Origin of the sequence: Pararhizobium polonicum (assembly GCF_001687365.1) — a bacterium.
Lineage (GTDB): Bacteria > Pseudomonadota > Alphaproteobacteria > Rhizobiales > Rhizobiaceae > Pararhizobium > Pararhizobium polonicum.
The window spans coordinates 172,034-229,704 of record NZ_LGLV01000013.1; the positions used below are offsets into that span (position 1 = coordinate 172,034).

A 57,671-nucleotide genomic window follows, 5' to 3' on the forward strand; every position below is an offset into this window, starting at 1 on the left:
CCGGCCTGCTGATCGGCCGCCTCGACCAGATGAAAGCCTTCGTGACGCAGATTTTCGAAGCCCGTGCCAAGCTCGAGGACTTCTTTATCCTGGAAGACTCGGTCCGCGAACGCGAAGAGCCTGCCGATGCCGGCGAGCTGAACAACGTGCGCGGCGAAGTCGAGTTTCGCGACGTGTCCTTCAACTTCGCCAATTCGACCGAAGGCATGCGCAACGTGTCGTTTACCGCCAAGGCCGGCCAGACGATCGCCATCGTCGGCCCGACCGGTGCCGGCAAGACGACGCTGGTCAACCTTTTGCAGCGCGTCCATGAGCCGGCCGCCGGCCAGATCCTTGTCGATGGCGTCGATATCTCGACCGTCACCCGCAAGTCCCTGCGCCGTTCGATCGCCACCGTGTTTCAGGATGCGGGCCTGCTCAACCGGTCGATCTGCGAGAACATCCGCCTTGGCCGCGAAGATGCGTCCCTCGTCGAGGTGATGGCTGCCGCCGAAGCGGCTGCTGCCGCCGACTTCATCGAAGGCCGCCAGGAAGGTTACGAGACACGCGTCGGCGAACGTGGCAACAGGCTGTCCGGTGGCGAACGCCAGCGTATCGCCATTGCCCGGGCGATCCTGAAGAATGCACCGATCCTCGTGCTCGACGAAGCCACCAGTGCGCTCGACGTCGAGACCGAAAACCGGGTGAAGGCTGCGATCGACAACCTGCGCAAGGATCGCACCACCTTCATCATCGCCCACCGCCTGTCGACGGTGCGCGAAGCCGATCTGGTGATCTTCATGGATCATGGCCGGATCGTCGAGATGGGTGGCTTTAACGAGCTGAGCCAGAGCAATGGCCGGTTTGCCTCGCTGCTGCGGGCCAGCGGCATCCTCACCGACGAGGACGTCCGCAAGAGCCACGCGGCAGCCTGATCGGCAACGCGGCCAGCTATCAAAGATGAAAAAGGCCCCGGACTGGGGCCTTTTTCATGCCTTCGCGACGCGAGGCCGGGACAGGCCGCCGATCCAGTCGAGATAGCGGGCATAGGCGAAATGCAGGCCGATGCCGCCAAGCACGAACAGCGAACCCCAGAGCGGATCGCGTCCCGTCACGAACAGCAGCACCTGGCCGACCATGGCGAGGATCGTCCCGAAGATGAAGACAGGCAGAGAATGCCGGCCGATCAGGACCAGCGGATGATCGATGCGCAGGCGCGTCATCCGGCTGAAGACCGGAAAGACGGTCAGCAGATAGGCCAGCGCCAGAACGTGTAGCAGGCGCGTGAGCGACAGGAAGGTTTTGTCGAAACCCGTCAGGACGGCGGGCAGGCCGTAGGAAAAATCGATGCTCCACCAGGACAGCAGGACCCAGAAAAGCGATAGCGTCACATAACCTGCCGAGACGGCGATCAACAGCGGATGACGCGGCAGCCGTTTGCCGGCGCGTGCCCGCATCATGCAGATCATGCCGATGACGAACAGGAACTGCCAGGACCACGGATTGAGAAACCAGTAGCCTTCGTCGAGGAAGTTGATCGGCACGATGGTGAAGATGCCGGCGGCCAGCCACAGGGCGGCGGAGGCGATGAACAGCAGGAAGGGGCTGCGCCCATGCAGCCAGAGAATGCCGGGCAGGAGCAGGAAGACCACGGCATACATCGACAGGATGTTGTTATAGCCCAGCTGATGCCCCAGCAGCACCATGGCGACGAGCCCTTGCTCGGTATGATCGACGATCGGACGGATGTTGATCTCGCCGATCAGGTCCTGCCGGCCGAAATAGAGGGCGCCGCCGGCAAAGATCGCCAGCGTGATGATGCTGGTCATGATGTGGGCGACATAGAGCGTAAAGGCGCGGCGCCAGATCTTCAGGGTGAGGGCAAGGCGATTGCCGATATTGAACTTCCGCCCGTAGGCAAGCCCGGCCGAAAGCCCGGAGATCAGCACGAAGGCCTCGGCGGAGTCGGAGAAGCCGTAGTTCTTCGTGGTCAGGTGTTCGAGATATTGCCCCGGTACGTGATTGACGAAGATGGTGAGGAGGCAAAGCGCACGATAGACGTCGAGGCGGGTGTCGCGCTCGGCAGGTATGGCGTGGTTCTGTCCTGTCTTTCCGTCATCGGCAGACGGTTCGAATTGCAGTTTTTGAAGCATTCAGAATGTTCTCGTCCGGGTTCAGTGCCCCTGCCCCATTGACGCGATGCGACTGCGGACGATCAAAACGAAACCGGCTTTGCGCCTTCTGGTGCAAAGCCGGTTTCCGTTCGTAACGAAGCGCCGGCAGTTACAACAAAACGCCTTCATGCGCGTTTTTTGTGACAGTAGCGTTGATGCTGACGATCGGTTCGCCGCTTTTTGCATTTTTCGTCACGGCAATCGCATGCGTCTTGCCGTCGATGGTCAACGTTGCGGAGAAGCCGTCCCAGCCTTCCGGCAGGACCGGCCGGATGATCAGCTTGTCGCCCTGCCGTCGGATGCCGAGAATGCCTTCGACCGCTGCGCGGTAGAGCCAGGCCGCCGAGCCCGTGTACCAGGTCCAGCCGCCGCGTCCCGTCAGATCGCCGTCGCCGTAGATATCGGCGGCAACCACATAGGGTTCAACGCGGTAGTGATCGGCACTGTCGCGGTCTTTCGAATGATTGACCGGATTGAGCATCTCGAATGCACGCCAGGCGTCTTCCTTTCGGTTCTGGGCTGCCAATGCCAGGACCACCCATGTCGCGGCATGGGTATACTGGCCGCCGTTCTCGCGCACGCCGGGCGGATAGGCTTCGATATAGCCCGGGTCCTGCGCTGCGCCGGACAGCGGCGGCGTGAACAGGCGGATGATCTGATGATCGCTATCGGCCAGTTCCGCCAGCACCGCATCCATGGCCTGCGCCGAGCGGGCGGCATCGCCCTCCCCGGACAGGACGCTCCAGGACTGGGCGATGGAATCGATCCGGCATTCGCTGCTTTCGGCAGAGCCGAGCGGCGTTCCATCGTCGTAATAGCCACGGCGGTAATGGGTACCGTCCCAGCCGGCGGTTTCGAGCGCCTGCTTGAGGCTTTCAAGATGCGCCTCCCAGGCGGAAACCCGCCTGGTGTCGCCGCGTTCCCGCGCGATGACGAGGAAGGAGCGCAGCGTTGCCGCGAGGAACCAGCCGAGCCAGACGCTGGTGCCGCGTCCCTCGATGCCGACCCGGTTCATGCCGTCGTTCCAGTCGCCGCCCAGGATCAGCGGCAGGCCGTTCTCGCCCTTGCGGGCAATCGCCAGATCGAGCGCCAGCGCGCAATGTTCGTAGAGGCTGGCGCGCCGCTCCGACACTGCCGGCTGGAAGAAGCTGTCATGCTGGCCGGGCTCAAGTGCTGCGCCCTCGATGAAGGCGATCTGCTCGTCGAGAATGTCCTTCGTGCCGGTGACCGAGCAATAGTGCTGCACGGCATGGCCGAGCCAGACGACATCGTCGGAGATCAGGGTGCGGACGCCGGAGCCGTTGCCCGGCAGCCACCAGTGAAGGACGTCGCCCTCGACAAACTGCCGTGCGGCGGCATTGAGGATCTGCGCTCTGGCGAGATCCGGCCGGTGCACGATGAAGGCGAGCGTATCCTGCAGCTGGTCGCGGAAGCCGAAGGCGCCGCTCGCCTGATAGAAGGCCGAGCGCGCCAGAATGCGGCAGCCGAGGCTCTGATAGGGCAGCCAGGCATTGACCATGTTGTTGAACGCCTTGTCGGGCGTTTCGACCTGGAGAATGCCGGTAAAGTCCTGCCAGTAGCTGTTGGAGGCTTCAAGAACCGCTTCGAACGGGGTCTTGCGGGCTTCTTCGAGATGTTCGAGCGCCTGCCCGGCATTGTCCGAATCGCCGATATAGAACGTCAGCTCCCGGCTCTCGCCGGCCTTCAGCGCCACATCGACAACGATCGCAGCGCAGGGATCGCCATCGGCTTCGACAGCGCCCGACAGGGGCTTGCCAGCGAGCACGGCCTGCGGCGCATAGATGCTGCCGGCCCGCCCAATGAACTCGCGCCTGCTGCTGGTGAAACCGGCAGGCGTTTCGCTGGCGGCGAGGAAGGCGGTGCGGCCGGAATAGTCGATGCTGTAGGGATTGGTCGCCAGCACTGCGCCGCTTGCCTCGTCGTGATGCGAGAGAATGAACGGCGCGGTCTTTGCCCGGTTGTTGCCAAGCACCCATTCCGCATAGCCGTAGATCTTGAGGCTACGGGTTTCGCCGGAGGTGTTGTTCAGCCGCAGCCGCAGGTATTTCACCGGCAGCGTGCGATGAACCGTCTGGCTGACCTCGATCTCCAGTTCGTCCTGCACACTCGTGAAGACGGAATAGCCAAGCCCATGCCGGGTCTCGAACAGCACGGAGGTGCGGCGCGAGAGGGCAGCATAAGGCGACAGGACGGCCCCGCTTTCCATGTCCCTGATGAAGATGGCTTCACCCGGACGGTTGATCACCGGATCGTTGGTCCAGGGCGTCAGCTGATAGTCGCGCGAATTGCGGCCCCAGGTAAACGCGGCCCCTTCGGCTGCCACATGGAAACCGAAGCTGTCGTTGGAGATGACGTTGATCCACGGCTGCGGCGTGGCTTCGCCACCGCGCAAGCGCGTCACATATTCGCGGCCATCCGCGGAAAAGCCGCCATAGCCATTCCAGAAATCGAGGCCGTCGCCGCTGATGGCGGCGCTTGCAGCGCTGCTCTCCTCGCTGACGACTGCCAGAAGCGGAAGGGCTGGAGCGTCCTTTTTCCTGGACGGTTTCGATAGCAGGTTTTCCGCCCGTGAAATCTGGTCGGAAATCTTGCCGTTGCGCGCATGGAAGACAGCGCGGGAGGCCGACAGCAGCGCCGCCCAGGTCTCCGGCTCCATGATATCGCGGCGGACGGCGAAGATATGCTGGCGCGGGCCATCGGACAGGCCGCGCAGGCGCAGGTTTTCGGCCATGGCATCCAGAGTGTGCTGCATGTCCTGCGCATAGGAGGCGGCACGCTCGTTGACGATGACAAGATCGGCGGTGACGCCGCGCGAGCGCAGATACTCCTGCGCCTTCAGGGCTTCGCGGGCGATGCCGAGATCGATATCGTCGTTGATGCGGACGGCGAAGATCGGGAAATCACCCGAAATCGACAGCGGCCAGAGCGCCGATTGCGGCGCAAGACCTGCCTGCACCGTGGCGGTGTCGGCGCGCAGTTGCATGTCCGGATAGACGAGGTAGCGGCCGAGCATCTGAAAGCTTGCGGCTTCCTGCGAGGTGACGCCGACATGGCGCATCTGCACCTGGGAACGGGTCCAGGCGTGGATGAGTTCATGATTGAAGCTGTCGGGATGGCGATAGCGGTCGACGGCCTTGTCGATCGCTTCGCGGTCGGGGGCGGCGATGGTCCAGAAGATCACGCTGACCTTCTTGCCGGCCGGCACGCGCACGACGCGGCGCAGCGAGACGATCGGGTCGAGCGTATAGCCGTCCGTGCCCGAAAGCCTGGCATCGGTATCAAAGGCCTGCGCCTCGGCCAGTGTGCGGCCCGTGCCGATGAACCGACGGCGATCCGTTTCCGCTTCGGTATGACGGGTGCTGGCAGCGTTGTCGACGATCAGATGCGCCACCTGCATATCCGGCTCGCCGGGGCTGCGCTTGTTGCGCGTGACACGGATGACGTCGCCCTTGGCGTCGATTTCCGTGCGCAGGAACATCTTGGCAAACAACGGATGGGCGCTGTCGGTGTCGTCGGTCGTCAGAACCGGTTCGGCATAGGACGTCACCTCGATGAAGCGGTCCTCGGTGCCGGTGTTGAGCAGAATCACCCGGCGGCCTTCGGCATCGTGCTCGGTGGCGACGATGCATTCGACTTCGCTGGTGAGATCGCCGACGGTCTTGATGAACTCCGCCTTGTCGTCGCCGAAGCGGGCAGTGGCCTTTTCGCCTTCCGCGCGGCGCGGTTCGGCGGTTGCCGACCACCAGTCTCCGGTCGTGGTGTCACGCAGGAAGATGAAGGTGCCTGCACGATCCTCGGTCGGATCGGCCTTCCAGCGGGCAACGGTCTGACCGTTCCAGCGCGAATAGCCGGAACCGGTCGCGGTCAGCATCACCGAATAGTGGCCGTTCGACAGGAAAACCGTCTCGCGATCCTTGGTCAGCGGATGGGTGATGACGCGAACTTCCGGGCGCAGGAGATCTTCCTGACCCTTGCCGAGCGATTCCGGTTCCTTCTTGGTGTTGATGATCGGGATGTCGCGTGGCGCCTTTTCCTGCAGCAGCAGTTCGGCAGCTTCGATGACCGGATCGGCATGGAACCACTCGCGCAGGCGTCCGTTGAAGACGACGTTGGCGACCGCGGCGATCGACATGCCGTGATGGTGGGCATAGTAGTTGCGCACCACGGCACAGGTCTTGCCTTCCGGCACGCGTGTCGGTGTGTAGTCGACGGAATCGTGGAAGCCGTAGACACCGAGCGCGCCAACGGCGCGCAACCGCCCGAGATTGGCCAGTGCTGCCTTGGGGAAGTACATGCTGGCAAGGATCGAGGCATAGGGCGCGATGACGGCATTCTGGCCGAGGCCGCGCTTCAGGCCGAGCGTCGGTACGCCGAAATTGGTGTACTGGTAGGTCAGCTCGTGGTCGCGGGCGTTGAAGGCCGCTTCCGAAATGCCCCACGGCGTGCCGAGGCGGCGGCCGTGGTTCATCTGTTCCTGGACGATCAGGTTGTTGGTCTGGTTGAGGATACCGCCCTGCCGCTCCTGCATGACCAGTGGCGGCATGAGGTATTCGAACATCGAGCCGGACCAGGAGACCAGCGCGCCGCGCGCACCGATCGGCACGATCGGACGGCCGAGCTTGTACCAGTGCTCGGTCGGCAGGTCACCCTTGGCGATCGCAAACAGGCTGGTCAGCCGCGCTTCGGATGCCAGAAGATCGTAGCAGGCCTCGTCAAGTTCGTTTGTGTTGACGCGGTAGCCGATCGACAGAAGCCGCCGTTCCGGACGGAACAGGAAGCTGAAATCCATCGTAAAGGCGATATCGCGGGCCCGGTCGCGGATGACGATCAGGCGCTGGCGCAGCGCCTCGATGGCGCCGAGATCGAAGACGCCGTCGGCAATATGGGCTTCGCAGGTGTTGACCAGCATGGTCGCCCACTTCGTCACTTCGCCGCTCTGGGCGCTTTTCACCTCGTGGTCGAGGTTGACGGTGAGCTTGTGGATGTCGCGCGCCAGGACGGCGAGGTTGATCACCCGGATGGAGGCGAATTCGTGCTCGCGCTTGACGGCGGCAAGCGCGTTCTGGAAGCCGGTGATCCGCTCTTCCATCAGGCGGCGCAGCGGCCGCACGGTCTTGCGGTCGTCCGGCAGGTCGGCCAGTACCTCGGACAGGATGGAGGCGACGTCGCCGATGCCGTCGAGATTGCCCTGGACATGCGCGGAGGGGGCTTCGGCCCAATCGCGGCACATGGAGGAGACGGCGATCAGATGGCCGGCAAGATTGCCGCTGTCGACGGCGGAGACATATTTCGGCTCCATCGTTTCCAGCGTGTCGGTCTTGTACCAGTTGAACAAATGGCCGCGGAATTTCGGCATGCGGTCGACCGTGGCAACCGTTTCTTCCAGGCGGCGGATGGTTTCCTCGAAGCCGATCCAGCCGAAATCGCGCGCCGACATCACCGACAGGAGATAGACGCCGATATTCGTCGGCGATGTGCGCTCGGCGAGGATCGGGTGCGGAATTTCCTGGAAATTGTCCGGCGGCAGGAAATGCTGCTCGGCGGTGACGAACTGCTCGAAATAGAGCCATGTCCGCCGCGCGATCTTGCGCAGTTCCTCGACCACATCTTCCGGCACGACCAGCTGGTCTTCCGTCTCGGCAGACTGGCTGACGAACCAGGCGATGGCGGGAGAGAGCGCCCAGAGCACGGCAAACGGGATGCCGATAAAGGGCATGCCGGTGTCGGAAATGGCGGCCAGCGCCAGCGAAACGACCGACAGGACCGGGACGATCCACATCGAACGGTAATAGTCCCAGACGGTGCCGCCGGCGGAGCTCTGGACCTGTGCGGCGGTGCGCCATTCGAGCATCAGCTTGCCGCTGACAAAGGTGCGGTAGACCGAGCGGACGATCGCGTCGGCCATCATGGCCGCCGCATGGGCGATGAAGACGATGCGAAGCACGACCTGCGCGTTCGCGGCCTGGATCTCCGACAGAACGGCATGAAGATGCGCCCGCGCGACGATATCGTTGCGACGCGGCATGACACCGGAGATCAGAGACATGGTCGGTGCGACGAACAGGCTGAAAATCAGCACGAACTGCCAGATCAGCGCCTGCGTCGGCTCCATATAGTACCAGCCCATCACCGAGGCGATCAGCCAGGCAACCGGGATCAGCGAGCGGCGCAGGTTGTCGTACATCTTCCAGCGGCCGAGCATGCTGACGCCGTTGGAGAGGTTGAACATGTAGGGCAAAAGCTGCCAGTCGCCACGCGCCCAGCGATGCTGGCGCGACATCTCGACCTCGTAGCGGATCGGGAAATCCTCGACCAGTTCGACGTCGCTCACAAGCGCGCAGTGCGCCAGCGAGCCTTCGAGCAGGTCATGGCTGAGAATCGAATTCTCTTCGATCTTGCCTTTCAGCGCCGCCTCGAAGGCGTCGACGTGATAGAGCCCCTTGCCGGTGAACGTGCCTTCGCCGGCGATGTCCTGATAGACGTCGGACACGGTGAAGACGTAGGGGTCGATACCGCGGTTGATCGAGAAGATGCGCTGGAACATCGAGGCGTCGCTGCCGGTCGTCAGAGACGGGGTGACGCGCGGCTGAAGAATGCCGTAGCCGGCCGTGACCTTCTGGGTGATGGGATCGACCACCGGGCGGTTGATCGGGTGGTACAGCTTGCCGACCAGCTTCGTCACCGCATCGCGCATCAGGCGCGTGTCGGAATCGAGCGTCATGACGTACTGCACGTTTTCCGGAACCATGTTGGCACCGGCAAGGAAGCTCGTATCGCTGTCGCCGCGCAGAAGCAGGTTCAGTTCGTGCAGCTTGCCGCGCTTGCGCTCCCAGCCCATCCAGACGCCCTCGGCCTCGTTGTAGAGGCGGCGGCGATGCAGCAGATAGAAGCGGATGCGCCCGTCATGGGCGTAACGCGCACTCAGCGTTTCGATCTCGTTCTTGGCGTAGTCGAGCACGTCGAGATCGGCGGCCGTTTCCTCGGTCTTGCTGTCGGTCCAGTCGCTCACAAGCGCGAAATAGATCTCGCCCTTCGGATTGGCGAGGTAGTGGACCTCGAGATTGCGCACGAGTTCGTCGACATGATCGCGCTTGGCGATCAGACAGGGGACGACGACGAGGGTTCGCGCATCCTCCGGAATCCCCTCGAGGAATTCGTATCCGACCAGCCGTGACGGCGTCACGAACAGCGTGACCAGCGTATTGAAGAGACCGGCGGCGCCTTCGGAGGCGGGAAGCGCAAACAGCAGCAGCATGATCAGCTTGGCACCGGTTGGGATCGCCATCGGGCTGACGAAAAAATAGACCGTGATCATCGCAAGAATGGTCAGCAGGATGTTCGGCCCGGCGATGGCAAACCAGTCCAGTTTCCGGCCGATCCGGATAATGGTCTGGAGGATGGAAGGACGATAGCCGATCTTGGTTTCCAGCAAACGGCGCTGCTTGCCGACGAGAAACCCACCGACATTCGGCTCGTGCAGCACGCCGGTGGTCTCGGCGTCGGCGCGTGCCTGCTCCTTGACCATGTTCAGGGCGATTTGCGTCACCTCGAGTTCGCTATGGCCCGAACGGCGCGCCAGCCGCTCGATCGTGTTGCGGTATTTGTTGCGCGATCCGAAATCGAGCGCCGAATAGTCGGAGCCGTCACGCAGGGCATCATCCAGCTTGCTGACGCTTTCGAACCAGACGGCCCAGTCGTTGTCGTCGATCTCGCGCAGGCTGCGGATGATGTTGCTCATCGTCGCATTGCCGGAAGACAGGCGGTTCTGCTCGGCGACCAGCGCCTCCTCGACGTCGCTGCCGCGTTTCTCCAGCTGTTCTTCCAGCCAGGTGATGACATATCCGGATGTTTGCGACCCGTCCCTCAGCCGGTAGAGAAGCTGCGCGACGAAGGTGTTGTCGGCGCAGAGCGCTTCGGCTTCCGCCAGGATAGGCTTGAATTTTTCAGGTTCGCCAAGCCGAACGATCTGATCGGCGACGTCGTTTGCCTTGTTGCGCATGTTGCGCGAGCGATCGACGCGGATCGCGATGCGCCGCAGGTTTTCGATCAGAACGAAACGGAGAATGGACGGCAGCGCCCACAATTCGCCGATCTTGAACGTCTCGTGGTTCTGGAAGCCGGCGACCATGGCGGTCAGGCTTTCGCGCGACACCGTGCTGTGCGTGTGGGCGACATAAAGCCAGGCAAGCGCCATGGTGCGCGGGATGGTCGTTCCGGCGACAGACAGGGTCGGCAGCTGGCGATAGAACTTGCGTGGAAAATCGCGGCGAACCTCCTGGATGGATTCCTCGACCAGATAGTGGTTGTCGAGCAGCCATTCGGCGGCAGGCGTGATCGAGGCCCCGGCCTCGACGTCGGTCGCCGTGACCTTGTAGACCCGGAAAATCTCGGTTTCGTTTTCACGATGGCGCGGACGGAACTCGAACGGAAAGAAGCCCGGCAGAGCCGTAACGCCATCGCGGGCGAGCGCTGCACCGCATTCATGAAGCTCATCGATGGTGAAATAGGTCGAGCGGATCGAATCATTGTAGTCGATCGGCTTGATCTCGGTTTCGCGCGGCGGCGTGGATGGCGTGTTATGAAGGGGCATGGGTACGGGTTCTGGATCCAAGCGGTGTTGAAGGGTCCGGCTGGCATGGTCGTGCCGGATGGGCTGCTGCCCTGATGTTGGCTCTGCGCCGCCACGATCTCCTCGTGTCCGTCTGCGCTCTGCCAAAAGCCGCAAGGTTTCGCGCGGGCGGGAAACCGAAAGGCTTTGGCACTGCCCGGACGGGCTTTGGAAAGTGTGAAGACGGCAGTCGCTTCGCTATCAAGGCTGCGTGGTGCAAGAAATAGGCATTTTTTAGCCGTAGTGCCAATATGTTGCAAGAAGCGGGCCCTGCCTTCGAAGCGAATTCGGACACCCTACGCAAAAGAAAGCCCAGGATTACCGTCTTCCTTCGCAGCGAAGCCCGGGAAATCGTTCAAAACTGTTTCTTTGAGGCTGTTCATCCGGACCGGAACGCACGGAAATCGGAAAGGTTCCGGGCTTTATGCTGCGTCGCGGCGGAACTCTTCTATCCTCCGCTCTGCCATCGACCGACCTGTTTGACGATCCAGGTCCGGAAAGCCTGGCTGACCGGGTTTTCGAGCTTTCCTTCCGGCACCACGAGATAATAGTTGTTTTCCGTCTGCATCGGCCGGTCGAAGGCGACGCGCAGCCTGTCGGTGGAAAGCTCCTGTTCGATCAGATATAGCGGTACCAGCGCAAAGCCGAGACCGGCACCTGCCGCCTCGATGACCATGGAAAACTGGTCGAAGCGGTTGCCGCGATAGGCCGACTTCATCTCGCCACCATTGCTCTCGAACCACTGCGCCCACATTTTCGGGCGGGTGGCGAGATGCAGCAGCGGCTTGTCCTCCAGCTCTCCGGGCTCTTTCATCGGATTGAGCGCCAGAAGGGCCGGGCTTGCCACCGGCACGATGATCTCGCTGCAGAGATAGCTGCAGGTCGCATGCGCCCAGACCGGCTGGCCGTAGTGGATGGCAAGGTCGAAATTCTGCTCCTCGAAATCGAAGGGCTGCGAGCGGGAGGCGATGTCGATCACCGTGCCGGGATGTTCCTTGAGGAAATCCGGCAGCCGCGGCGTCAGCCAGCGGCTGCCGAAGGTCGGCAGCGACGCGATGGAGAGTGTCGATTCCGAACGTGCCGACGCCATGGCGCGGACCATCAGCTCTTCGGATTGGGTCAGCAGCCGGCGCACCTCGGGCAGGAATTTCTGGCCGGCATCGGAGAGGATGACCCGCTGGCGGATACGCTCGAACAGGAGCACGCCGATCTGGCTTTCGAGATCCTTGATCTGGCGGCTGACGGCGCTTTGGGTCAGGTTCAGCTCGGCCGCCGCCTGCGTGAAGCTGCCATGACGCGCAGCGCACTCGAACGCCTGTAGCGTGGTGACGTCAGGGACCAGTCTTCTGCTCAACTTCATTCCAGCCTCGCATGATCATAGTCATAACTGTCGCAATCAATGCCCATTCGACCCATATATGATACGAAATGAGAATGATCGACCTTATCTGTTCCATACTGCGAGGCGGGCTGCCGTGAAAGAGAATAGTTTCGTATCCACCGACGATATCCGGATCGCCTTTTCCGCCGCGATGTCGGCGATGTATCGCACGGAAGTACCGGCCTATGGCACGCTGATGGAGCTGGTGGGGCAGGTGAACGCCGAAACGTTCGCCGCCGATCCGGCTCTGCGGGCCCGCCTTGAGGATACCGATACGCTGGAACGCCTCTCCGAGGAGCGCCACGGCGCAATCCGGCTCGGCACGCCGGCGGAACTGTCGATGATGCGCCGCGTCTTCGCCGTCATGGGCATGCTCCCGGTCGGCTATTACGATCTCTCGACCGCCGGCGTCCCGGTTCATTCGACGGCCTTCCGTCCGGTCGGCGATGCAGCCCTGAAGAAAAACCCTTTTCGCGTTTTTACCTCGCTGCTGCGGCTCGACCTGATCGCTGACGAATCCCTCCGCGACGAGGCCGCGCAGATCCTCTCCAGGCGCCGGATCTTCACCGGTGGCGCCATCGCGCTGACGGAAAAGGCGGAAAAGCAGGGCGGTCTCGACGGGGCGGACGCCGAGCGCTTCGTTGCCGAGGTGCTGGAAACCTTCCGCTGGCATGACAAGGCCAATGTCGGCCCGGACATGTACCGCCGCCTGCACGACGCCCACCGGCTGATCGCCGATGTCGTCTCCTTCAAGGGCCCGCATATCAACCACCTGACGCCGCGCACGCTCGATATCGACGCCGTCCAGGCGCGCATGCCCGATTACGGCATCTCCCCGAAAGCAACCATCGAAGGCCCACCGACCCGCACATGCGCCATCCTCTTGCGCCAGACCTCGTTCAAGGCGCTGGAAGAACCGGTCTCGTTCCAGGCCGAAGACGGCAGCTGGCATGAGGGCTCGCACACCGCCCGCTTTGGCGAGATCGAGCAGCGCGGCATCGCCCTGACGCCGAAGGGCCGTGCCCTTTACGACGACTTGCTGAACGCATCCCGCAAGATCATTCGCCCGGCGGCCGATGGTTCGAATGCGGCCGAATATGAAAAGGCGCTTGCCGAAGCCTTCGTGCCCTTCCCCGATACCTGGGCCGGCATCCGCGCCGAAGGCCTCGGCTATTTCGCCTATTCGCTGACCGCCAAGGGACGCAGGACCAGGGCCGATGCGTCCTTGAGCCTCGACAGCCTGATCGCTGACGGCCTCGTCCAGTTCGATCCGATTGTCTACGAGGATTTCCTGCCCGTCAGCGCCGCCGGCATCTTCCAGTCCAATCTCGGCGACGATGCCGCCCAGGAATTCGTCGCAAGCCCCAACCAGCAGCGCTTCGAAGTCGATCTCGGTGCCAGGGTGCTGAACGAATTCGATCATTATGCCGGCATCGAGCAGGCATCGATCGCCGATGTCAGGCAGATGCTTTCGTCCGCGCAGGCTGCCGAGTAAAGCTGAGGCGATGATCGACCAGAACCATATCGCAGCGCTGACCGGAATTCTCGGGGACAAGGGCATTGTCACCGCGGAGGCGGACATGGCCGCCTATCAGACAGGCGCGCGCTACGACGCGGGCCGCGCGGCGATCGTCCTGCGCCCGCAGACGACCGAAGAGGTTTCGGCAGCCGTTGTCTACTGTGTCAAGAACGGCATCGCTCTTATCCCGCAGTCCGGCAATACCGGCCTGGTTTCCGGCTCGACGCCGGATACAACCGGCGCGCAGGCTGTGATCAGTCTTGACCGCATGACGCAGCGTTTCGATCTCGATCGCGACAATCGCTCGCTGCACGCCGATGCCGGTTTCCGGCTGTCGGATGTCAACCGGAAACTTGAAAAGCACGGCCTGTTCTTTCCGATCGACCTCGGCGCCGATCCGCGTCTCGGCGGCATGCTCGCCACCAATACCGGCGGATCGCGCTTCCTGAAATATGGCGACGTGCGCCGTAACACGCTGGGCATCAAGGTCGTGCTGGCTGACGAGGAAGGCACGATCCTCGATCTCACCTCGGGGCTGCGCAAGAACAATACCGGCATCGACTGGAAGCAAGTCTTTATCGGCACCTCCGGTTCCTTCGGCATCATCACCGAATGCGTGCTCAATCTTGAGCCGCTTCCGAAACAGGTGGCGACCGCCTATCTGGTTCCGGCCAGCGGTGCCCATGTGATGCCGCTGCTGCGGGCCATGGAAGACAGGCTCGGCGCCTATCTCTCGGCCTTCGAAGGCATCTCGAAAAACGCCGTTTCAGCCGCGCTCGATCATGTGCCGTCGCTGAAGAACCCGTTCCAGGGCGGCAATGTGCCGGATTATGTGATCCTCGCGGAAATCTCCCGCACCTGGGTGCCGCGCGAGGGCGAACAATCGCTCGATGCGGTGCTGGAATCGGTGCTCGCCGAAATCTGGGAAGGTGACGATGCGACGCTTGCCGATGCCTTCGTCGGCCCGGCCCATGAAATGTGGTCGCTGCGGCATGCACTGTCCGAAGGCGTCAAGCATTCCGGAAAGTTGATCGCCTTCGATCTTTCCTTCCGCAGAGGTGATATCATGGCCTTCTGCGACCGCATGAAGGCCGATATGCCGCAAGCCTTTCCGGAAGTGACGATCTGCGATTTCGGCCATATCGGCGATGGCGGCGTGCATTTCAATCTGGTGGTGCCGAAGGACAGCGCTTCGGCATCGGACAAGGCTTTCGAACAGCGGCTGCGCGACTGGGTGTTTGCCATCGCCGTTTCGGATTTCAACGGCAGCTTCAGCGCCGAACATGCCATCGGCCGGAAAAACCAGGCCTATTACGACCTCTATACGCAACAGAAGATCAAGGACATGGCCAAGGGCCTCAAAGCCATCACCTCGCCGGGAGAGCTCGGTGCGGTGCGCTTCGGATAGTCCTTCGACCAGGAAAACGGGAGTTTGCTCATCATGAACATTGCAACGAAGACGGTGAATGTCGTTCAGGAAACGGCCGCTCTTCTGGAGAAGCTCGGCGTCTCCAGGGATCTCTACACGGGCGGCGACATGGCCTCCTTCTCGCCGGTGACGGGCGAACAGATCGCCAGCCTGAAGACGGTAACGGCTGCTGAAGCCGCAGCAAAGATTGAAAAGGCCGACGCGGCGTTTCGCACTTGGCGTCTGGTGCCGGCGCCGAAGCGCGGCGAACTGATCCGCCTGCTCGGCGAGGAACTGCGCGCCAGCAAGGCCGATCTCGGCCGTCTCGTTTCGATCGAGGCCGGCAAGATCACCTCCGAAGGCCTCGGCGAAGTCCAGGAAATGATCGACATCTGCGATTTCGCCGTCGGTCTTTCCCGTCAGCTCTATGGTCTGACCATCGCCACCGAGCGTCCCGGCCACCGCATGATGGAAACCTGGCATCCGCTCGGCGTCATAGGTGTCATCTCCGCCTTCAATTTCCCGGTCGCCGTCTGGTCATGGAACACGGCGCTGGCGCTGGTCTGCGGCAATGCCGTCGTCTGGAAGCCGTCGGAAAAGACACCGCTGACCGCACTTGCATCGCAGGCTATCCTTGATCGCGCCATCGCCCGCTTCGGCGATGCGCCGGAAGGCCTGACACAGGTTCTGATCGGCGACCGCACTATCGGCGAAGTGCTGGTCGATCATCCGAAGGTACCGCTGGTTTCGGCCACCGGCTCGACCCGCATGGGCCGCGATGTCGGTCCGCGCCTTGCCAAGCGTTTCGCCCGCGCCATCCTCGAACTTGGCGGCAACAATGGCGGCATCGTTTGCCCCTCGGCCGATCTCGACATGGCGCTGCGCGCAATTGCTTTTGGTGCGATGGGCACGGCCGGCCAGCGCTGCACGACGCTGCGCCGCCTGTTCGTCCACGAAAGCGTCTACGATCAACTCGTTCCGCGCCTGAAGAAGGCCTATTCGAGCGTTTCGGTCGGCAACCCGCTGGAATCGGCTGCCCTCGTCGGCCCGCTGGTCGACAAGCCGGCTTTCGACAACATGCAGAAGGCGCTTGCCGAGGCGAAGGCCCATGGTGGCTCGATCACTGGCGGCGAACGCGTCGATCTCGGCCATGCCAACAGCTACTACGTCAAGCCGGCCCTGGTCGAAATGCCGAAGCAGGCTGGCCCGGTTGCCGAAGAAACCTTCGCACCGATCCTCTATGTCATGAAATACAGCGACTTCGACGCGGCTCTTGCCGATCACAATGCTGTCGGTGCCGGCCTGTCCTCGTCGATCTTCACGCTCGACCTGCAGGAAGCCGAGCGCTTCCTGTCGCCGGATGGTTCCGACTGCGGCATCGCCAACGTCAATATCGGCACATCCGGTGCTGAAATCGGCGGCGCGTTCGGCGGCGAGAAGGAAACCGGCGGCGGCCGCGAATCCGGCTCGGACGCATGGCGCGCCTACATGCGCCGCGCCACCAACACGATCAACTATTCGAAGGCCCTGCCGCTGGCACAGGGCGTGTCGTTTGATATCGAATAAGATTGGCGACATCGAATAAGGATCGGTCATGACCATCAACACCAAGGTCGAGGAGGCGGGCTTTGCGCCCGCCTCGCGGATTTCCACGATCGGCGTTTCGGAAATCCTGAAGATCGGCGCCCGGGCGCAAGCCATGAAGCGCGACGGCAAGCCGGTGATCATTCTGGGCGCCGGCGAGCCGGATTTCGATACGCCGGATCACGTCAAGCAGGCCGCATGCGATGCCATCCGGAGCGGCAAGACGAAATATACCGCGCTCGACGGTACACCGGAGCTGAAACAGGCTATCCGGGATAAGTTCGCCAGAGAAAACGGCGTCTCGTATGAACTTGACGAAATCACCGTGGCCACCGGCGCCAAGCAGATCCTCTTCAACGCCATGATGGCGACGCTGAACCGCGGCGACGAAGTGATCATCCCGACACCGTACTGGACGTCCTATTCGGATATCGTCGAGATCGCCGAGGGCAAGCCTGTCCTGATTGCCTGTGATGCGCAGGCCGGTTTCCGGCTGAAGGCCGAACAGCTCGAAGCGGCGATCACCCCGAAAACCCGCTGGGTGATGCTGAATTCGCCGTCCAACCCTTCAGGCGCCGCCTACAGTGCAGGCGACTATCGCCCATTGCTCGACGTGCTTTTGAAACATCCGCATGTCTGGCTGCTGGTCGACGACATGTATGAGCACATCGTCTATGACGATTTCCAGTTCGTCACCCCGGCAGCGCTTGAACCAGTGCTGAAAAGCCGGACGCTCACCGTCAACGGTGTGTCGAAGGCCTATGCCATGACCGGCTGGCGCATCGGCTATGCCGGCGGCCCGCGCGATCTCATCAAGGCGATGGCTGTGGTGCAGAGCCAGGCAACCTCCTGCCCCTCCTCGATCAGCCAGGCGGCTTCTGTTGCAGCGCTGAACGGCCCGCAGGAATTCCTGAAGGAACGCACCGAAAGCTTCCAGCGCCGCCGCGATCTGGTGGTCTCCGCCCTCAATGCCATCGAAGGGCTGGATTGCCGCACGCCGGAAGGCGCCTTCTACACCTTCTCCGGCTGTGCCGGGATGCTCGGCAAGATGACGCCCGGCGGCAAGCGGATCGAGACCGATACGGACTTCTGTGCCTATCTGCTTGATGACGCCCATGCCGCCGTCGTGCCCGGCTCCGCCTTCGGCCTGTCGCCGTTCTTTCGCATCTCCTATGCGACCTCGGAAGCGGAACTGCGCGAAGCGCTCACGCGGATTGCAAAAGCCTGCGCAGCCTTGCGCTAAACTCTGCTTCACGGCTGCGATATTGCGCGTGGCCGTGAGCCCCTTTCCCACGACACGGTGGACTTCGAAAGCGTTTTGCGCCACACGCATTTGCTGCTATCCGATACGTCTTCGACGGGCGACGCGCCGTGCGCGACCGGAAATACAGGGGCAGCCGGAGCATGTTTTCCCGTTTAAGGCGATCGACGGATATTGTTGAAAAACGCGGGAAGCGCTCTCTCGAGCCCGCGCATGCCGCCTATTACAAGGGCAAGCCGGGACAGTCGCTGAACCTCATTCTGCAGGCGCGCCACGATTTTCTGTCGGTCTGGCGCAAGGGCGACTACACCGACCGGGTCACCTCGATGAAGGTATTCGGCCGCCAGATCGTCACCGTCAACTCGCCGGATGCCATCCGCTATGTTGTTGCCAAGCGACACGAGAATTTCGAACGCAAGACGCCGCAGATGCGCCGCGCGCTGGAATTCCTGCTGGGCGACGGGCTGTTCATTTCCGATGGCGAGACCTGGAAGCAGCGCCGGCCGCTGGTCAACGACATCGTTCACAAGAATCGCCTGCCGACCTTCGGCAAGATCATGGAAAACACGTCGAGCGAGCTGGTGCAGCGCTGGAGCGCCTTGCCTGATGGCGCACCCGTGAACGCGCTCTACGAGATGGCCGGATTGACCGCGGAGATCATTGCCCGCAGCGTCTTCGGCAACGATCTCGGCGAGGAGGCGGCCAATGCCGTCACCGAAGGTTTCGAAAGCTATCAGTCGCTGATCGATTCCATCAATATCGGCTATTTCCTCGGCTTCGACGAGGGCCTGCCGGTGCTGCGGACGCCGAAGCTGCGCCGGTCTGTTTCCCGGATTCACCAGATCATCGACAAGGTAGTCGAAGACCATCTGGCCGGGCGTGGCGACGACAATTCGATGGTCGAGCTTCTGGTGCGGCGGCAGAAGCGTAATCCGGAGTTGAAGCTCGACGTGGTGGCGCTGCGCAACGAGGCGGCGACGATCTTCATGGCCGGCCACGAGACGACGGCGGCGACGCTGACCTGGGCCTGGTACCTGCTGTCACGGGCGCAATGGATCGAAAAGTCGTTGCACGAGGAAATTGCCCGCGTCTGTGGCGACCGCGTGCCGACGCTTGATGATATCCCGCAGCTGGAATGGTGCCGGGCCATTATCGAGGAAACGCTCAGGCTCTATCCGCCGGTGCCGATCCTCGCCCGCCAGGCCAAGGAAGCCGACCGGATCGGCGATATCGACGTCAAGCCGGCCTCACTGATCCTGATCGTGCCGTGGCTGCTGCACCGGACGGAAGCCTTCTTCAAGGATGCGCATCTGTTCAAGCCCGAGCGCTTCCTGAATGGGCAGAAGCCCATTCCCTATAGCTACATTCCCTTCGCCAGCGGCCCTCGCGTCTGCCCTGGCCTGCAATTCGGCCTTAACGAGGCGATCCTGTGCCTGGCGGTCCTTGCCCAGCGGTTCAAGGTACGGGTGGCAGAGGACGCCAAGGTCGAGCCGCAATGCCGCCTGACGCTGCGGCCGCGCGGCGGGCTGCCGGTGACGCTGCACCGGCGAGAGAGAGCATAGTTCGCGATGGCAAAGCCGCTCAGCAACGCAAAAAGCGGACCGGCGAAACGGTCCGCCTGGGTCTACCGCGCTCCAGCCGCGCCGCCGCTGAGCGATCTCTTCAAAGACGCGGAACGACGCAGAACGGCCTTTCGCTATCATGTGACCGGCAATCTCAAGAACCTGCTCGACCTGGCGGTTCATTTCGGATTGAAAGCTGTTCCTGCAAGCCTCTGCTCGGCGGCGGGCGCCCGGCTTGGCACCTTCGTCATCCCGCGCTGGCATCGGTCTTCCGTGAAGAAGGCGCAGAAGAACCTGAAACGGCTTTTGCCGGACGCGACCGAGGAAGAGCGCGACCGGGTTCTCAAGCGGAGCTGGCAAAACCAGGGCCGCATCATGACGGAGTTTTCGATCGTTGGGCGCCTTGCGCGCCGTGCTGTCTGGCACGGCCTGCATCATTTTACCGAAGCCTATGCGAGGGGCCCGGTGATCGTTGTCTGCATGCATCTCGGGAACTGGGAGATATTTGCCCCCAAACTGGTGGAGCTTGGGCTCGCACCGTCAGCCAATTACACACCACCGGCCGGTAGGGCGCGGGCATGGATCGCGAGGCGTGTCCGGCGCAAGCTCGGATATGGCCTGCTGCCACCAGGCAAGGACGGGGTACGGCCGGCGCTGAACATATTGAAGGAAGGCGGCGCAATCTCGGTCTTTTGCGACGAAGGTTTCGCGGGCAAGATTCGCGGCCCCTTTTTCGATCGCCCGCCGCAACTGGAGGGCAACCTTGCGGTCGTTGTCCGGCTGGCGCGGTTGACGCAGGCAACCATCTGTCCCTGCTATGTCCTGCGGAGCAACGGGACGTCTTTTGAAGGCTTTACATTGGAGCCAATCGTTCTGCCTCCGGAAGACAAGCCGGGCGAGCGGTTGATGGACGATGTGGTGCTGCTGAATTCGGTCATCGAGCCGGTCATTCGTGCCCATCTCGACCAGTGGTATTTTCTCGACAACGCACTCTGATGTCTACGTTGCGGAACCGTGCAGTCCCGCGACCAGCGCTGCAAAGCGTGAACCGGCGATGTCCAGCGGGCCGCTATTGTCGATCGTGGTCACATCCGGCTCGTCAAAAATATCCGGCACCTGCCGCTGCAGCCGGTTGAGAATATCCTGTTCGCTCTCGCGGCCGCGTGCGACCAGACGGCTGGCGAGAACCTGCGGCGAGGCGGTGATGTTGACCACCGCCACCCGTGGAAAGGCCTGCCGGAACTGACCGAGCGCCGCCCGGCTGCCGTTGGCGATCAGGATCCGGCCGGCGCGCACCCGCTCCAGCGCCTGTTTGGGGATTCCGTATTTCAGCCCGTGCGCCTGCCAGGCGACGGCGAATTCTCCTGCCGATAGCCGGCTGTCGAAGACCTCGCCGGAAATGCTCTCATGATCCTCGCCGCCGGCATCGGACGGCCGGGTGATGACCCTGCGGACGAAATCGATATCCTCGCGGCCGGCAAAATGCTGCGCCACGAAACCGATGACGCTGTCCTTGCCGGCGCCGCTGGGGCCGACCACCACGACGATCGCGCCCGTCTGACCTTGCCCGTTCATCAGGCGACCCGCTTGCCTTCGCGCCAGACGGAACGGACGACCGGGATGCCGTCATGGCGCTGGACGCGAACGATATCGGCGCGCAGGCCCGTGGCGATCCGGCCGCGATCGGTGAGGCCGACCGTGCGTGCAGGGGTAGCTGTGACCATGGCGAGCGCCTGCGGCAGGCTGACGGTTTCCAGCTCGTCCGACAGGACGAAGGGGGCATGGATCAGGCTGAACGGAACGTAGTCGGAGGACAGCACGTCGAGCACACCGCGTTCGGCAAGGTCGCGGGCCGCGATGTTGCCGGAATGCGACTTGCCGCGCACGATATTGGGCGCCCCCATCAGCACGCTCAAGCCGGCCGCATGCGAGGCTTCCGCCGCCTCGAAGCTGGTCGGGAATTCCGCAAGCCGGATGCCGAAGCCGACCGATTCCTCGACATGGGCGATGGTTGCATCGTCATGGCTGGCAATGGTGATGCCGCGCTCGGCGCAGGCTTTGGCGATCTCGGTGCGATGCGGGGCGGCATATTTGGCGGACAGCGCCTGCTGGCGGGCACAGAACGCCGCGAAGGCCGCATCGGAAAGGCCGCGCTTGTTCTTGTAGTAGAGTGTGTACTGCTCCATCGTCTGGAACTGGCGCTGACCCGGCGCGTGGTCCATCAGCGAGACGAGGCCGACCTGCGGATCGTTCTCGAATTCCTCAAAATGCGCGAGCACGTTGTCGGTCGAGACTTCGCAGCGCAGATGGATGCGGTGATCGGCGCGCAGGCGGTTTTCCTTGGCCGCCTGGGCCAGGGCATTTGCCATGTCGCGCATTTCGCCCTGCTCGAAACCGCCGTCCTCGTCGGAGCCCATGCGCAGGCAGTCGAACACCGTGGTGATGCCTGACGTGACGACCTGTGCGTCATGCGCCTGGATCGCCGCCATCTTCAACCAGCGCACGCCGGGGCGCGGCGAATAGTGGGCTTCCAGATGGTCGGTGTGCAGTTCGATCAAGCCGGCGATCAGGTAGTCGCCCTCGAAATCCTCGCCGGTGCGGCTGGCGCCTTGCGAGATGTCGGCGATCTTGCCGTCGCGGATCAGCACAGAGCCATCGAGAATCTGGTCCTCAAGGACGATACGGGCATTGGAGAGAACGGTTTCAGCAGTCATGTCAGGCCATCTTTCGTTTGGACGTGCCGCCCAGCGGCAAAAGCGAGTGAACGGTAAACGGAGCGCCGCGTGCAGGCTCGACGAACAGGGCAAGCGAGGTCACGGTCATCGGCTTGCCGATGAAGGGCGCGAAGGCCTTCTCCAGCAAGGCCCTCATCGCAGGCTGCCGTTCTGCCGGCACCGGCCCGGTAAGCGTCATATGGAAGCGAAAGCTCTCGAAAACATAAGGATATCCCCATTCGAAGAGGTTTCTCCGCATCCGATCGCCGAGCTGTTCCGGCTTGCGGCGCGCGATATCGGGCTCGGACAAAGGCGCCCGGAACGGTGAGAACCACCGCACGGCTTCGTCGGCCAGATCCTGCAATGGCGCACATGCGCTGGCGGGCACAAGCGCGAAGAACGGCCCCAATTGGCCGAGAACCATTTCCGGAATCTCGAAGGAACTGCGCGTATCGGAAAACGTATCGAACGCATCGAGAAGCTGTGCTTCAGTCATGCCGGGGGCAAGCTCGAACGGTGCCTTCAGCGTTCCGTGAAAGCCGTATCGGCGTGGGTCGGCGGTCAGGGCCGCCAGCTCCGCGGCAGTGAAATCGCCCGCAGGCTCGAGGTTTCGGGTCTTGCCGGTGAACGGATTGCTGCCAAGCCAGCGCTCCGCCGCAGCCGTGAGCGGGGCGTCTTCATCGGGCGAAATATAGAATGCGTAGCGCACTGTTCATTCCCTGCAGAGATGTCGCGGGAGCGGCGGCCGCACAGGCCGATCTGACGCCGTCGCTACGCGTTCTTCGTGACATTATCGTGATGGGTGGCGATGATCCGCCACCATGTTTCCTGTGTTTTGCGTGTTCCCAGTGTTTTCCGGGGTCAATGTGTTTTCTGGCCCATGAGACGCGAGCGCAGGGCATTGGAAATACCGTCGAAGATGAAGACGACTATGAGAATCAGGATAACCATGTAACAGACGTTTTCCCAGTCGGAATTCGTCCGCATCGCCTCCCAGAGTTTCAGGCCGATGCCGCCGGCGCCGACGGCGCCGATGATCGTTGCCGAACGTGTATTGGATTCCCAGAAATACAGCGCCTGGCTGGCAAAGACCGGCAAAACCTGCGGCAGTACGCCGAAACGCTGCACGGCAAGCGGCGAGGCTCCCACCGATTTGACACCCTCGCGCTGCTTGTCGTCGATGTTTTCAAGCGCCTCGGAATAGAGCTTTCCGAGCGTGCCCGTGTCGGTGAAGAAGATCGCCGACATGCCGGCGAGCGGCCCGGGGCCGAAAGCGCGGGTAAAAAACAGCGCCCAGATCAGCATGTCGACGGACCGCAGGAAATCGAAGAACCGCTTGGTGACCTGATTGAGCACGCCGTTGCGGGTGATGTTGCGGGCCGCAAGAAAGCACAGCGGGAAAGCGATGATCGAGGCAAACAGCGTGCCGACGAAGGCCATGACGATGGTTTGCAGCAGCTTGGTCCAGACGTCGAGATGCTGCCACTCGGCATTGTAGAGAATGTTGTTCCAGGCGAGCGCCAGGTTCGACCGGCCCGGATCGAGACGGTCGCCGCTGGTGATCAGGCTTGCCACTTCGCCGAAGGATTTGTCGAAGAACGGCGAGTTGGTGTCGAAGATGAAATTGGCCCAGCCGGGAAAGCGATTGTGGATGCTGATCTTTTCGACGTCGACATCGGCCCAGCCGGTCATGCCGAAGGCAAGCGTTATCTTTTCGCCCGGCCGCTTCTGCGTTGCCCAGCCGGGCAATGTGCCTTCCGGCTTGACGCCGGCGGAACGGTCGAGATCGATCAGCAGGGTTTCGCCATTGTGGGTGGCTGCGACCTTGCCGCCGGCCACGTCGATGCTGGTCGTGCCGTTGTAGGTGACCGTCGCGCGGCTGACCACTTCCTCCGTCCGGGTTTCAGCGCGGGCACCCGCCTCGGCGCTGCCGCCGACGGCCGAGTTCGGCGCCATGAAGCTGAAGCTCGAGCCCTTCTTCGGTGCTGCCTGTTGTGCCACGGCCGGAACGTCGATGGTGCGCTCCACCATCCTGGTCTCTATCCTGACCCATTCCGGCTTGGCGTTGGGGCCAAGCGGCGAATGGCGTGGATAGACGACCTGCATCGTTCCATCGGTCGCGATCTTGATATCGGGGCGGACTTCATAGGAAACCCAGTCGGCCAGATAGGTGCCGGCGATGCTCCAGTTGGCATTGACGAGAACCTGGCCGATCGAGAAGAACCACCAGCTGTAGACCATGTAGAGCGCAATGCCGTCGAAGATGAGGGCGGAGCGGATACGCTTGCTCGACGAGCCCTTGAGCAGATGCGGATGGCGGGCGGCAATTGCTTCCATCTCGGCGGCGTTCATCATGGCGTTTGCGGTCATGGTCCGCTCCTATTGCGCAAGCTGGAAGGCCTGGTCGCCGACGAGACGGCGGCGCAGCCAGGCGGAAAACTGATCGACGGCGATGATCGTGGCAAACAGCAGGATGATGATGGCCAGCGTCTTGGCCTCATGGCCCTGGCTGATGGAAAGCCGCAATGGCTCGCCGATACCGCCACCGCCGACTGCGCCGATGATGGTCGAGGCGCGCACGTTGATCTCAAGACGCAGCAGAAAGTAGCTCATGAAATTCGGCAGAACCTGCGGCACGATGCCGAACCAGACCCGCTCGAACCAGTTGCCGCCGGCGGCGCGAAGGCCCTCGTCCGGCTTCATGTCGGCATTCTCGACGACCTCGAAGAACAGCTTGCCCAAGGCGCCGACGGTATGGATCGACACGGCGATCATCGCCGGGATTGGCCCCAGCGACAGGACGGCAAGGAAGAACCCGGCGATCACCACTTCCGGAAAGGCGCGCAGGATTTCCATGACGCGCCGCGCCAGCCCGCGTATCCACGGGTTCGGCATCAGGTTGCGCGCGGCGAAGAAGCAGAGAATGAAGCCGAAGAACATGCCGAAGATCGTGGAGAAGATGGCGATGTTCAGCGTTTCCAGCATCTTGTAGAAATATTCGGGCACATAGATGCTGTCGGTCAGGTACAGGCGGCCCTCGGGATAATTGTATTTCAGGCTGCCATCGTCATAGGGCGAGGGAAGATCGAACATGGCGCGGCCGATCTCGGCGCCGTCGCGCGGCATGAGGTCGCCGACGAAATCGAAGAAATAGGGCAGCCGGTCGAAGAACTTGCCGGCATTGGTTGCGTTGGCAAACCACAGCGAGCCGGACAGGGCCATGGCCAGAAGTGCCAGGCCGATAAACGTATAGGTCCGGCGGCGCAGATTGAGCTCCTGCCAGTGGCGTTCGACCAGAGCGCCGCTATCGCTCAGGGTCGGGGGAAGCGCTGACATGGCCATGAAGTCTCCGGCAAAAACGTAAGGCCGCGGCGGACGTCATGTCCGTAAGGCCTGGTCAGACAAGGAAACGCTGGCCGGAGGAACCCGGCCAGCGCTCGAGTTTCCAGCGATATCAGCCGCCGATGGTCGACTTGCGGGCGTCGATGATCGGCTTGTAGAAGTCGGCGTTGACCTCGACGAAGCCCTTGTAGTCGCCGCCTTCGACAGCGGCGAAGCAGGCCGCATCGGTCTTCGGCAGATCAAGCATGAACTGCTTGAACTTGGCCTTGACGTCGGCGCTGAGCGAGGAACGAACGACGGTCGGGCCGTTCGGGATCAGCGGCGAGCGCCACAGTTCGACCAGATCGTTCATGTCGAGGACGCCCTTGTCGACCATCTTGCGCAGATTGCCGGACGTGTAGCCTTCCTTGAAATCGCCGATGCCCGAACCGAAGGTCGTGCCGGCATCGAACGTGCCCTTGAGCACTTCGAGAACGAGGTTTTCATGGCCGCCGCCGAAACCGGTGGAGCCGAAGAATTCCTTGACCGGCATGCCGATCGTTTCCGGCAGCGTGACGCTCGGGATGAGGTAGCCGGAGGTCGAGTCCGGATCGGCGAAGCCGAGCTTCTTGCCCTTCAGGTCTTCAACCTTGGTGAAGCCCGAATCCTTGCGGGCAACCATGATCGAGTAATAACCGGTCGAACCGTCGGTCTGTTCGGTCGTCAGGATCGGCTCGACGGCATCGGCCTTGGCGAGATAGATCTTGGCATAGCCGGATGCGCCGAGTTCGGCGAAATCAAGCGTACCGCCCAGCAGACCCTGGATGACGCCGTCATAGTCGGCGGCCGGGAAGAAGGAAACCTTCTCGACGTTCAGCGCCGTCTTCAGATGATCGCCCAGGCACTGGAAATTGCGCAGGCGGTCGGCTTCGTTTTCGCCGCCGATGATGCCGACGCGGAATTCCTTGATTTCTTCGGCATGGACCTGGCCCATGAGGCCGATGAGCGCAACGGCGCTCAAAAGTGCGTTCTTCAACATATGGGTCTTCTCCTGTTATCCGGGCTTGGCCGGTTCACATTCGGTTGCAAAGCGTTTGCCCTTGACGCGGGCTCTCGATCCCGGCCGCCTTCTTAAAGGCCGGCCAGTGCCAGCGGCTTGATGCCGGCGGATTGGATATTGTCCTGCGCCGCAGGAATATTGATGCTGGTCGAGGTCATCGATTCCTCGATCTCGCCGCCGCTTCCGTAGATCTCGGCGACTGCCGCCGCCGTCAGGTCCTGCGGCTGGCCGTCGAATACGACGCTGCCATGCGCCATGCCGATGATGCGTTCGCAGTAGTTGCGCGCCGTATCGAGCGTATGCAGGTTGGTAACGACGGTAATACCGTCGCGCTCGTTGATATCACGCAGCGCATCCATGACGATCTTGGCATTCAGCGGATCGAGCGAGGCGATCGGCTCGTCGGCCAGCAGCATCTTCGGCTGCTGCATCAGGGCGCGGGCGATGGCGACACGCTGCTGCTGGCCGCCGGATAGCGTGCCGGCCGGCTGCAGCGCCGTCTGCTCGATGCCGAGCCGCTCCAGCGCGCCGATCGCCATGATCCGCTCTTCGCGGGTGAACATGTTGAGGATGCTGAGAACGGTGGAACGATGGTTGAGACGGCCAAGCAGCACGTTGGTCAGCACGTCGAGACGCGGCACCAGATTGAACTGCTGGAAAATCATGGCGCAATCGCGCTGCCAGCTGCGAAGGGCGGCACCACGCAGCGACGACACTTCGAGATCACCGAAATGGATGGAGCCGGCCGACACATCGTTGAGGCGGTTGATCATTCGCAGAAGCGTCGACTTGCCGGCGCCCGAGCGGCCGATGATGCCGACCATCTGGCCCTGCGGGATGTCGAAGGTAACCGAGTTGACGGCGATCTTCTTGCCGAACTGACGGGTTACATTCTTCAGTTGAAACATGGGCACTCGTCCTCTTTGGGCGGTGCCGGTTATCGGCACGTTCCTTGCCATAACGGCGCATGATGAAGGGGGAATGTCAGTTTGATGTCGTTTTCATTACAGTCCACAATCCCGGCGTAGACAGGGGTTGCAGCGGAAAAAATCAGGCATTGTGACGGGCGAGGAATGCGTCCGCGTCGAGCATTCTGAAGTCATCGAGCGCGTCGCGCAGCCTGGCATGATCCCAGTCCCACCAGGCGAGCTTTTCGAAGCGTGCGGCAATATCCTTGCCGAAGCGCTCGCGGATCAGCTTTGCCGGAACGCCGCCGACGATGGTGTAGGGCGCCACGTCCTTCGATACGACCGCTCCTGCGCCGATCACCGCCCCATTGCCGACCGTCACACCGGGCAGCACCGTTGCGCCATGGCCGATCCAGACGTCATGGCCGATGACGACGCGGTTTTCGCGGCGCCAGGTGAAGAAGTCCTGATCCATGTCGGCATCCGGCCAGTAATCCTGAGCCCGGTAGGTAAAATGGTGCAGCGTCGCCCGCCAGACCGGATGGTTGGTGGCATTGATGCGCACGGAGGAGGCAATATTGGCAAACTTGCCGATCGTTGCACACCAGACCGAGCCGTCTTCCATGATGTAGGAATAATCGCCGATTTCCGTTTCAGAAATACGGCAGCGCTCGGCAATTTCCGTGTAGCGGCCGATCGTGCAGCCTGCGACCCGTGCCGTCTCATGAATGAGCGGCTTTTCCGATAGCTTGATGGTCATGCCGCGGCCTTTCGCGGTGAAAAGGCGGAGACGTCGAGAATGCGATCGGCGACGGCGTCGCGGACTTCCTCGTCGTGGAAAATGCCCAGCAGGGCGACCCCTTCGGCCTTCTTGGCGGCAATCATCTCGACCACTACACGGCGGTTCTTCGCATCCAGCGAGGCGGTCGGCTCGTCGAGCAACAGGATGACGTGATCGGTGATGAAGCCGCGGGCGATGTTGACGCGCTGCTGCTCGCCGCCCGAGAAGGTGGCGGGCGGCAATTGCCAGAGCTCGCGCGGCAGGTTGAGTTTTGCCAGAAGATCGGACGCCTTTTCGCGGGCCTCGGCCTGGGCAACGCCACGCGCCAGAAGCGGCTCGGCCACGACATCCAGCGCCGACACGCGCGGAACGACACGCAGGAACTGGCTGACATAACCCAACGTATCGCGCCGGACCTCCAGGACGGCTCGGGGTGCGGCATGGGCGAGATCGACCAGATGGCCCTGATGCTCGATCAGGATCTGGCCGGCATCGACCGCATAGTTGCCGTAGAGCATCTTCAGGATCGAGCTTTTGCCGACGCCGGAGGGGCCGCCGAGCACGACGCATTCGCCCTTCTTCACCGAAAAGGACACGCCGGAGACGACCGGCAGGGTGATGCCGTCACGCAGATGCATGGTGAAGCTCTTGGCGACTTCGGAAACAACGAGAGGCGTTGGCATGGTTACACCTGCAAAATGGAGGAAACGAGAAGCTGGGTGTAGGGCTCGCGCGGATCGTCGAGCACCCGGTCGGTGAGGCCCTGCTCGATCACCAACCCGTCCTTCATCACCATCATCCGGTGCGAGAGAAGCCGGGCGACGGCGAGGTCATGGGTGACGATGATGGCCGAGAGACCGAGATCATGGACAAGGCCGCGCACCAGATCGAGCAAACGGGCCTGAACCGAGACATCGAGACCGCCGGTCGGCTCGTCCATGAACACGAGGCGCGGGGAGGTGACCAGATTGCGGGCGATCTGCAGCCGCTGGCGCATGCCGCCGGAAAAGGCCCGTGGCTGGTCGTCGATGCGGTCTTGCTCGATTTCGACACGGGCCAGCCAGTCGGCGGCCGTTGCGCGGATATTGCCGTAATGCCGGTCGCCGACCGCCATCAGTCGCTCGCCGACATTGGCGCCGGCCGAGACCGTCATGCGCAGGCCATCGGCCGGGTTCTGGTGCACGAAGCCCCAGTCGGTGCGCATCAGGAAGCGTCGCTCGGCTTCGCCCATGCGGGCAAGATCGCGGTACTGGCCATCGCGCATATGATATTCGACGACGCCGGAGGTCGGCATCAGCCGGGTGGAGAGGCAGGAGAGCAGCGTCGTCTTGCCGGAACCGGATTCGCCGACGATCGCCAGAACCTCGCCCGGCCAGAGCTCGAAGGAGACGTTGCGGCATCCGATGCGGCTGCCGTAGAATTTCGAGACGTCGTTGACTTTGAGAAGCGGTGTCTGGGTCATGGGGCGGTTTCCATGTTTGAAAATGGATGCGGGCTCGCATCTACCTCCCCCTTGAGGGGGGAGGTCGCCGCAAAGCGGCGGGTGGGGGTGATGGTCAGGGACGGACAAAGGATCACCCCACCCCGGACCTGCGGTCCGACCCTCCCCCTCAAGGGGAGGGTAAAGTTACCTGCCAATCCCCTCATTCCGCAGCCTCCTGCCGCGCCAGCATTTCACCGGCATGACCGTGCGCACGGCGATCCTCGCAATGGTCGGTATCCGAGCAGACGAACATGCGTCCGCCCTTGTCGTCGAGCACGACCTCGTCGAGATAGACCTGCTCGGCTCCGCACAGCGCGCAGGGCTTGTCGAAATGCTGGATCTCGAACGGGTGATCGTCGAAATCGAGGCTGACGACCTCGGTATGGGGCGGCACCGCGTAGATGCGCTTCTCGCGGCCGGCGCCAAACAGCTGCAGCGCTTCCGACATGTGCATTTTCGGATTGTCGAATTTCGGTGTCGGCGAGGGGTCCATGACGTAGCGGCCTTCGACCTTGACCGGATAGGCATAGGTGGTGGCGATATGGCCGTTGCGGGCGATATCCTCATAGAGCTTCACATGCATGAGGCCGTATTCCTCCAGCGCATGCATCTTGCGGGTCTCGGTCTCGCGTGGCTCGAGAAAGCGCAGAGGTTCGGGGATCGGCACCTGATAGACCAGCGTCTGGCCGGCGGTCAGCGTTTCCTCCGGGATGCGGTGGCGCGTCTGGATGATCGTCGCCTCGCGGGTTTTCGTCGTCACCGCGACATTGGCGACCTTCTGGAAGAAGGCGCGGATGGAAACCGCGTTGGTGGTGTCATCGGCGCCCTGGTCGATGACCTTCAGGACGTCATCGGGCCCGAGGATTGCCGCCGTCACCTGCACGCCGCCGGTACCCCAGCCATAGGGCATCGGCATTTCGCGCGAGGCGAAGGGAACCTGATAGCCGGGTATCGAAATGGCTTTCAGGATTGCCCGGCGGATCATCCGTTTGGTCTGTTCGTCGAGATAGGCGAAATTGTATGTGGCAAGGTCCGTCATTCGGCCGCCTCCTTCAAACGGGAATAGGTCTCCAGCCGCCCGGCGAGCGTGCCGGTGTGAAGCTCGAACAGGTGGTTGTCGGCATCGTGGAAATAGATCGATCGTTCCTCGCCGTCGACACGCGGGCGCGGCGGCATGACGTCGAGGCCGAGCGCAAGGATGCGCTCCAGATAGATGTCGATGTCCTCGTCTCGAATCTTGAAGGCGACATGGTTGCAGGTGCGCTCGTTCAAGCTCTTGCCCTCCATGATTGCGATCCACAGATCGCCGATGGTGAAGAATTTTTCCGGCGCATGCGAGAACGGCAGGTCGTCGCTGGCATAGACTTCCTTTGCGCCGAAAACGGTTTCGAGGATGTCGCTCATCCGGTCGAGATCGCTGGTGACGAACGTGATGTGGGAGAGATCCTCGATCATTCCGCCGCCTCCCGCAGGCTATCGTCCTTGCCGGTGCCGGATCGTGCGTCATATTCGGCGCGCATGCGGCGGACGAGATCGAGTTCGGCCTGGAAGTCGACATAGTGCGGCAGCTTCAGGTGCTCGACGAAGCCGGTCGCCTGGACATTGTCGGAATGCGAGATGACGAATTCCTCGTCCTGCGCCGGTGCGACGATATCCTCGCCGAATTCCTCAGCGCGCAGCGCCCGATCGACCAGCGACATGGCCATGGCCTTGCGCTCGCTCTGGCCGAACACCAGGCCGTAGCCGCGGGTGAACTGCGGCGGGTTCTTGGCTGAGCCCTGGAACTGGTTGACCATCTGGCATTCGGTCACCTGGATCGGGCCGAGCGAGACGGCGAAGCCAAGCTCGGGAATATCCAGTTCGACCTCGATTTCGCCGATGCGGATTTCGCCGACGAAGGGATGGGTGCGGGCATAGCCGCGCTGGGTGGAATAGGCGAGCGCCAAAAGGAACCCTTCGTCGCCGCGCGCCAGCGCCTGCAGGCGCAGGTCGCGGTTCAGCGGAAATTCCAGCGGCTCGCGCGTCAGGTCGCCCGGTACATGGTCTTCCGGCATCTGGCCGTCGCCTTCGATCAGGCCTTCGCCGGCGAGAATATCGGAGACCCGCATCATCGAACTTTCATCCGCGGTCCGCCGGCCCGGCTCGGCAACCGGCTCATCCCGCAGCAGCGAGGGGTCGAGCAGGCGGTGGGTATAGTCGAAGGTCGGGCCGAGCAGCTGGCCACCCGGCAGATCCTTGTAGGTGGCCGAAATGCGCCGCTCGATTTTCATCGTCGCGGTATCGACCGGCACCGACATGCCGAAGCGCGGCAGCGTGGTGCGATAGGCGCGCAGAATGAAGATCGCCTCGATCATGTCGCCGCGCGCCTGCCGGACGGCAAGGGCTGCCAGTTCACGATCATAGAGCGAGGCTTCCGCCATGACGCGATCAACGGCAAGGCCAAGCTGGGCGACGATCTGGTCGATGGAGATGGCCGGCAGCGACCGGTCGCCGCGGCGGCGGTCAGCCAGAAGCTGGTGCGCATTGGCGATAGCGGCTTCGCCGCCCTTGACAGCAACATACATGACTAGATCTCCCGACGGCGAAGCTGGGTGGTGCGCGGCAGGCAGAGAATATCGGTGCCGGCCACGAGGATGAGATCGACGCCTCTTGGGAAAAGCGTCCGGTTTTCCGCCCACAGCGTCAGGAAAATCTCCGGCAGACCCTGTGGGGCAACGATGGTCTCACCCTTGATGCCGGGGCCTGTGGCTGCGAATTCGGGGCCGCCATTCAGTGCTGAGATTTCCAGCACCAGCGTCGCCGACCGGTCGGGATATTCCTGCGTGCCAAGCGCGAACTGATCGAAGCCGGGGACAAGACCGCCAGCCTCGATGAAGACGAAACGGGCTTCCGGTTTGACATCCGTCACCGGCGCGCCGGTGTGGAAGGACAGCCAAGCGGGAACGGAGGAGTGAATCAGGGCGGCCGTCAGCCAGACCGGCGTTCCGTCATCGCAAAGGGTGAGCGCGATCGCACCGGCCCCGGCACCAAGCGGAGCGGGCGGTTTTGCCAAGGCGCCCAGCGGCGCGATCGTGCCGGGCCGGGCCATGGCATCCATCAGGGCCCGGAACACCGACTGCGACTGGAAAACCGGATCGGTGAAGGCGCCGGTATAGGCGCTGGCATGAATTTCGGCTTGAGTGCCCATCAGTTGTCTCCCCGGACCATGGTGAAGAAGTCGACCCGCGTCGCCGCGGTCTCTTCCGCCTGCTTGCGGTCTTCCGCGGCGATGCGGTGTTCCACGGCATCGATCAGCTGCTCGACCACCTGCGCATACTCGTGTCGCTGATGGAGTGCGTCGAAGACGGCGGCGAGACGTGCTCTCTCCCGGTCGTTGCCGAGCAGCTGGCCGTGACCGATTTCGCCGGAACCGAGCCGCACCGTGGCGCGGCTGACCGTGGCTTCGCCGAGATTGAACGGGTCACCACCGCCACCGATGCGGCCACGCACCATGACAAGGCCGGTTTCCGGGCCGCGCACGGGATGAACCTCCGGTTTCGGCTCGATGGCCAGCCAGCCCGCCTGCAGCTCCGCGGCGGTGGCGCGCGCCAGAAGGCCCATGGCCCGTTTGCGTCCGTCAGCGGCAGCACCGGTATTTTGTTTGATCGCGTCCATTGCTTCCATCCAAAATGTCTATTAAGCTAGACAACTATACATCTGATGATTTCTTGTAGGACTGCAACGTGACGAGCTTGTGACATGAATGCGAAAAAGACAGTCGAGCGGCAGACCGGTGTCGCCCTCTGGCGGCAGATCGCCGACCTGATCCGGCTGTCGATCAGCAATGGCGACTATGACCAGACGGGCATGGTTCCGCCCGAAACCGTACTGGCCGGTCAGTTCGGCGTCAACCGCCACACCGTTCGCAGCGCGCTGGCAGCCTTGGCCGACGAGGGTCTGGTTCAGGCGATCCAGGGGCGGGGCACGCTGATCCAGCGGAAAGAGCGGCTGAGTTTTCCGATTTCCAGGCGCACCCGCTTCTCGCAGGGCTTGAGCGATCAGGCCCGCGATATCGAAGCCAGGCTGCTGTCGCACGAAACAGTGCCGGCGGCCGGAGAGGTCGCAACGGGGTTGAAGATTGCGCCCGGCACGGCCTGCATCCGGATGGAGCTGGTAAGCAGCGCCGATGGCCGGCCGGTATCCTGTTCCACCAGCTATTTCCCGACGGATCGCTTTGCGGATATGGCTACGCAGTTCGAGCGGCTGGGCTCGATCACCAAGGCCTTTGCGGCGCAGGGGCTGGCCGATTATGTGCGGGTATCGACGGAGCTTGTCGCACGGCATGCCGATTCGGCCGAACTGGCGCTGCTCAGGCTTTCTCCCGGCGCCATCGTCATCGAGGCGACGGCGATCAATGCCGATCCGGACGGTGTGCCGGTGCAGTTTGCCCGCAGCCGCTTCGCCGCCGACCGGGTCAAGCTGAAGATCGAAACCTGAGACCACAAAAAAGGGCGCGATGCCGTGGCACGCGCCCTTTTTTTGTGTGTCCGTCGCGATCAGATGTCGGCGACGAAGGTCTGCTTCTGGGTGCCGAGCCCTTCGATGCCAAGCTCGACGACATCGCCGGCCTTGAGGTACTGCGGCGGCTTGAAGCCCATGCCGACGCCGGGGGGCGTACCGGTCGAGATGATGTCGCCGGGATGCAGCGTCATGAACTGGCTGAGATAGCTGACGACATGCGCAACGCCATAGACCATGGTCTTCGACGATCCGTTCTGTTTGCTCTCGCCATTGACGGTCAGCCACATCTTCAGCTTCTGCGGATCGGCGACTTCGTCCTTGGTGACGAGCCATGGGCCGGTCGGGCCGAACGTGTCGCAGGACTTGCCCTTGGTCCACTGGCCGGAACGCTTGGTCTGGAAATCGCGCTCGGAAACGTCGTTGATGACGCAGTAACCCGCCACATGCTCCAGCGCCTCGGCTTCGGAGACATATTTCGCCTTTTTGCCGATGACGACGCCGAGCTCGACTTCCCAGTCGGTGGCTTGCGAGCCGCGCGGGATGATCACGTCGTCGTTCGGACCGACGATCGCCGACGTGGCCTTCATGAAGATCACCGGCTCCGGCGGCACGGCGGCGCCGGTTTCAGCCGCGTGATCGGCGTAGTTGAGACCGATGCAAATGAATTTGCCGGTTCCGGAGACGCAGGCGCCCAGGCGCGGGCTGCCGTCGACGACCGGCAGGCTGTCGATATCGAGGCTCTTTGTCCAGCCCATGTCGCTGATCGCATCGCCGCCGACATCGGCGATGATGGCGCTCAGATCCCTGATCCGGCCGTCCTTGTCGAGAACACCCGGCTTTTCCGAACCCAGGGGGCCGTACCGCAGAAGTTTCATCTTTTCTCTTCCCTTAAATATCCAGACTGTCGTGCCGCATGACAAATCAAAGGCAGGCCGCGTTGTAAAGCGCTTTTGCCGGTCGTCGTGCGTATCAGCCGTTGGGTCAATCCAGCGGCCCGGCGCATTCAAGGCGGGGCCGGGCGGGCGCGTGGCGGGATCGGCTCCCGCCACGATGCCCTCGTCAGGCAGCCGTCGAATAGGCCTTTGCCATATCGGGCAGGCGTTTGACGCGGATTTTCGAGGCCTGGCCGGCCGCGTTGAAGGCGATGAAGCGTTCCTTGCAAACCTCGACCATGCGGGCGGTCGCCGGCTTCAGATAGTTGCGCGGGTCGAAATTGTCCGGGTGTTGCAGGTGATGCTTGCGGATTTCGCCGGTAAACGCCAGGCGAAGGTCGGTGTCGATATTGACCTTGCGGACACCGAGCGGGATCGCCTTCTGGATTTCATGGACGGGAACGCCCCAGGTCTGCTTCATCTGGCCACCAAATTCGTTGAACAGGTCCTGCAGGTCCTGCGGCACCGAAGACGAGCCGTGCATGACCATGTGGGTGTTCGGCAGGCGCTTGTGGATTCTGGCGATGGTCTCGATCGAGAGGATTTCGCCATCCGGTGCGCGGGTGAACTTGTAGGCGCCGTGGCTGGTGCCGATGGCGACGGCCAATGCATCGACGCCGGTCTTTTCGACGAAATCGAATGCCTGTTCCGGATCGGTCAAAAGCTCCTCGCGCGACAGCTTGCCTTCGAAGCCATGGCCGTCTTCCTTTTCGCCGGCACCCGTTTCCAGATTGCCGAGACAGCCGAGTTCGCCTTCGACCGACACGCCGGCCGCGTGCGCAATCTTCACCACTTCGGCGGTGACGCCGACATTGTATTCGTAGGAGGCGATCGACTTGCCGTCGGCCAGCAACGAGCCGTCCATCATCACCGAGGTAAAGCCGTTGGTGATCGCCGAAATGCAGGTGGAGGGCTGGTCGCCGTGATCGAGATGCAGGCAGACCGGAATATGCGGATATTCCTCTGTCGCGCCCAGGATCAGATGGCGCAGGAAGGCATCGCCCGCATAGGCGCGGGCGCCGCGGCTTGCCTGCAGGATGACCGGAGAATCCGTGGCATCGGCGGCGCGCATGACAGCCTGGATATATTCCAGATTGTTCACGTTGAAGGCGGGCAGCGCGTAATTGTTTTCAGCCGCGTGGTCCAAAAGCTGCCGCAAGGTAATCAATGCCATGTTGAAGTCTCTCCCGTTGTCTTTGCGCCATCCTGCCTGATCACGATGGCGCTCACCTTATTCTCCGCCTGAGCAGAAGTGCTCCCCACAAAAGCCAACTGGTATCGCGACCAGGCCTCCTGGCGAATGTGGGGCGGATTTTCCTGGCACCATAATTGATGATCCGGGTTTGGCAACCGCCGTTGCGCTGGAAATGGGCCCCTTCTGCGAGCGGAAACGTTGCAGGTGGAGCTTTGGGCGCACATTATCCTGCACTTTTTTGCCAATTTGATCGAAGCAACTCTTGATTGAAGTTTTCCGCCTGTGCGCGGTGCGTTCATGGCGGCCGCCTGATGGCAGGTCTCGGGCGACCGCCGAGGATGAACAACACGATCCTGTCTGAGATGAACCATCCGGAGACTGCATATTACGTAAACTGCCGGAAATAATACCCAAACTTGCGCGACGGGCCGCCGGCCTGTCGCTGCCGCAGCGCATCCGCTGGCGCAAATCCGGTGGAAAGCGGCGCGATTGAAATGCAACCAAGGCGCTATAATTCCCTGTCCATCAGCGACATCGCGGCGTTCGCATCACGACAAACAGCCTTGCCAATGAGGAAAAATTGGCATTCTCTCGCCGCTTCAAAACCTAAAAAAGGGGAAGGATAACAAAATGACATTGGCAAAAATCAACCTCCGTACAGCAATTCTGCTCGGATCGATCCTCGTTGGCGCGAGCCCCGTGCTCGCAGAAACCGTGTTGCACCGGGGCAATGCCGGCGAGCCGCAGACGCTCGATCAGGCGCATACCTCGATCAACATCGAAGAGTTCATCCTGAAGGATCTCTATGAAGGCCTGACCATCTATGATGCGGCCGGCAAGATCATTCCGGGTGCGGCCGAATCCTGGAGCCTCTCGGACGACGGCACCGTCTATACCTTCAAGCTGCGCGCAGACGCCAAATGGTCGGATGGCTCTCCGGTCACCGCCGAGGACTTCGTCTTCTCACTTCAGCGCGTCGAGGATCCGAAGACGGCGGCCGGTTACGCCAATATCCTGTTCCCGATCAAGAATGCCGAAAAGGTCAACAAGGGCGAAGTGCCGGTCGATCAGCTCGGCCTCAAGGCCATCGACGACAAGACGCTGGAAATCACCCTTGAGCGCCCGACCCCCTTCTTCCTCGAACTGCTGGCGCACCAGACCGCCCTGCCCGTCTCCAAGGCCAGCGTCGAAAAGAACGGCGCCGATTTCGTCAAGCCGGGTGTGATGGTCTCGAACGGCGCCTACAAGCTCGTCGCCCACACGCCGAACGACAGCCTGACAACGGAAAAGAACCCGGAATACTGGGATGCGGCCAACGTCAAGATCGACAAGGTGATCTTCTACCCGATCGACGACCAGGCGGCCTCCGTGCGCCGGTTCGAGGCCAAGGAAATGGACCTCGCCTACAACTTCTCGGCCGACCAGCTGGAACGCCTGCGCAAGTCCTATGGCGAGCAGGTGCGTGTCTCGCCGACGCTGGCGACCTATTATTATGCCTTCGACACCCGCCAGGAGCCCTATAGCGACGTGCGCGTCCGCCGTGCGCTCTCCATGGCCGTCGATCGCGACTTCCTCGCCAAGGAAATCTACTCGGGCTCGCAGCTGCCATCCTACTCGATGGTGCCTCCGGGCATGGACAATTACGGCGATCCGGCCAAGGCCGATTTCGCCGACAAGTCGCAGCTCGACCGCGAAGATGAAGCACTCAAGCTGATGAAGGAAGCCGGTTACGGTGAGGGCGGAAAGCCGCTTGATATCGAGATTCGCTACAACACCAACCCGAACCATGAACGTGTGGCAACTGCCGTTGCCGACATGTGGAAGAACACGTTCGGCGCCAAGGTGTCGCTGGTCAATCTCGACGTCTCCTCGCACTATGCCTACCTGCAGGAAGGCGGCAAGTTCAATGTCGCCCGCGCTGGCTGGGTAGCCGACTATGCCGACCCCGAAAACTTCCTGGCGCTCAGCCTGTCCTCGAACAAGACCTTCAACTACGGTCACTTCGAGAACCCCGAGTTCGACGCGCTGATGAAGAAGTCCTACGAGGAGATCGATCCGGCCGTTCGCTCCAAGACGCTTCATGAAGCCGAAGCGCTTCTGATGAAGGAACAGCCGATCGCGCCGTTCCTCACCCAGGCCGATCTCTGGCTGGTGTCCGACAAGGTGAAGGGCTGGCAGGACAATGCTGCGAACCAGCATCTGAGCCGCTTCCTGAGCGTTTCCGAATAACGGATTTTGACGCGCGGCAGTCGTTGGCTGCCGCGCGTCACGGTCAGAGAGCAAAACCATGATCTCCTTTGTCCTGCGCCGCCTTGCGAGCGCCGTGCCGACGCTGTTTATCGTCGTCACGATTTCCTTCTTCCTGATGCGGTTTGCCCCCGGCGGCCCCTTCAATCTCGAACGTCCGCTGCCGCCGCAAACCATGGCGAACCTGATGGCGACGTATCATCTGGACCAGCCGCTCTGGAACCAGTACCTCGCCTATATCGGCAATGCGGTGACCGGCGATTTCGGACCCAGCTACATCTACAAGGACAACACCGTCGCCGAACTGATCGGCAAGGGCCTGCCCTATTCGATGGAGCTCGGTTTCTACGCGCTGCTGCTGGCCCTGGTCGGCGGCGTGCTGGCCGGCACGATTGCGGCGCTCCGGCAAAACAGTGCCCTTGATTTCCTGATCATGTCGGTCTCCACCGTCGGCGTCACGGTGCCGAATTTCGTCGTCGGCCCCGTATTGACCCTCGTCTTCGCCATCACGCTCGCCTGGCTTCCGGCCGGCAGCTGGGGTGATGGCTCGCTGCGCTTCCTGATCCTGCCGATGATTGCGCTTGCCTTGCCGCAGCTGGCGGTCTTTGCCCGGCTGACGCGCGGCTCGATGATCGAGGCACTGCACACCGATCATATCCGCACGGCGCGCGCCTATGGCCTGCCGTCGCGCACGGTGGTCATCACCCATGCGATGCGCGCCGCCATGCTGCCGGTGGTTTCCTATCTGGCGCCGGCAGCGGCAGCCCTGCTCACCGGCTCGGCCGTGGTCGAGACGATCTTCACCATTCCCGGCGTCGGCCGCTATTTCGTGCTCGGCGCGATCAACCGCGATTACACGCTGGTAATGGGAACCGTGGTGCTGATCGCCATCTTCGTCATCGTCTTCAATCTTCTGGTCGATATTCTCTACGGCCTTCTCGATCCGAGGGTTCGCCATGACTGATATCGCCACCACGCCGCTGCCGCCGGAAACGGCCAGCAGAAGCCTGTTTCAGCTTGCCACCATGCGTTTTCGCCGCAACCGTGCCGCCATGGCCGGTTGCGTCACGCTGGTGCTGATCACGCTGTTTTCCTTCCTCGGCCCCTATTTCATCAGCCACACCTACGACCAGGTCTTTCCGTCCTACGTCTCGATCCCGCCGAGCTTCGAGCCCCGGCCGGACGCATCGAGCCTGCAGGCGGTGATGGAAGGCGTGGCCGGACGGGCGCGCGTTACCCTCAAGGAGTTTGCCGTCGATGGCCAGACGTTTACGGCCACCGTGACCTCGGACACGCCGATCGACCCGCGCACCACGCGCTATTTCGACCGCGCCAACGAATTCGACAGCACACAGGTGGTGGCGACCGAGGACGACGGCAAGACGCTGAAGCTGACCGGTCAGGTGTCGCGGGAATATTTCCTGTTCGGCACCGATTCCAACGGCCGCGACCTGATGGCCCGCGTCATGCTCGGCGGCCAGATCTCGATCGCTGTCGGCCTGCTGGCCAGCCTCGTCTCGCTCTCGATCGGCGTTCTCTACGGTGCCACCTCCGGCTATATCGGCGGCCGCATCGACAATGTCATGATGCGGTTTGTCGAAATTCTCTATTCGCTGCCCTTCGTCTTCCTCGTCGTCGTGCTCGTCGTGTTCTTCGGCCGCTCGTTCATCCTGATCTTCCTCGTCATCGGCGCTGTGGAATGGCTGGACATGGCCCGTATCGTGCGCGGCCAGACATTGGCGCTGAAACGGCGCGAATTCATCGGCGCGGCACAGGCGCTGGGCTTGACCGACTGGCAGATCATCCGCCGCCACATTATCCCCAATACGATCGGCCCTGTGGTGGTCTTCGTCACTGTCGTGGTTCCGAAGGTCATCCTGCTCGAAAGCTTCCTTTCCTTCCTCGGCCTCGGCGTTCAGGCGCCGCTGACGAGCTGGGGCGCGCTGATCGCCGAAGGCGCCAACAATATCCAGTCGGCGCCCTGGCTCTTGATCTTCCCGGCGATCTTCTTCGTCCTCACCCTGTTCTCGCTGAACTTCGCCGGCGACGGCCTGCGCGATGCGCTCGACCCGAAGGACCGCTGACATGACTGATTCACGGGAAACAATTCTCGCTGTGCGCAGCCTCAAGGTCACCTTCACGACGCCGGATGGCGACGTGCAGGCGGTCAAGGGCATCGATCTCGACATCAAGGCCGGGGAAACACTGGCCGTGGTGGGCGAGAGCGGTTCCGGCAAGAGCCAGACGATGATGGGCATCATGGGCCTGCTGGCCGGCAACGGCCGGGTCACCGGCTCGGCAAAGTATCGCGGCCAGGAACTGGTCGGACTGCCGCTGAAGGCGCTCAACAAGGTGCGCGGCGCCAAGATCACCATGATCTTCCAGGAACCGATGACCTCGCTCGATCCGCTCTATACGATCGGCCGGCAGATTGCCGAACCGATCGTCCATCATCGCGGCGGCACGTTCAAGCAGGCCCGTGCCCGCGTGCTGGAGCTGCTCGAGCTCGTCGGTATTCCCGATCCCGCGCGGCGGATCGACAGCTATCCGCATGAAATGTCCGGCGGCCAGCGTCAGCGCGTGATGATCGCCATGGCGCTTGCCAACGATCCCGACATCCTGATTGCCGACGAGCCGACGACGGCGCTCGATGTCACCATCCAGGCGCAGATCCTCGACCTGCTCAACAAGCTGCAGGCCAAGTTCGGCATGGCGGTGGTGCTGATCACTCATGATCTCGGCATCGTCCGCCACTTTGCCAGCCGCGTCGCGGTCATGCGCCGGGGCGAGGTGGTGGAGACGGGAACGACGGCGGATATCTTCGAGCGGCCGCAGGCGGACTATACCAAGATGCTGCTGGCCGCCGAGCCGCATGGCCGCAAGCTGTCGCCCGGCGACAAGGTGCCCATCATTCTCGAAGGCCGGAATGTCGCGGTGGACTATGCCACAGGCGGCGGGCTGTTCGGCAGCTCCGCCGGGATTTTTCGTGCCGTCGATGGCGTCAATATCCGGCTGAGGGAAGGCCAGACCATCGGCATCGTCGGCGAATCCGGCTCGGGCAAATCGACACTCGGCCGCGCGCTTCTGCGGCTGGTGCCGAGCACCGGGCGCTACCAGTTCGGCGCGACCAACATCTCAGATTTTGGCCGCTCCGCCATGCGGCCGCTGCGCCGGCAATTGCAGCTGGTCTTCCAGGACCCCTACGGATCGCTGTCGCCACGCCAGACGGTCGGCGAGATCATCACCGAGGGGCTCTATGTCCACGAGCCGCAATTGAGCCGGGCCGAGCGCGACAAGCGGGCGATCGAGGCGCTCAAGGAAGTCCGCCTCGACCCGGCCGCCCGCAACCGCTATCCGCACGAATTCTCCGGCGGCCAGCGCCAGCGCATCGCCATTGCCCGGGCCATCATCCTCAAGCCCAAGGTCGTTATCCTCGACGAACCGACCTCGGCGCTCGATCGCTCGGTACAGGGACAGGTCATCGACCTCCTGCGCGATCTGCAGACGGCGCACGGGCTCTCCTATATCTTCATCAGCCACGATCTTTCCGTGATCAAGGCGATGTCGGATTATGTGGTGGTGATGAAAAACGGCAAGATCGTCGAGGAAGGCGAGACCGACGCGATCTTCGACGCACCGCGCGAAAGCTACACGCAAACCCTGATGAGCGCCGCCTTCACGGCGTGAGCGCGGACGAATTCCAGGGGGCAGCCACGGTTCGCACCGCGGCCTCGTGCCCCTCATCCGCCCTGTCGGGCACCTTCTCCCCGTCATAACGGGGAGAAGGACCAAGCGGCAAACTCCGTCATTCCCTCTCCCCGCGTGCGGGGAGAGGGCTAGGGTGAGGGGCTAAGCCAACCGGGAATTCCGCAGTATCGTGAACTGAGATGACATCCCCATGCGGGCTTCTGCAGTGCTCTGAAACCGCTGCACAACTTTGGCGACGATCCAATTTCAGTTTGGGACGTTATGCAATAGGCTGCGTTCGCGGAGCCCTCCCTGCATGATCTTGCTTTGGTAGAGTGGAAGCGCAAAGCAGCAACCTTGAAACCATTGGAACACACCATGCCCGGCCCATCGCTTTACGAAATCCATGATCCCCGTTTTCGGTCGCTGATCGTCGGCAGCGCCGCGCTTGAGGAGCTTTATTCCGGCTGCCGCTGGGCCGAAGGACCGGTCTGGTTCGACGATGCGCAGCAGCTTTTGTGGAGTGACATTCCCAACCAGCGGATGTTGCGCTGGGTGCCCGATGGCGGCGTCTCCGTGTACCGCACCCCCTCGAACTTCGCCAACGGTCATACGCGCGACCGGCAGGGCCGGCTGATCTCCTGCGAACATGGTACCCGCCGTGTCACCCGCACGGAAGCCGATGGTTCGATCACCGTTCTGGCCGACAGCTTTGAGGGCAAGCGGCTGAACTCGCCCAATGATGTCGTGGTGCGCTCGGACGGCAGCATCTGGTTCAGCGATCCGACCTACGGCATCCTGTCCGATTATGAGGGCTATAAGGCAGCGCCCGAGCAGGCGCTGCGCAGCGTCTACCGGCTCGATCCGGTAACCGGCGAACTGACGGCCGCCGCCAGCGACTTCCTCCAGCCGAACGGGCTTGCCTTCTCGGTGGACGAAACCCGGCTCTATGTCGCCGACAGCGGCACCAATCCGGACGATACGGCGCCCGCCCATATCCGCGTCTATGATGTGGATGGTGCGCGCCTCAGCAATCCCGGCGTCTTCTGCCGCCTCGACGAGGGCCGCCCGGATGGATTCCGCCTCGATACGAACGGCAATCTCTGGACCAGCGGCGGCCATGCGGTGCATTGTTTTGCGCCGGACGGAACCCTGCTCGGCAAGATCCGTATCCCGCAGGGCGTCTCAAACCTTACCTTCGGCGGCCCGCGCCGCAACCGGCTGTTCATCACAGCGACGCAATCGCTCTATTCGATCTACGTGACGGCAACGGGCGTGCAGCGGCCGTAAGATCCTATTCGCTGATCCCGCCTCGGCGCTTCAGCTGCTGTTCGCGGAAGAAGATGAACAGGCCGGAGGCAACGATTAGCGCGGCGCCGATGATCACCGTCCAGTGGGGCGTATCGCCAAAGAAGATCCAGCCGAAGACGACGGCCCAGAACAGAAGCGTATATTGCAGCGGCACGACGGTGGCCGCGTCCGCCAGCTTGAGCGAGCGGCTGACGAGAATATGGGCAAGCATGGCGACGATGCCGAGAAGGCTGAGGCAGAGCACGGCCTGCATATCCAGCGGCGCCCAGCCGGCCGGATTGGCACCGACCCCGACCAGCGAAAAGATCAGCGCACCGCTCAGCTGCCAGAAGATCAGCGTCGTATCGGGCGTCGAGCGCAGCGTCCGCCCTAAAAGCAGGGCAAAGGCAAAGGCGGCGCTGCCGACGAGCGCGATCAGCGCCGGCACCGAAAAACTTTTGGATGACGGTTCGAGCGCGACAAGCACCCCGGCAAAGCCGATGAGAATTGCCGTCCACCGCCGCCAGCCGACCTTCTCGCCCAACAGGAACGGCGAGGCTGCGGCCACATAGATCGGGGCTGCCAGCCAATAGGTCATGGTGTCGGCAAGCGGCATATAGGCGACGGCAAAATAGAAGGCGGATGCATCGACGGCAAAGAGCAGGGCGCGCAGGGCATGCAGCCAGGGCCGATCGACCAAGATTAGGCTGCGCCAGCCGCGCTTGATGAAAAACGGCGTCAGCACGATCAGCGCCGCGACGCTGCGGATGGTCATCAGCTGGCTGACCGAATAGGTCGAAACCAGCCATTTTCCCATGACGTCGTTGAGCGAGAACATCAGCATGCCGAGCAGCATGATCAAGACGCCGTTGCGGGCGGCGTTCGATGTCTGGGCGGTGGGCGCTGTTTCGACAGTCATTGGCAAAGGTTCCGGAAAAGATGCCCGCCACTCGCATATTCCCGTGCATCAATCCATCCCTGAAAAAGTATGGTTCGATGAACAATCGGAATGTGAGCGACCCTATCCCTTTGATTTTGCAGTGCAACATGATAGAAGTTTTCTATCGATAGATGCGAAGTACGCCATTGAAAGAACACTGAAATTCGGCCAAAAGCGTATTCAGGCCGGTTTTTTGGTCGTGTTTCTTCTATCATCCAGGCGTCAAAGGTCGCTGCGTTCATGGGCAAGACTGTTTTCATCGGCAAACGTTCCAATGCTGCAGGCGGCTGGGGCGCGCTGAAAAGCTGCGGCAAGCGGCTTTTGGAAAGCGGTTCGCCGATTTCGGGCGCCCGCGCCCTCATGAAGGCCAACCAGCCCGATGGTTTCGACTGCCCGGGCTGTGCCTGGGGCGACCCGGAACATGGGTCCTCGTTCGAATTCTGCGAAAACGGCGTCAAGGCCGTCGCCTGGGAAGCGACCGACAAGCGCACCCCACCCGATTTCTTTGCCGCCCATACCGTCACCGCCCTCCAGTCCTGGAGTGATTACGAACTGGAGCAGCAGGGGCGGCTCACCCATCCCATGCGCTACGATCGCGCAACCGACACCTATGTCCGCGTCAGCTGGGATGCCGCCTTTACCGAGATCGGCGCAATCCTCAACAGTTTCGACACGCCGGACCGGGCGGAATTCTACACCTCCGGCCGCGCCTCCAACGAAGCCGCCTTCCTCTACCAGCTGTTCGTCCGTCTCTACGGCACCAACAATTTTCCCGACTGCTCCAACATGTGCCACGAGGCAAGCGGCGTCGCCATGAAGCAGGCGGTGGGCGTCGGCAAGGGCACGGTGCTGCTGGAGGATTTCGAGAAGGCAGATGCGATCTTCGTCATCGGCCAGAACCCCGGCACCAACCATCCGCGCATGCTGGGCGATCTGCGCCGGGCTGCGACACGCGGCGCCAGGATCACCGTTTTCAATCCGGTGCGCGAACGCGGGCTGGAGCGTTTCGCCGACCCTCAGGACAAGCTGGAAATGCTGCGCGGCGGCTCGACCGAGATTGCCAGCGACTATTTCCAGCCCCGTCTTGGTGGCGACATGGCGGCCGTGCGCGGCATGGCGAAGGCGGTTTTCGCAGCCGACGACGCAGCGCTTGCAGCAGGCGAACCCTCCGTCCTTGACCATGATTTTCTCAGCCGGCATACGGCGGATTTCGAAGCCTATCGTGCTGCCGTCGATGCGACGGGTTGGGATGCAATCGAGGACCAGTCCGGATTGACGCGCGCCGAGATCGAGCGCGCGGCGGCGACCTATCTCGGTGCCGAACGGGTAATCTGCACCTGGGCGATGGGCGTGACCCAGCATCGTCATTCGGTGATCACCATCCGCGAGATCGCCAATTTCATGATGCTGCGTGGCAATATCGGCAAGCCGGGGGCTGGCCTCTGCCCGGTGCGCGGCCATTCCAACGTGCAGGGCGACCGCACGGTCGGCATCAACGAGAAGGCGCCGGCCGCCTTCCTCGATGCCTTGGAAAAGGAATTCGACTTCAGGGCGCCGCGCAAGGAGGGCCACAATGTGCTCGCCGCCATCGGCGCCATGCTCGACGGCTCGGCCCGGGCCTTCATCGGCCTTGGCGGCAATTTTGCCCGCGCCACGCCGGACAGCCCGCTCATTGCCGGGGCTCTGGCCCGCCAGAAGCTGACGGTCAATATCGCCACCAAGCTCAATCATTCGCATCTGATGCCGGGCGAAACCAGCTTCATCCTGCCGTGCCTTGGCCGTACCGAGATCGACCGGAATTCCAAGGGCGTCAGCCAGATCGTCACGGTCGAGGATTCGATGAGCATGGTGCACGGCTCGGGTGGCATCAACAAGCCGGCATCGCCGGAACTGCGCTCCGAAGTCGCCATCATCGCCGGCATCGCGGCGGCGACCGTCGGTTCGGTAAAGGTCGATTGGGCAGCGCTTGCCGACGACTACGACCTGATCCGCGATCATATCGCCCGGGTCATTCCGGGTTTCGAAGATTATAACGTGCGCGTCCGCAAGCCGCGCGGTTTTCACCTGCGCAACACGGCTGCAAACCGTGAGTGGGAAACACCGGCCGGCCGCGCGACGTTCTGGACCGGGCCGCTGCCTGCCGCCGTGGAACATCAGATCGCCCGCGATCAGCAGGGTGTCTTCGTGCTGCAGACCTTCCGCTCGCACGACCAGTACAACACGACGATCTACGGTATGGACGACCGCTATCGCGGCGTCTACGGCGAACGCAACGTCGTCTTCATCAACCCGGCCGATCTGGCAGACCTCGGTGCGGAGGCCGGCGACCGCGCCGATGTCATCGGCCGGAGCAGCGATGGCATCTCCCGTATCGCCAGCGACTTCCGCTTCGTGCCCTATGATATTCCGCGCGGTTGCGTCGCCGGCTATTACCCCGAGCTCAATGTGCTGGTGCCGCTGTCGAGTGCCGGCGACCAGAGCGATACCCCGACCTCGAAATCGGTGCTCGTCTCGTTTCGCACGCGAACTGCGGCCGCAGACGCGGCCTGATGCCGGAGAGTGGATCCGAAGCGGATTTCCTTGCCCTGGTCGAGGCGCTGCGCCGGCAGGACGCGACGCTTTCGCCGCTGACGGCGGCCCTCGTCGTGGCCGTATGGTGTGGCATTGCTGCGGACAGCCGCACGTTTGCCAGACTGTTCGGCATCGCCCATGCGCTTGTTCTGCGCGAGATCAACATGCTCGCCGGGCCGGATGCGCCCCTCGATATCGTCCGGCGCGAAAGCCGCACGCAGAGAACGCATCTCAAGCTTTCAGCAAAAGGCGAGGCTCTTTGCCGCCTGCTCCCTTGACCTTGGCCAAAGGATCGCTAAGTAAGGAACAACTCCGCGGTGCAGGGCATTTCAACACGCCTGCGGGGTGAACCTGATACCGGGCCCCTCTGGCGAGAGTTTTACGGCGCTCTCGTGATGTCGGTATCACCCGCAAATAAGCCGGCGGACTATCAGCAAATGACACTCCACCTCATGCGTTCTTCGCATGCCGAGCATGGCATGCGGGATTTTTTCATCTATTCCACTCCCGCCCTCAGCCTTGACGGATCGGAGGTGCGGCCATGACCACCGCTCCCCAGACTTCGGCACTCGGCTATTTCAAATGGGCCTTCATCGTCACGGCGGCGGGCCTTGCGCTCGGCGCCTGGCTCGGCTGGACAACCACCGGAACGATCGGCGGCATGGCCACGGTCTTCTTCGTCTGTACGGTGCTTGCCGTACTGGAAATCTCGCTCTCCTTCGACAATGCCATCGTCAACGCCAACAAGCTGAAGGAAATGACGCCGGTCTGGCAGCACCGCTTCCTGACCTGGGGCATCGTCATTGCCGTCTTCGGCATGCGTATCGTCTTCCCGCTGCTGATCGTGGTGATCGCCGCCAATATCGGGCCGATCGACGCCCTCGTGCTGGCGGCCGCGCGTCCGGAAGAATATGCCCGCATCATGAACGAGGCGCATCTGCCGATCGCCGCGTTCGGCGGTACCTTCCTGATGATGGTCGGCCTGAAATTCTTCTTCGACCATGAGAAGGATGTGCACTGGATCAAGGCGCTGGAACGCAACATGTCCCGGTTCGCTTCGATCAAGGGTGTGGAAATTGCCTTCGTGCTGGCGCTGATCCTGGTGTTTTCATCGTTTCTCGAAGGCGCGGAATCCACGACCTTCGTCTATTGCGCCATCTACGGCCTTTTGACCTTCCTCGCAGTCGAGGTTGTCGGCGGGTTGCTCGATGCGTCGCAGCAGACGATGAGCGCGGCGGCAAAGGGCGGCCTTGGCGCCTTCATCTATCTGGAAGTGCTGGATGCCAGCTTCTCCTTCGACGGCGTGATCGGCGCCTTCGCCTTGACGCAGAACCTGTTCGTCATCGCCATCGGTCTGGGTATCGGCGCCATGTACGTGCGCTCGATGACCATCATGCTGGTGGAAAAGGGAACGCTTGCCGAATACCGCTATCTGGAACACGGCGCCTTCTACGCGATCCTGATCCTCTCGGTGATCATGTATTGCCAGACGCTGGTGCATATCCCGGAAGTGATCACCGGCCTTGGCGGAGCAGCCCTGATCGGCGTCTCGCTCTGGTCGTCGATCCGCCACAACAGGCGGGAACAGGCCGGGCACGCACAGGCCGAAGCATAGGGTTCGACAAACGCCCAAACAAAAAATCCGCCAATCGCATGATTGGCGGATTTTTTTATGGATGAAATCAGTTTCGGCCGGCAGGCCCATGGCGCGCTATGACAGCGCGCCGGGTCCGCAATTAGCCGCGCTTGACGGAATGGAAGTTCTTCGGATCGATCCCAAGCGTATAGAGGTCGCGGTCCATCGGACGGCGGCGGCCCTCGACAGCCGCGGCAACGGCCGTGGCCGCGCCGAAGATGGCGATGGCATTACCGAAAAAGCCTCGGGCAGATTTACGGGCACTCATCTCTTTGCTCACTTTCCTAAGTTGTTCATCGTGTTGTTCGATGACAGGAATATGAGGCCTCGAAGATGTGTTTACAACGCACAGGAATTCATCCCAGCCATGCAAATAGAAAAGGCCCGGTTAACATGTGCTAACCGGGCCTTTTCTTGTGACGGTCTTGGGAGGAGCGTCTCCTGGATTCGAGAGCATCTTATCCGCATGGGGCCGTTTTGCCCGATACGGGATGCTCTAGTCTTCGTTGGCGGCAAGCTGCGAAAGCACTTCACCACGCCCACGCGCCCGCAGGATCAGCGGTACGATCAGAGCGGCTGCGGCAATCACCAGGAGGGTGGCGGCGACCGGTGATGTGAACAGCACGGTGACGTCGCCCTGGCTGATGGCCAGCGCCCGGCGCAGCTGCTGCTCGGCCAGCGGCCCGAGGATCAGGCCGACGACGACCGGCGCGATCGGGTAGCCGAAGATGCGCATGACATAGCCGAGGACGCCGAAGGCCAGCAGCATGCCGAGTTCGAACACCGAAGGATTGGCGCCGATGGTGCCGAGCGTCGCAAACAGCAGGATGCCGGCATAGAGCCAGGGCTTCGGGATGGTCAGAAGCTTCACCCAGAGGCCGACCAGCGGCAGGTTCAGTACCAAAAGCATGAAGTTGGCGATGAGCAGGCTGGCGATCAGGCCCCAGACGAGCTGCGGGTTGGTGGCAAACAGCAGTGGACCGGGCTGCAGGCCATATTGCTGGAAGCCTGCCAGCATGATCGCCGCGGTCGCCGTGGTCGGCAGGCCGAGCGTCAGCAGCGGAACGAGCGTGCCCGCGGCGGAGGCGTTGTTGGCCGCTTCCGGCCCTGCGACGCCTTCAATGGCGCCGTGGCCGAATTCTTCCGGATGTTTGGACAGCCGTTTTTCAGCCGCATAGGAGAGGAATGTGCCGATTTCGGCGCCGCCGGCCGGCATCGCGCCGATCGGGAAGCCGATCGCCGTTCCGCGCAGCCAGGCCTTCCAGGAGCGGGCCCAGTCCTGACCGGTCATCCAGACCGATCCCTTGACCGCCTCGATCTTGTCCGGCCCCAGGTTGCCTTGCGCGGCGATGAACAGCGATTCACCGATGGCGAACATGGCAACGGCCAAGGTCGTCACCTCGACGCCATCCAGCAGATCGGGAATGCCGAAGCTCATGCGTGCCTGGCCGGTCAACTGGTCGATGCCGATGATCGCCAGCGCAAAGCCGATGAACAGCGAGGTCAGCCCGCGCAGGGTCGAATCGCCGAAAGCCGAGGAGACGGTGACGAAGGCAAGGACCATCAGTGCGAAATATTCGCGCGGACCGAAGACCAGAGCCAGCTTGACGACGAACGGCGCGATGAAGGCGAGCGCCAGCGTGGCGATCAGACCGGCGACGAAGGAGCCGATGGCGGCTGTCGCCAGCGCCGGCCCGCCGCGTCCGGCCCGGGCCATCTTGTTGCCCTCGAGCGCGGTGACGATGGAAGCGCTTTCCCCCGGCGTGTTCAGCAGGATCGAGGTGGTCGAGCCGCCGTACATGCCGCCGTAATAGATACCGGCGAACATGATCAGCGAACCGCCCGGATCGAGCTTGTAGGTGACCGGCAGGAGCAGCGCCACGGTCAGCGCCGGGCCGATGCCGGGCAGAACGCCGACGGCGGTTCCAAGCGTCACGCCGATCAGCGCATAGAGCAGGTTCATCGGCTGGGCGGCGACGAGCATGCCCTGCATCAGGAAATCGAAAGTGTTCATGTCAGGGCCTTACCAAAACAGATGTTCGAGCGGACCGGCCGGCAGCGACAGCTGCAAGAGGCCTGCAAAGATCAGCCAGACCCCGAGACAGATCGCGATGCCGATGGGGATCGTGAACCACAGCTTGCGCTTGCCGAAGCCGGCGGCGGTCAAGGCAAAGAGCAGGCCGGTCGCGACCGAGAAGCCGAGCGGCTTCAGCAGCAGCATCTGCGCGGCGAGACCGCCGACGATCCAGATGACTGGACCGAACTCCTGGCGATCGCGCACTGGAAAATCGCCGCGGAGCGCCTCGAAAACAGTCCATGCGGCCAGGAAAAGCAGGCCGCAGGCAATGACGAACGGGATGGTCGCCGGGCCGATGCCGGAATAGCTGACGATCGTGGCAAGCCGGGACGTATCCCAGAAGATCAGGCCGGCGAGCGCCGCCAGAAACGCGGCGATGAAAAGCGCCGCCCGGTCGGGGCGGCGTTTCTGTGTCAAAGGGGTGTTGCCCTTGCTCATTGAACCAGACCAATGTCCTTGAGGACGCCTTCGGTTGCCGAAACGTCCTTGGCCAACTGTTCGTTGAAGGCGTCACCGGCAAGGTAGGTATCCTGCCAGCCCTTGGTCTTCAGGGTTTCCTGCCAGCCGGCGGATTTTGCCAGCTTTTCGATATCGGCCGAAACGGCCGCCTTCTGCTCGTCGCTCAGGCCGGGGGCGGCGGCGATCATGCGCCAGTTTTCAACGACGACATCGAGGCCGCCTTCCTTGATGGTCGGGGCGTCGATGCCGGCAATGCGCTCGGCGCTCGATACGGCCAGAAGCCGCAGCGTGCCGGACTTGATCTGGCTTTCAAACTCGCCGTAACCGGAAATGCCGGCTGTCACCTGGCTGCCGAGAATGGCGGCAAGGGCTTCACCACCGCCGGAAAACGCGATGTAGTTGATCTTGGTCGGATCGACGCCAGCCGCCTTGGCAATCAGGCCGACGGCGATATGGTCGGTGCCGCCGGCAGAGCCGCCGCCCCAGGAGACCGCGCCCGGATCCTTCTTCAGCGCCTCGACGAGATCGCCCATGGTCTTCAGCGGCGAATCCGCCGGAACGACGATCGCTTCGTATTCGCCGGTCAGGCGGGCGATCGGCGTGACGTCCTTGAGCGTGACGGGCGATTTGTTGGTGAGGATGGCGCCGACCATGACGTAGCCGCCGACGATCAGGGCATTGGCGTTGCCGGCCGACTGGCTGGCGAACTGCGCAAGGCCGATGGTGCCGCCGGCGCCGGGCACGTTCTGTACCTGAACATTGCCGGAAATGCCTTCGGACTGCATCACCGACTGGATCGAACGTGCCGTCTGATCCCAGCCGCCGCCCGGGTTGGCCGGAGCGATGATGGTGTAGTCGGCGGCGACGGCCGGCAGGGCAAGAGCGCCGGCGAGAATGGATGCCAGAAAAAACTGTTTCAAGGATAGTCCTCCGTCAGGCGCGCTCGTTGTTCGGCGTGCACAGTGTTCATCTTTGCGGACGGGGATGGCTCATCGGTACAAATCGGGCGCGGCAGCCTTCAAGGCTCGCCTTTGCGCCGGGTCTGATGAAACTCCTCCCATACGCCTCGATCGTCCGCCTCCACGGACGATGAAGACCTGCAAGGCACCACAGCAAGCTGTCATTTACCTGACATCGGCAGGGCCTTGCCGGATTAATCTCCGCCAATTTTCGCGTTTCGTCTACTGGAGCCGCAAAACTTCGTTCCAGCGGGCAATCAGCCGCGCCCGCTTGACCTGATCGAGATAGACCATCAGCCCGGGGCTGACCGGAACCGGCCGCAACTGCGCACCGAGCATTTCGCGCATGGTGCTGGCTGTGTTGGTTCCCGCCACATCCGGGCTGACGGCGGGGATCTGCAGCTCGCGCGCCATGATCGTCTGGCCTTCCTTCGACATGAAGAACTCCAGATAGCGCCGCCCGAGATCCGGCGAGGCGGCGGCTTGCGGCACCAGTCCGATGCGCGACATGACGACGGTGTAGTCCCGCGGTAGCACGATGCCGACATCCGGATGGCGTGACGCCCAGTCGGCGGCATAGGAGCCGAGGATATTGTAGCCGAGCACGAAACGGCCGTCGGACACGCGCTCGAGGATGGCCGAGCTGGTCGAGTAGAGCTTGACCCCGGCGGCGCCCATCGCCTGGATCACCGACCAGATATCGCCGAACTGCTCCTGGTCGCGCGCCATGAACAGGAAGCCGACGCCGGAGCGTTCGATGTCGTAGGTGCCGATCTTGCCGAAGACGGCGCTTCCCTGCCGCTTGAGATAATGGACGAACTCGGCCCGTGTCGAGGGCGGCTTCTCATCGATAAAACTCGGTTTGTGATAGACGAAGACGGCCGGCTCGAAGGTCAGGGCATAGGCGGTGTTGCGCCAGTTGGCCCAGGCCGGCCAGCGGCCGCTCATCGGCAGGTCGCTGCGCTGGGCATAGCCGTCATTGCTGAGCTTGACCTGCAGGTCCATGGCCGAGGAAAAGGCGAAATCGGCGGTCTTCTCGCCCGCATCGGTTTCCTTGACGATCCGGTCGTAGATCTCGCCGGTCAGCATGTCCTCGTAGCGCACCGCCACATCCGGATTGGCGGCCTGGAAACCGGTGATCATCGGCGTGGCCAGCGGCACGTCGAGCGAGGAATAGACGTTGACCACCGGTGCCTCCGCATCGCCCGACAGGGCCGGAAACAGCACCGGCTGGGCGGCGGCGGGCAGTGAAAATCCGCTAAGAAGGCTGAGAACGGCAAGGAAACGCATAAAACGATATTGCCGCAGCGTCGGCCCGTTCACAAGCGCAAGCGCGCCCGATAGAGTGGCATCAGGGAGACAGCGGATTTGCGGATACTACTGGTCGAGGACAACAAGGCGCTTTCGGAAGGGCTTGTCGCCATCCTGCGCGGCAGCGGCTATGCGGTCGATGTCGTTCATGACGGCGCTTCGGCCGATGCCGTGACATCGACCGAAGCCTTCGATCTCGTCATCCTCGATCTCAACCTGCCGGAAATGGACGGTCTCGACGTGCTGCGCTCGATGCGGGCGCGGCAGAACAAGGCGGCGGTGCTGATCCTGACGGCGCGGGGCACGCAGGAAGAGAAGATCAGGGGGCTCGATCTCGGTGCCGACGACTACATGATCAAGCCCTTCGACATCAGCGAATTCGAGGCCCGCGTCCGGGTTCTGCTGCGCCGGCAGGCGGGACTTCGCTCGTCGCTGGTCAGCTATGGCAGCGTGTCGTTCGACCTCAATTCGCGAACGTTCTCCGCCGGCGGCGTCACCCTCGATATCCCGGCCCGCGAGCTTGGCCTGCTCGAAATCCTGTTCATGCGTGCCGGCAAGGTCGTCGCCAAGGAGGCGATCATCCAGTCGCTGACGGCCTTCGACGACGATCTCAGCGCCAATGCCATCGAGCAATATGTCAGCCGGCTGCGCAAGCGGCTGGCGCCGCACGGGCTGACGGTGCGCACGGCGCGGGGCATCGGTTATTATCTCGATAAGATGGCGGCCGCCTGATGGCGCGGGCGGCCTATTCGCTTCGTCGCGGGCTGCTTGCCTGGCTGCTGATCTCGACCGCCGTCATCGGCGCGCTCGCCCTGACCGACACCTATCGGGAAGCCGTCAACACGGCGAATGTCGTCTCCGATCGCGTACTCGCCGGTTCGGCTCTGGCGATCGCCGAGCGGGTGGTGGTCGCCGAGGACGGTTCGCTTGAGGTCGATATCCCCTATGTGGCGCTGGAGATGCTGACGTCGGCGGCGCAGGACCGGGTCTTCTACCGCGTCGATGGCCCGCCCGGACAGTTCATCACCGGCTATCAGAACCTGCCCTCGGTCGCCGACATGAACGGCCAGTCGGCCGTCTATGCCGATGCCCAGTTTCGCGGCGAGCCGATCCGGGTCGCCGCGCTGGAGCGTTCCGCCTCGACCGGCATCAACTCGGTGCCTTTCGTCGTCACCGTCGCGGAAACGACGATCGCCCGGCGGCAGCTGACGCAGGCCATTCTGCTGCGCTCGGCATTCCGGCTGATGATGATGATCCTCGGCGCCGCGGCCATCGTCTGGATCGCGGTGACGTTTTCGCTCAGGCCGCTCTACCGCCTCGGCGACGCGATTGCCGAGCGCAGCCCCGCCGATCTTCATCCGATCGATCAGTCGGTGCCGAGCGAGGTCGAGGGGCTGGTCGAAACGGTCAATTCCTTCATGGTGCGGCTGCAATCGGCACTCGATGCACTCAGGCATTTCTCCGGCAATGCCAGCCACCAGCTGCGCACGCCGCTCGCCATCATCCGCACCCAGCTGGCCCTGTCCGCCCGCGCCACGACTTTGGAGGAAGCGCAAGCCGCCGCCCGCAAAGGTGACGAGGCCGTTGCCCATGCCGAGCGCATTCTGGCGCAACTGCTGCTGATGGCAAAGATCGATGCCGCCGGATCGACGGAGCCGCAGCCGCTCGAGGTCATCGACCTGATGCCGCTCGCCCAGCAGATCACCGGCGATCGCGTTCCCGGCGCCAGCGACGCGGGCATCGATCTCGGTTTCGAGGGCGAAGGCAAGGCCTTGATCCGGGCCGAGCCGCTCCTGATCGGCGAGCTTCTGCGCAACCTGATCGAAAACGCCATCGCCTATGCGGGCAAGGGTGCGGAGGTGACGGTTCGTGTTGGCACGCAGGACGGCGCGATCCGGCTCGACGTCGAAGACAACGGCCCCGGCATCCCGCCGGAAAGCCGGCAGGTCGCACGCCAGCGTTTCGCGCGCGGCGGACGCGGCGAAGCACCGGGAATGGGGCTGGGACTTCCGATCGTCGAGGAGATTGCCGGTCTGTTCGGCGGAGATCTCACGCTGGGCGAAGGGCCGGATGGCAGGGGGCTGAAAGCCTCGGTGACATTTCCGGCCGCACTGTCTGCCTAGCGGTTACGGCCTGTCATAAGCGAGGTCGTTTCACGGGTCTGAACGAGAAGGATCGCGTTCCAGATCATCTGGACAAAACCGCGATCAGACGGGCTCGACAGCTTGCGCTGCGAAAACATGGGATGCTCCATTGGTTTGTTGCGGGGGTGAGATAGCACTCTTTCAGGTATTTCTCCAGAGGGAGAAAGGCAAATCTGCCTTGCGCGGCAAGCATGGCAGGTAAACAGAAAAATAGTCTTGATTTGACCGGTGATATTCCAAGTAAATGGCGACGATATACATCTACTGTCTGATTGATAATAGCCTGCCGATTCAATGCTTTGCTTGACGTTTTAACGAGAGGCCCGATGGATGGTTTGCGCTGATCATTTCAGCTCCGCAGCGACCGGTTTGCGCCCGGCGATGGGAGTGCCGTTGCGCCCGTTTCCGCCTTTCGTCCAAATGGCTTTTCATATTTTCTCATGCCATGTTGCCCCCACACGGACGGGAGAAAACCATGACGGATCATTTCAGGGCGCTTGTGATCGAGGATCGTGACGGCAAGCCGGTGAGCGGCTTCAAGGACCTGTCACTCGCCGATCTTCCGGATCACGATGTGCTGGTCGAGGTGCTGTTTTCGACGCTCAACTACAAGGATGGTCTTGCGGTCTCCGGCAAGGGCCGGATCGCCCGCCGCCTGCCCATGGTGGCCGGCGTCGATCTCGCCGGTATCGTCGTCGAATCCCGCAATCCGGCGTGGCGGCCGGGTGACAGGGTGGTGGTCAACGGCTGGGGCATGTCGGAAACCGAGTGGGGCGGCTACACGCGGTTCCAGCGGCTGAAGCCGGAATGGTTGACCCGCCTGCCGGATGCCTTCACCCTGGAGGAAAGCATGGCGATCGGTACCGCCGGATACACGGCAGCCCTTGCCATTGATGCGCTCGAAGCCTGGGGCAAGATCAAGACGGATGCGCGCGAGGTTCTCGTCACCGGTGCCGCCGGTGGCGTCGGTTCGGTGGCGATCACGCTTCTTGCCAGCCGTGGATACAGGGTCACCGCCTCGACGGGGCGCCCGGAAACGCACGGCTACCTCTCAAGCCTCGGCGCCACGGGCTTTGTCGATCGGGCCGAACTGGCGGACAAGGGCGGCGCGCTGCAGAAGGAGCGCTGGGCGGGCGCCATCGATTCCGTCGGCTCCACCACGCTGGCCAATGTGCTGGCGCAGACCGTCCAGAGCGGCGCGGTCGCCGCCTGTGGTCTTGCCGGCGGCGCCGATCTGCCGGCAAGCGTGATGCCGCATATCCTGCGCGGTGTGGCCCTTCTCGGCATCAATTCGGTGACGGCGCCGCATGCCGAGCGTGACAGGGCCTGGGCCATCCTGTCGGAAAGCCTCGACCGTCAGCGTCTGGCGGACATGACGACGGTCGAGCCCCTGTCGAACCTGCCGCAGCTGGCGCAAGACATCGTCGCTGGAAAGATCCGTGGCCGCGTCGTGATCGACGTGGCGAAATAAACATCCGCCGCCGTCAAAAGGTCGGCGGCGTGTTGATCCATAAGAGCACCGTCTCGCCGTCGTGCCGGTTCGACCAGGCGTGGTGGCGGCGGCTTTCGAAATAGAGGGAATCGCCGGGGCTCAGGTCATGGAACTGGTCGGAATCGAGCACGAACTCCACCCGGCCCGACAGCACATAGACGAATTCCTCGCCCTCGTGCTTGTAGGCGCCCTCGCTGGAGGCGCCGGGCTCCAGCACGAAGCGATGGCAATCCATCTGGTTGCGGCCCTCGGCCAGCAGCTGCACGGTGACACCCGGCGTCGTGCGCGGCCAGGCCCGCCATTCGCCGGAACGCACCAGGGCGCGCACCTCCGGCTCGTCTTCGCCGGAAAGGCTGGAGACCGTCGTTCCGAAATATTCGGCAAGATTGTGCAATACCGCGACGGAGACGCCCTGCGAGGTGCGTTCCAGCGTCGAGAGAACCGACGCCGCGATGCCGATCTCGCCG

The 57,671-nt window shown here is 62.6% G+C and carries 47 protein-coding genes (2 of these 47 running past the window's edge); 19 read left to right on the forward strand and 28 right to left on the reverse strand.

Annotated elements, in window-relative coordinates:
- Nucleotides 1-914 carry the 3' portion of a glucan ABC transporter ATP-binding protein/ permease gene (locus ADU59_RS20775; RefSeq protein WP_068956065.1) on the forward strand. The gene continues 844 nt to the left of window position 1, outside the view, so 914 of the gene's 1,758 nt are visible here — the last part of the coding sequence; the start codon falls outside the window, past its left edge; its stop codon occupies nt 912-914.
- A gap of 54 nt (nt 915-968) precedes the next feature.
- Here the strand turns inward: ADU59_RS20775 and ADU59_RS20780 are convergent, their stop codons facing one another.
- The 3 genes from ADU59_RS20780 to ADU59_RS20790 all read right to left on the reverse strand — a co-directional run bounded on the left by ADU59_RS20780 (nt 969) and on the right by ADU59_RS20790 (nt 12,142).
- The gene (locus tag ADU59_RS20780; RefSeq protein WP_068956067.1) at nt 969-2,132 is read right to left on the reverse strand and encodes an OpgC family protein; all 1,164 of its coding nucleotides are present in this window, start codon (nt 2,130-2,132) and stop codon (nt 969-971) included.
- 130 nt (nt 2,133-2,262) lie between these two features.
- Complete coding sequence (locus ADU59_RS20785) at nt 2,263-10,764, reverse strand: glycoside hydrolase family 94 protein (protein ID WP_099050892.1); 8,502 nt, start codon at nt 10,762-10,764, stop codon at nt 2,263-2,265.
- Between the two features lie 466 nt (nt 10,765-11,230).
- Complete coding sequence (locus ADU59_RS20790; RefSeq protein WP_068956071.1) at nt 11,231-12,142, reverse strand: LysR family transcriptional regulator; 912 nt, start codon at nt 12,140-12,142, stop codon at nt 11,231-11,233.
- A gap of 115 nt (nt 12,143-12,257) precedes the next feature.
- Between ADU59_RS20790 and hglS the strand changes: the two genes are divergently transcribed.
- From hglS to ADU59_RS20820, 6 genes are all read left to right on the forward strand, one after another.
- Complete coding sequence (gene hglS / locus ADU59_RS20795) at nt 12,258-13,658, forward strand: 2-oxoadipate dioxygenase/decarboxylase HglS (RefSeq protein WP_099050893.1); 1,401 nt, start codon at nt 12,258-12,260, stop codon at nt 13,656-13,658.
- 10 nt (nt 13,659-13,668) lie between these two features.
- Nucleotides 13,669-15,090, forward strand: a complete 1,422-nt coding sequence (locus ADU59_RS20800; RefSeq protein WP_068956073.1) for an FAD-binding oxidoreductase — start codon at nt 13,669-13,671, stop codon at nt 15,088-15,090.
- 33 nt (nt 15,091-15,123) lie between these two features.
- A complete protein-coding gene (gene amaB / locus ADU59_RS20805) occupies nt 15,124-16,656 on the forward strand; it encodes an L-piperidine-6-carboxylate dehydrogenase (RefSeq protein ID WP_068956223.1) in 1,533 nt (510 codons plus the stop codon).
- A gap of 28 nt (nt 16,657-16,684) precedes the next feature.
- Nucleotides 16,685-17,917, forward strand: a complete 1,233-nt coding sequence (locus tag ADU59_RS20810) for a pyridoxal phosphate-dependent aminotransferase (RefSeq protein WP_068956075.1) — start codon at nt 16,685-16,687, stop codon at nt 17,915-17,917.
- A gap of 161 nt (nt 17,918-18,078) precedes the next feature.
- Nucleotides 18,079-19,497, forward strand: a complete 1,419-nt coding sequence (locus ADU59_RS20815; RefSeq protein WP_068956078.1) for a cytochrome P450 — start codon at nt 18,079-18,081, stop codon at nt 19,495-19,497.
- A gap of 6 nt (nt 19,498-19,503) precedes the next feature.
- The gene (locus tag ADU59_RS20820; protein ID WP_068956080.1) at nt 19,504-20,493 is read left to right on the forward strand and encodes a lysophospholipid acyltransferase family protein; all 990 of its coding nucleotides are present in this window, start codon (nt 19,504-19,506) and stop codon (nt 20,491-20,493) included.
- A 3-nt stretch (nt 20,494-20,496) separates the two neighbouring features.
- Here the strand turns inward: ADU59_RS20820 and phnN are convergent, their stop codons facing one another.
- From phnN to phnG, 15 genes are all read right to left on the reverse strand, one after another.
- A complete protein-coding gene (gene phnN, locus ADU59_RS20825) occupies nt 20,497-21,072 on the reverse strand; it encodes a phosphonate metabolism protein/1,5-bisphosphokinase (PRPP-forming) PhnN (protein WP_068956082.1) in 576 nt (191 codons plus the stop codon).
- Complete coding sequence (locus ADU59_RS20830) at nt 21,072-22,211, reverse strand: alpha-D-ribose 1-methylphosphonate 5-triphosphate diphosphatase (RefSeq protein ID WP_068956084.1); 1,140 nt, start codon at nt 22,209-22,211, stop codon at nt 21,072-21,074. The genes phnN and ADU59_RS20830 overlap by 1 nt, the downstream gene beginning before the upstream one ends.
- A 1-nt stretch (nt 22,212) precedes the next feature.
- A complete protein-coding gene (locus ADU59_RS20835) occupies nt 22,213-22,920 on the reverse strand; it encodes a DUF1045 domain-containing protein (protein WP_068956086.1) in 708 nt (235 codons plus the stop codon).
- A gap of 152 nt (nt 22,921-23,072) precedes the next feature.
- A complete protein-coding gene (gene phnE, locus ADU59_RS20840) occupies nt 23,073-24,581 on the reverse strand; it encodes a phosphonate ABC transporter, permease protein PhnE (protein WP_068956088.1) in 1,509 nt (502 codons plus the stop codon).
- Nucleotides 24,582-24,590: 9 nt separating this feature from the next.
- The gene (phnE, locus tag ADU59_RS20845) at nt 24,591-25,553 is read right to left on the reverse strand and encodes a phosphonate ABC transporter, permease protein PhnE (RefSeq protein WP_068956090.1); all 963 of its coding nucleotides are present in this window, start codon (nt 25,551-25,553) and stop codon (nt 24,591-24,593) included.
- Nucleotides 25,554-25,665: 112 nt separating this feature from the next.
- Nucleotides 25,666-26,571 carry a phosphonate ABC transporter substrate-binding protein gene (phnD, locus tag ADU59_RS20850; RefSeq protein ID WP_068956092.1) on the reverse strand — a complete coding sequence of 302 codons (906 nt, stop codon included), beginning with the start codon at nt 26,569-26,571 and terminating at the stop codon, nt 25,666-25,668.
- Between the two features lie 92 nt (nt 26,572-26,663).
- Nucleotides 26,664-27,500 (reverse strand): phosphonate ABC transporter ATP-binding protein, encoded by an 837-nt coding sequence (phnC, locus tag ADU59_RS20855; protein ID WP_068956094.1) that lies wholly within the window; start codon nt 27,498-27,500, stop codon nt 26,664-26,666.
- A gap of 142 nt (nt 27,501-27,642) precedes the next feature.
- The gene (locus ADU59_RS20860) at nt 27,643-28,260 is read right to left on the reverse strand and encodes a DapH/DapD/GlmU-related protein (protein ID WP_068956096.1); all 618 of its coding nucleotides are present in this window, start codon (nt 28,258-28,260) and stop codon (nt 27,643-27,645) included.
- Entirely contained in the window at nt 28,257-28,964 is a 708-nt protein-coding gene (phnL, locus tag ADU59_RS20865) for a phosphonate C-P lyase system protein PhnL (protein WP_068956098.1), read from the reverse strand. The genes ADU59_RS20860 and phnL overlap by 4 nt, the downstream gene beginning before the upstream one ends.
- Nucleotides 28,965-28,966: 2 nt before the next feature.
- Nucleotides 28,967-29,743, reverse strand: coding sequence for a phosphonate C-P lyase system protein PhnK (gene phnK / locus ADU59_RS20870; RefSeq protein ID WP_068956100.1), 777 nt, complete (start codon nt 29,741-29,743; stop codon nt 28,967-28,969).
- Nucleotides 29,744-29,924: 181 nt separating this feature from the next.
- Complete coding sequence (locus ADU59_RS20875; protein ID WP_068956102.1) at nt 29,925-30,803, reverse strand: alpha-D-ribose 1-methylphosphonate 5-phosphate C-P-lyase PhnJ; 879 nt, start codon at nt 30,801-30,803, stop codon at nt 29,925-29,927.
- The gene (gene fosX / locus ADU59_RS20880) at nt 30,800-31,219 is read right to left on the reverse strand and encodes a FosX/FosE/FosI family fosfomycin resistance hydrolase (RefSeq protein ID WP_068956104.1); all 420 of its coding nucleotides are present in this window, start codon (nt 31,217-31,219) and stop codon (nt 30,800-30,802) included. Before fosX ends, ADU59_RS20875 begins: the two co-directional genes overlap by 4 nt.
- Nucleotides 31,216-32,328: a carbon-phosphorus lyase complex subunit gene (locus tag ADU59_RS20885; protein ID WP_068956106.1), complete on the reverse strand. Its 1,113-nt coding sequence runs from the start codon at nt 32,326-32,328 to the stop codon at nt 31,216-31,218. Before ADU59_RS20885 ends, fosX begins: the two co-directional genes overlap by 4 nt.
- Before the next feature lie 2 nt (nt 32,329-32,330).
- Nucleotides 32,331-32,951, reverse strand: a complete 621-nt coding sequence (phnH, locus tag ADU59_RS20890) for a phosphonate C-P lyase system protein PhnH (RefSeq protein ID WP_068956108.1) — start codon at nt 32,949-32,951, stop codon at nt 32,331-32,333.
- On the reverse strand, nt 32,951-33,418 hold the full coding sequence (phnG, locus tag ADU59_RS20895; RefSeq protein WP_068956109.1) for a phosphonate C-P lyase system protein PhnG: 468 nt from the start codon (nt 33,416-33,418) through the stop codon (nt 32,951-32,953). The genes phnH and phnG overlap by 1 nt, the downstream gene beginning before the upstream one ends.
- Nucleotides 33,419-33,502: 84 nt before the next feature.
- On the opposite strand from phnG, the gene phnF reads away from it, so the two are divergent.
- Complete coding sequence (gene phnF / locus ADU59_RS20900; protein ID WP_068956111.1) at nt 33,503-34,240, forward strand: phosphonate metabolism transcriptional regulator PhnF; 738 nt, start codon at nt 33,503-33,505, stop codon at nt 34,238-34,240.
- Nucleotides 34,241-34,299: 59 nt separating this feature from the next.
- On the opposite strand, the gene ADU59_RS20905 is transcribed toward phnF, so the two are convergent.
- Nucleotides 34,300-35,139, reverse strand: coding sequence for a fumarylacetoacetate hydrolase family protein (locus tag ADU59_RS20905; protein ID WP_068956113.1), 840 nt, complete (start codon nt 35,137-35,139; stop codon nt 34,300-34,302).
- Nucleotides 35,140-35,323: 184 nt separating this feature from the next.
- The gene (gene fba / locus ADU59_RS20910) at nt 35,324-36,370 is read right to left on the reverse strand and encodes a class II fructose-bisphosphate aldolase (RefSeq protein ID WP_068956116.1); all 1,047 of its coding nucleotides are present in this window, start codon (nt 36,368-36,370) and stop codon (nt 35,324-35,326) included.
- 651 nt (nt 36,371-37,021) lie between these two features.
- On the opposite strand from fba, the gene ADU59_RS20915 reads away from it, so the two are divergent.
- From ADU59_RS20915 to ADU59_RS20935, 5 genes are all read left to right on the forward strand, one after another.
- Nucleotides 37,022-38,620, forward strand: a complete 1,599-nt coding sequence (locus ADU59_RS20915; protein ID WP_068956118.1) for a peptide ABC transporter substrate-binding protein — start codon at nt 37,022-37,024, stop codon at nt 38,618-38,620.
- A 58-nt stretch (nt 38,621-38,678) separates the two neighbouring features.
- Entirely contained in the window at nt 38,679-39,602 is a 924-nt protein-coding gene (gene oppB / locus ADU59_RS20920) for an oligopeptide ABC transporter permease OppB (protein ID WP_068956120.1), read from the forward strand.
- Complete coding sequence (locus ADU59_RS20925; RefSeq protein ID WP_068956122.1) at nt 39,595-40,722, forward strand: ABC transporter permease; 1,128 nt, start codon at nt 39,595-39,597, stop codon at nt 40,720-40,722. Before oppB ends, ADU59_RS20925 begins: the two co-directional genes overlap by 8 nt.
- 1 nt (nt 40,723) lies before the next feature.
- The gene (locus ADU59_RS20930; protein ID WP_068956124.1) at nt 40,724-42,325 is read left to right on the forward strand and encodes an ABC transporter ATP-binding protein; all 1,602 of its coding nucleotides are present in this window, start codon (nt 40,724-40,726) and stop codon (nt 42,323-42,325) included.
- A 378-nt stretch (nt 42,326-42,703) separates the two neighbouring features.
- Complete coding sequence (locus tag ADU59_RS20935) at nt 42,704-43,615, forward strand: SMP-30/gluconolactonase/LRE family protein (RefSeq protein WP_068956126.1); 912 nt, start codon at nt 42,704-42,706, stop codon at nt 43,613-43,615.
- A 4-nt stretch (nt 43,616-43,619) separates the two neighbouring features.
- Here ADU59_RS20935 and ADU59_RS20940 read toward each other — a convergent pair whose 3' ends face one another.
- A complete protein-coding gene (locus ADU59_RS20940) occupies nt 43,620-44,534 on the reverse strand; it encodes a DMT family transporter (RefSeq protein WP_068956128.1) in 915 nt (304 codons plus the stop codon).
- A gap of 261 nt (nt 44,535-44,795) precedes the next feature.
- Here ADU59_RS20940 and ADU59_RS20945 point away from each other — a divergent pair, with 261 nt between their 5' ends.
- The 3 genes from ADU59_RS20945 to ADU59_RS20955 all read left to right on the forward strand — a co-directional run bounded on the left by ADU59_RS20945 (nt 44,796) and on the right by ADU59_RS20955 (nt 48,741).
- Nucleotides 44,796-47,105, forward strand: a complete 2,310-nt coding sequence (locus ADU59_RS20945) for an FdhF/YdeP family oxidoreductase (RefSeq protein WP_068956130.1) — start codon at nt 44,796-44,798, stop codon at nt 47,103-47,105.
- Nucleotides 47,105-47,404, forward strand: a complete 300-nt coding sequence (locus tag ADU59_RS20950) for a hypothetical protein (protein ID WP_068956132.1) — start codon at nt 47,105-47,107, stop codon at nt 47,402-47,404. The genes ADU59_RS20945 and ADU59_RS20950 overlap by 1 nt, the downstream gene beginning before the upstream one ends.
- Nucleotides 47,405-47,667: 263 nt before the next feature.
- A complete protein-coding gene (locus ADU59_RS20955; protein WP_068956134.1) occupies nt 47,668-48,741 on the forward strand; it encodes a DUF475 domain-containing protein in 1,074 nt (357 codons plus the stop codon).
- Nucleotides 48,742-48,862: 121 nt separating this feature from the next.
- Here the strand turns inward: ADU59_RS20955 and ADU59_RS30915 are convergent, their stop codons facing one another.
- From ADU59_RS30915 to ADU59_RS20975, 5 genes are all read right to left on the reverse strand, one after another.
- On the reverse strand, nt 48,863-49,030 hold the full coding sequence (locus ADU59_RS30915) for a hypothetical protein (RefSeq protein WP_099050894.1): 168 nt from the start codon (nt 49,028-49,030) through the stop codon (nt 48,863-48,865).
- A gap of 228 nt (nt 49,031-49,258) precedes the next feature.
- A complete protein-coding gene (locus ADU59_RS20960) occupies nt 49,259-50,776 on the reverse strand; it encodes a tripartite tricarboxylate transporter permease (RefSeq protein ID WP_068956136.1) in 1,518 nt (505 codons plus the stop codon).
- Between the two features lie 9 nt (nt 50,777-50,785).
- Nucleotides 50,786-51,277: a tripartite tricarboxylate transporter TctB family protein gene (locus tag ADU59_RS20965; protein ID WP_068956138.1), complete on the reverse strand. Its 492-nt coding sequence runs from the start codon at nt 51,275-51,277 to the stop codon at nt 50,786-50,788.
- Nucleotides 51,274-52,218, reverse strand: a complete 945-nt coding sequence (locus tag ADU59_RS20970) for a Bug family tripartite tricarboxylate transporter substrate binding protein (RefSeq protein ID WP_068956141.1) — start codon at nt 52,216-52,218, stop codon at nt 51,274-51,276. Before ADU59_RS20970 ends, ADU59_RS20965 begins: the two co-directional genes overlap by 4 nt.
- Before the next feature lie 261 nt (nt 52,219-52,479).
- On the reverse strand, nt 52,480-53,547 hold the full coding sequence (locus tag ADU59_RS20975; RefSeq protein WP_068956143.1) for an ABC transporter substrate-binding protein: 1,068 nt from the start codon (nt 53,545-53,547) through the stop codon (nt 52,480-52,482).
- A gap of 78 nt (nt 53,548-53,625) precedes the next feature.
- On the opposite strand from ADU59_RS20975, the gene ADU59_RS20980 reads away from it, so the two are divergent.
- Complete coding sequence (locus ADU59_RS20980; protein ID WP_068956145.1) at nt 53,626-54,300, forward strand: response regulator; 675 nt, start codon at nt 53,626-53,628, stop codon at nt 54,298-54,300.
- On the forward strand, nt 54,300-55,691 hold the full coding sequence (locus ADU59_RS20985) for a sensor histidine kinase (protein WP_068956147.1): 1,392 nt from the start codon (nt 54,300-54,302) through the stop codon (nt 55,689-55,691). The genes ADU59_RS20980 and ADU59_RS20985 overlap by 1 nt, the downstream gene beginning before the upstream one ends.
- On the opposite strand, the gene ADU59_RS31340 is transcribed toward ADU59_RS20985, so the two are convergent.
- On the reverse strand, nt 55,688-55,810 hold the full coding sequence (locus ADU59_RS31340) for a hypothetical protein (protein WP_274534236.1): 123 nt from the start codon (nt 55,808-55,810) through the stop codon (nt 55,688-55,690). The two genes, ADU59_RS20985 and ADU59_RS31340, sit on opposite strands and share 4 nt — an antisense overlap.
- Nucleotides 55,811-56,187: 377 nt before the next feature.
- On the opposite strand from ADU59_RS31340, the gene ADU59_RS20990 reads away from it, so the two are divergent.
- A complete protein-coding gene (locus ADU59_RS20990; RefSeq protein WP_068956149.1) occupies nt 56,188-57,183 on the forward strand; it encodes an MDR family oxidoreductase in 996 nt (331 codons plus the stop codon).
- Nucleotides 57,184-57,196: 13 nt separating this feature from the next.
- Here the strand turns inward: ADU59_RS20990 and ADU59_RS20995 are convergent, their stop codons facing one another.
- Nucleotides 57,197-57,671: the 3' portion of a MerR family transcriptional regulator gene (locus ADU59_RS20995; protein ID WP_068956151.1), read on the reverse strand. 353 nt of this gene lie beyond the right edge of the window; the window shows 475 of its 828 coding nt (coding positions 354-828); its start codon lies beyond the right edge, outside the window; its stop codon occupies nt 57,197-57,199.

What these genes read in the sequence shown, in the direction of transcription:
- ADU59_RS20780 (WP_068956067.1), bottom strand. Translation starts at nt 2,132, where the DNA reads ATGCTTCAAAAACTGCAATTCGAACCGTCTGCCGATGACGGAAAGACA.
- ADU59_RS20785 (WP_099050892.1), bottom strand. Translation starts at nt 10,764, where the DNA reads ATGCCCCTTCATAACACGCCATCCACGCCGCCGCGCGAAACCGAGATC.
- ADU59_RS20790 (WP_068956071.1), bottom strand. Translation starts at nt 12,142, where the DNA reads ATGAAGTTGAGCAGAAGACTGGTCCCTGACGTCACCACGCTACAGGCG.
- ADU59_RS20800 (WP_068956073.1), top strand. Translation starts at nt 13,669, where the DNA reads ATGATCGACCAGAACCATATCGCAGCGCTGACCGGAATTCTCGGGGAC.
- amaB (WP_068956223.1), top strand. Translation starts at nt 15,124, where the DNA reads ATGAACATTGCAACGAAGACGGTGAATGTCGTTCAGGAAACGGCCGCT.
- ADU59_RS20810 (WP_068956075.1), top strand. Translation starts at nt 16,685, where the DNA reads ATGACCATCAACACCAAGGTCGAGGAGGCGGGCTTTGCGCCCGCCTCG.
- ADU59_RS20815 (WP_068956078.1), top strand. Translation starts at nt 18,079, where the DNA reads ATGTTTTCCCGTTTAAGGCGATCGACGGATATTGTTGAAAAACGCGGG.
- ADU59_RS20820 (WP_068956080.1), top strand. Translation starts at nt 19,504, where the DNA reads ATGGCAAAGCCGCTCAGCAACGCAAAAAGCGGACCGGCGAAACGGTCC.
- phnN (WP_068956082.1), bottom strand. Translation starts at nt 21,072, where the DNA reads ATGAACGGGCAAGGTCAGACGGGCGCGATCGTCGTGGTGGTCGGCCCC.
- ADU59_RS20830 (WP_068956084.1), bottom strand. Translation starts at nt 22,211, where the DNA reads ATGACTGCTGAAACCGTTCTCTCCAATGCCCGTATCGTCCTTGAGGAC.
- phnE (WP_068956088.1), bottom strand. Translation starts at nt 24,581, where the DNA reads ATGACCGCAAACGCCATGATGAACGCCGCCGAGATGGAAGCAATTGCC.
- phnE (WP_068956090.1), bottom strand. Translation starts at nt 25,553, where the DNA reads ATGGCCATGTCAGCGCTTCCCCCGACCCTGAGCGATAGCGGCGCTCTG.
- phnD (WP_068956092.1), bottom strand. Translation starts at nt 26,571, where the DNA reads ATGTTGAAGAACGCACTTTTGAGCGCCGTTGCGCTCATCGGCCTCATG.
- phnC (WP_068956094.1), bottom strand. Translation starts at nt 27,500, where the DNA reads ATGTTTCAACTGAAGAATGTAACCCGTCAGTTCGGCAAGAAGATCGCC.
- ADU59_RS20860 (WP_068956096.1), bottom strand. Translation starts at nt 28,260, where the DNA reads ATGACCATCAAGCTATCGGAAAAGCCGCTCATTCATGAGACGGCACGG.
- phnL (WP_068956098.1), bottom strand. Translation starts at nt 28,964, where the DNA reads ATGCCAACGCCTCTCGTTGTTTCCGAAGTCGCCAAGAGCTTCACCATG.
- phnK (WP_068956100.1), bottom strand. Translation starts at nt 29,743, where the DNA reads ATGACCCAGACACCGCTTCTCAAAGTCAACGACGTCTCGAAATTCTAC.
- ADU59_RS20875 (WP_068956102.1), bottom strand. Translation starts at nt 30,803, where the DNA reads ATGACGGACCTTGCCACATACAATTTCGCCTATCTCGACGAACAGACC.
- fosX (WP_068956104.1), bottom strand. Translation starts at nt 31,219, where the DNA reads ATGATCGAGGATCTCTCCCACATCACGTTCGTCACCAGCGATCTCGAC.
- ADU59_RS20885 (WP_068956106.1), bottom strand. Translation starts at nt 32,328, where the DNA reads ATGTATGTTGCTGTCAAGGGCGGCGAAGCCGCTATCGCCAATGCGCAC.
- phnH (WP_068956108.1), bottom strand. Translation starts at nt 32,951, where the DNA reads ATGGGCACTCAAGCCGAAATTCATGCCAGCGCCTATACCGGCGCCTTC.
- phnG (WP_068956109.1), bottom strand. Translation starts at nt 33,418, where the DNA reads ATGGACGCGATCAAACAAAATACCGGTGCTGCCGCTGACGGACGCAAA.
- phnF (WP_068956111.1), top strand. Translation starts at nt 33,503, where the DNA reads ATGAATGCGAAAAAGACAGTCGAGCGGCAGACCGGTGTCGCCCTCTGG.
- ADU59_RS20905 (WP_068956113.1), bottom strand. Translation starts at nt 35,139, where the DNA reads ATGAAACTTCTGCGGTACGGCCCCCTGGGTTCGGAAAAGCCGGGTGTT.
- fba (WP_068956116.1), bottom strand. Translation starts at nt 36,370, where the DNA reads ATGGCATTGATTACCTTGCGGCAGCTTTTGGACCACGCGGCTGAAAAC.
- ADU59_RS20915 (WP_068956118.1), top strand. Translation starts at nt 37,022, where the DNA reads ATGACATTGGCAAAAATCAACCTCCGTACAGCAATTCTGCTCGGATCG.
- oppB (WP_068956120.1), top strand. Translation starts at nt 38,679, where the DNA reads ATGATCTCCTTTGTCCTGCGCCGCCTTGCGAGCGCCGTGCCGACGCTG.
- ADU59_RS20925 (WP_068956122.1), top strand. Translation starts at nt 39,595, where the DNA reads ATGACTGATATCGCCACCACGCCGCTGCCGCCGGAAACGGCCAGCAGA.
- ADU59_RS20930 (WP_068956124.1), top strand. Translation starts at nt 40,724, where the DNA reads ATGACTGATTCACGGGAAACAATTCTCGCTGTGCGCAGCCTCAAGGTC.
- ADU59_RS20935 (WP_068956126.1), top strand. Translation starts at nt 42,704, where the DNA reads ATGCCCGGCCCATCGCTTTACGAAATCCATGATCCCCGTTTTCGGTCG.
- ADU59_RS20940 (WP_068956128.1), bottom strand. Translation starts at nt 44,534, where the DNA reads ATGACTGTCGAAACAGCGCCCACCGCCCAGACATCGAACGCCGCCCGC.
- ADU59_RS20945 (WP_068956130.1), top strand. Translation starts at nt 44,796, where the DNA reads ATGGGCAAGACTGTTTTCATCGGCAAACGTTCCAATGCTGCAGGCGGC.
- ADU59_RS20950 (WP_068956132.1), top strand. Translation starts at nt 47,105, where the DNA reads ATGCCGGAGAGTGGATCCGAAGCGGATTTCCTTGCCCTGGTCGAGGCG.
- ADU59_RS20955 (WP_068956134.1), top strand. Translation starts at nt 47,668, where the DNA reads ATGACCACCGCTCCCCAGACTTCGGCACTCGGCTATTTCAAATGGGCC.
- ADU59_RS30915 (WP_099050894.1), bottom strand. Translation starts at nt 49,030, where the DNA reads ATGAGTGCCCGTAAATCTGCCCGAGGCTTTTTCGGTAATGCCATCGCC.
- ADU59_RS20960 (WP_068956136.1), bottom strand. Translation starts at nt 50,776, where the DNA reads ATGAACACTTTCGATTTCCTGATGCAGGGCATGCTCGTCGCCGCCCAG.
- ADU59_RS20965 (WP_068956138.1), bottom strand. Translation starts at nt 51,277, where the DNA reads ATGAGCAAGGGCAACACCCCTTTGACACAGAAACGCCGCCCCGACCGG.
- ADU59_RS20975 (WP_068956143.1), bottom strand. Translation starts at nt 53,547, where the DNA reads ATGCGTTTCCTTGCCGTTCTCAGCCTTCTTAGCGGATTTTCACTGCCC.
- ADU59_RS20985 (WP_068956147.1), top strand. Translation starts at nt 54,300, where the DNA reads ATGGCGCGGGCGGCCTATTCGCTTCGTCGCGGGCTGCTTGCCTGGCTG.
- ADU59_RS31340 (WP_274534236.1), bottom strand. Translation starts at nt 55,810, where the DNA reads ATGTTTTCGCAGCGCAAGCTGTCGAGCCCGTCTGATCGCGGTTTTGTC.
- ADU59_RS20990 (WP_068956149.1), top strand. Translation starts at nt 56,188, where the DNA reads ATGACGGATCATTTCAGGGCGCTTGTGATCGAGGATCGTGACGGCAAG.